The 57,671-nt window shown below is 42.6% G+C and carries 55 protein-coding genes and 3 pseudogenes (2 of these 58 running past the window's edge); 38 read left to right on the top strand and 20 right to left on the bottom strand.

From position 1 onward, the window contains the following. Positions 1–580: the 5' portion of an MFS transporter gene (locus B1L02_RS09045; protein WP_335682205.1), read on the bottom strand. 449 nt of this gene lie to the left of the window's left edge; the window shows 580 of its 1,029 coding nt (coding positions 1–580); the start codon lies at positions 578–580; its stop codon lies off the left edge, out of view. Beyond that, positions 496–861, bottom strand: coding sequence for a hypothetical protein (locus B1L02_RS24385; protein WP_232003169.1), 366 nt, complete (start codon positions 859–861; stop codon positions 496–498). The genes B1L02_RS09045 and B1L02_RS24385 overlap by 85 nt, the downstream gene beginning before the upstream one ends. A 179-nt stretch (positions 862–1,040) precedes the next feature. Between B1L02_RS24385 and msrA the strand changes: the two genes are divergently transcribed. The 4 genes from msrA (at position 1,041) to B1L02_RS09025 (ending at position 5,805) form a co-directional block, all read left to right on the top strand. Beyond that, positions 1,041–2,333, top strand: a complete 1,293-nt coding sequence (gene msrA / locus B1L02_RS09040; protein WP_410477302.1) for a peptide-methionine (S)-S-oxide reductase MsrA — start codon at positions 1,041–1,043, stop codon at positions 2,331–2,333. 261 nt (positions 2,334–2,594) lie between these two features. Further along, complete coding sequence (locus B1L02_RS09035; protein ID WP_088530767.1) at positions 2,595–3,551, top strand: MBL fold metallo-hydrolase; 957 nt, start codon at positions 2,595–2,597, stop codon at positions 3,549–3,551. A 465-nt stretch (positions 3,552–4,016) separates the two neighbouring features. Next, positions 4,017–5,321, top strand: a complete 1,305-nt coding sequence (locus tag B1L02_RS09030; protein WP_088530766.1) for a hemolysin family protein — start codon at positions 4,017–4,019, stop codon at positions 5,319–5,321. 172 nt (positions 5,322–5,493) lie between these two features. Next, complete coding sequence (locus B1L02_RS09025; RefSeq protein WP_088530765.1) at positions 5,494–5,805, top strand: hypothetical protein; 312 nt, start codon at positions 5,494–5,496, stop codon at positions 5,803–5,805. Positions 5,806–5,888: 83 nt separating this feature from the next. Here B1L02_RS09025 and B1L02_RS09020 read toward each other — a convergent pair whose 3' ends face one another. After that, positions 5,889–6,815, bottom strand: a complete 927-nt coding sequence (locus B1L02_RS09020; RefSeq protein WP_088530764.1) for a DMT family transporter — start codon at positions 6,813–6,815, stop codon at positions 5,889–5,891. Positions 6,816–6,929: 114 nt separating this feature from the next. Between B1L02_RS09020 and B1L02_RS24380 the strand changes: the two genes are divergently transcribed. The 5 genes and pseudogenes from B1L02_RS24380 to B1L02_RS09000 all read left to right on the top strand — a co-directional run bounded on the left by B1L02_RS24380 (position 6,930) and on the right by B1L02_RS09000 (position 10,670). Continuing rightward, positions 6,930–7,196 (top strand): Lrp/AsnC family transcriptional regulator, encoded by a 267-nt coding sequence (locus B1L02_RS24380; protein ID WP_223192055.1) that lies wholly within the window; start codon positions 6,930–6,932, stop codon positions 7,194–7,196. 9 nt (positions 7,197–7,205) lie between these two features. After that, the gene (locus tag B1L02_RS24375; protein ID WP_223192078.1) at positions 7,206–7,433 is read left to right on the top strand and encodes an Lrp/AsnC ligand binding domain-containing protein; all 228 of its coding nucleotides are present in this window, start codon (positions 7,206–7,208) and stop codon (positions 7,431–7,433) included. Positions 7,434–7,567: 134 nt separating this feature from the next. After that, positions 7,568–8,767: a lipoprotein-releasing ABC transporter permease subunit gene (locus B1L02_RS09010; protein WP_088530763.1), complete on the top strand. Its 1,200-nt coding sequence runs from the start codon at positions 7,568–7,570 to the stop codon at positions 8,765–8,767. Next, positions 8,760–9,448 (top strand): annotated as a pseudogene (gene lolD, locus B1L02_RS09005) (lipoprotein-releasing ABC transporter ATP-binding protein LolD). The gene B1L02_RS09010 and the pseudogene lolD overlap by 8 nt, the downstream one beginning before the upstream one ends. Beyond that, positions 9,441–10,670, top strand: a complete 1,230-nt coding sequence (locus B1L02_RS09000; protein ID WP_088530762.1) for a lipoprotein-releasing ABC transporter permease subunit — start codon at positions 9,441–9,443, stop codon at positions 10,668–10,670. Before lolD ends, B1L02_RS09000 begins: the two are co-directional and overlap by 8 nt. Positions 10,671–10,742: 72 nt before the next feature. On the opposite strand, the gene sbcB is transcribed toward B1L02_RS09000, so the two are convergent. Next, positions 10,743–12,212 (bottom strand): exodeoxyribonuclease I, encoded by a 1,470-nt coding sequence (gene sbcB / locus B1L02_RS08995; RefSeq protein ID WP_088530761.1) that lies wholly within the window; start codon positions 12,210–12,212, stop codon positions 10,743–10,745. Between the two features lie 305 nt (positions 12,213–12,517). Then, positions 12,518–13,720 carry an MFS transporter gene (locus B1L02_RS08990; protein ID WP_088530760.1) on the bottom strand — a complete coding sequence of 401 codons (1,203 nt, stop codon included), beginning with the start codon at positions 13,718–13,720 and terminating at the stop codon, positions 12,518–12,520. Between the two features lie 107 nt (positions 13,721–13,827). Here B1L02_RS08990 and B1L02_RS08985 point away from each other — a divergent pair, with 107 nt between their 5' ends. After that, on the top strand, positions 13,828–14,718 hold the full coding sequence (locus B1L02_RS08985) for a LysR family transcriptional regulator (RefSeq protein WP_088530759.1): 891 nt from the start codon (positions 13,828–13,830) through the stop codon (positions 14,716–14,718). Between the two features lie 19 nt (positions 14,719–14,737). On the opposite strand, the gene B1L02_RS08980 is transcribed toward B1L02_RS08985, so the two are convergent. Continuing rightward, a complete protein-coding gene (locus B1L02_RS08980; RefSeq protein ID WP_223192056.1) occupies positions 14,738–14,887 on the bottom strand; it encodes a hypothetical protein in 150 nt (49 codons plus the stop codon). Between the two features lie 175 nt (positions 14,888–15,062). Here B1L02_RS08980 and B1L02_RS08975 point away from each other — a divergent pair, with 175 nt between their 5' ends. Next, positions 15,063–15,491 carry an organic hydroperoxide resistance protein gene (locus B1L02_RS08975; protein ID WP_088530758.1) on the top strand — a complete coding sequence of 143 codons (429 nt, stop codon included), beginning with the start codon at positions 15,063–15,065 and terminating at the stop codon, positions 15,489–15,491. Between the two features lie 240 nt (positions 15,492–15,731). Here the strand turns inward: B1L02_RS08975 and B1L02_RS08970 are convergent, their stop codons facing one another. The 4 genes from B1L02_RS08970 to B1L02_RS08955 form a co-directional block, all read right to left on the bottom strand. Beyond that, on the bottom strand, positions 15,732–16,175 hold the full coding sequence (locus tag B1L02_RS08970) for a hypothetical protein (protein ID WP_088530757.1): 444 nt from the start codon (positions 16,173–16,175) through the stop codon (positions 15,732–15,734). Positions 16,176–16,285: 110 nt separating this feature from the next. Further along, complete coding sequence (locus B1L02_RS25080; RefSeq protein ID WP_088530756.1) at positions 16,286–16,468, bottom strand: hypothetical protein; 183 nt, start codon at positions 16,466–16,468, stop codon at positions 16,286–16,288. A gap of 223 nt (positions 16,469–16,691) precedes the next feature. Then, positions 16,692–18,842 carry an ATP-binding protein gene (locus tag B1L02_RS08960; RefSeq protein WP_088530755.1) on the bottom strand — a complete coding sequence of 717 codons (2,151 nt, stop codon included), beginning with the start codon at positions 18,840–18,842 and terminating at the stop codon, positions 16,692–16,694. Beyond that, a complete protein-coding gene (locus tag B1L02_RS08955) occupies positions 18,817–20,004 on the bottom strand; it encodes a sugar ABC transporter substrate-binding protein (protein ID WP_088530754.1) in 1,188 nt (395 codons plus the stop codon). Before B1L02_RS08955 ends, B1L02_RS08960 begins: the two co-directional genes overlap by 26 nt. A gap of 237 nt (positions 20,005–20,241) precedes the next feature. Between B1L02_RS08955 and tmk the strand changes: the two genes are divergently transcribed. The 14 genes and pseudogenes from tmk to B1L02_RS08895 all read left to right on the top strand — a co-directional run bounded on the left by tmk (position 20,242) and on the right by B1L02_RS08895 (position 35,744). Continuing rightward, positions 20,242–20,895, top strand: a complete 654-nt coding sequence (tmk, locus tag B1L02_RS08950; RefSeq protein ID WP_088530753.1) for a dTMP kinase — start codon at positions 20,242–20,244, stop codon at positions 20,893–20,895. Next, positions 20,888–21,796 carry a DNA polymerase III subunit delta' gene (holB, locus tag B1L02_RS08945; protein ID WP_088530752.1) on the top strand — a complete coding sequence of 303 codons (909 nt, stop codon included), beginning with the start codon at positions 20,888–20,890 and terminating at the stop codon, positions 21,794–21,796. Before tmk ends, holB begins: the two co-directional genes overlap by 8 nt. 11 nt (positions 21,797–21,807) lie before the next feature. After that, positions 21,808–22,131, top strand: coding sequence for a PilZ domain-containing protein (locus B1L02_RS08940; RefSeq protein ID WP_017217485.1), 324 nt, complete (start codon positions 21,808–21,810; stop codon positions 22,129–22,131). A gap of 7 nt (positions 22,132–22,138) precedes the next feature. Next, entirely contained in the window at positions 22,139–22,933 is a 795-nt protein-coding gene (locus tag B1L02_RS08935) for a TatD family hydrolase (protein ID WP_088530751.1), read from the top strand. After that, the gene (locus B1L02_RS08930; protein WP_088530750.1) at positions 22,917–24,755 is read left to right on the top strand and encodes an alkaline phosphatase D family protein; all 1,839 of its coding nucleotides are present in this window, start codon (positions 22,917–22,919) and stop codon (positions 24,753–24,755) included. Before B1L02_RS08935 ends, B1L02_RS08930 begins: the two co-directional genes overlap by 17 nt. Before the next feature lie 163 nt (positions 24,756–24,918). Beyond that, entirely contained in the window at positions 24,919–28,353 is a 3,435-nt protein-coding gene (locus B1L02_RS08925) for a ligand-binding sensor domain-containing protein (protein ID WP_232003168.1), read from the top strand. Then, complete coding sequence (locus tag B1L02_RS24370) at positions 28,347–28,610, top strand: ATP-binding protein (protein WP_232003167.1); 264 nt, start codon at positions 28,347–28,349, stop codon at positions 28,608–28,610. The genes B1L02_RS08925 and B1L02_RS24370 overlap by 7 nt, the downstream gene beginning before the upstream one ends. A 58-nt stretch (positions 28,611–28,668) precedes the next feature. Then, positions 28,669–29,178, top strand: coding sequence for a YgjV family protein (locus B1L02_RS08920; RefSeq protein WP_088530749.1), 510 nt, complete (start codon positions 28,669–28,671; stop codon positions 29,176–29,178). Between the two features lie 326 nt (positions 29,179–29,504). Continuing rightward, positions 29,505–32,488, top strand: a pseudogene (locus B1L02_RS08915) (TonB-dependent receptor). Positions 32,489–32,632: 144 nt separating this feature from the next. Continuing rightward, positions 32,633–33,721 carry a M24 family metallopeptidase gene (locus tag B1L02_RS08910; protein WP_088530748.1) on the top strand — a complete coding sequence of 363 codons (1,089 nt, stop codon included), beginning with the start codon at positions 32,633–32,635 and terminating at the stop codon, positions 33,719–33,721. Positions 33,722–33,730: 9 nt separating this feature from the next. Further along, positions 33,731–34,675 (top strand): ornithine cyclodeaminase family protein, encoded by a 945-nt coding sequence (locus B1L02_RS08905; RefSeq protein WP_088530747.1) that lies wholly within the window; start codon positions 33,731–33,733, stop codon positions 34,673–34,675. Then, positions 34,656–34,913 carry a hypothetical protein gene (locus tag B1L02_RS08900; RefSeq protein ID WP_017217477.1) on the top strand — a complete coding sequence of 86 codons (258 nt, stop codon included), beginning with the start codon at positions 34,656–34,658 and terminating at the stop codon, positions 34,911–34,913. Before B1L02_RS08905 ends, B1L02_RS08900 begins: the two co-directional genes overlap by 20 nt. Before the next feature lie 40 nt (positions 34,914–34,953). Further along, positions 34,954–35,139, top strand: a pseudogene (locus B1L02_RS23730) (IS91 family transposase); the annotation flags it as partial. A 218-nt stretch (positions 35,140–35,357) separates the two neighbouring features. Continuing rightward, on the top strand, positions 35,358–35,744 hold the full coding sequence (locus B1L02_RS08895) for a RidA family protein (RefSeq protein WP_197696993.1): 387 nt from the start codon (positions 35,358–35,360) through the stop codon (positions 35,742–35,744). A gap of 298 nt (positions 35,745–36,042) precedes the next feature. On the opposite strand, the gene B1L02_RS25175 is transcribed toward B1L02_RS08895, so the two are convergent. Continuing rightward, entirely contained in the window at positions 36,043–36,198 is a 156-nt protein-coding gene (locus tag B1L02_RS25175; RefSeq protein ID WP_157757228.1) for an integrase core domain-containing protein, read from the bottom strand. A gap of 194 nt (positions 36,199–36,392) precedes the next feature. Then, the gene (locus B1L02_RS08885; RefSeq protein WP_088530744.1) at positions 36,393–37,364 is read right to left on the bottom strand and encodes a transposase; all 972 of its coding nucleotides are present in this window, start codon (positions 37,362–37,364) and stop codon (positions 36,393–36,395) included. A 106-nt stretch (positions 37,365–37,470) separates the two neighbouring features. Between B1L02_RS08885 and B1L02_RS08880 the strand changes: the two genes are divergently transcribed. After that, entirely contained in the window at positions 37,471–37,620 is a 150-nt protein-coding gene (locus B1L02_RS08880; protein ID WP_167651249.1) for a hypothetical protein, read from the top strand. Positions 37,621–38,149: 529 nt separating this feature from the next. Continuing rightward, positions 38,150–38,479 (top strand): helix-turn-helix transcriptional regulator, encoded by a 330-nt coding sequence (locus B1L02_RS08875; RefSeq protein WP_088530742.1) that lies wholly within the window; start codon positions 38,150–38,152, stop codon positions 38,477–38,479. Between the two features lie 316 nt (positions 38,480–38,795). On the opposite strand, the gene B1L02_RS08870 is transcribed toward B1L02_RS08875, so the two are convergent. Next, positions 38,796–39,962, bottom strand: a complete 1,167-nt coding sequence (locus B1L02_RS08870) for a putative manganese transporter (RefSeq protein ID WP_088530741.1) — start codon at positions 39,960–39,962, stop codon at positions 38,796–38,798. A gap of 70 nt (positions 39,963–40,032) precedes the next feature. After that, positions 40,033–41,658: a M28 family metallopeptidase gene (locus B1L02_RS08865; protein ID WP_088530740.1), complete on the bottom strand. Its 1,626-nt coding sequence runs from the start codon at positions 41,656–41,658 to the stop codon at positions 40,033–40,035. A 458-nt stretch (positions 41,659–42,116) separates the two neighbouring features. Here B1L02_RS08865 and B1L02_RS08860 point away from each other — a divergent pair, with 458 nt between their 5' ends. From B1L02_RS08860 to B1L02_RS08840, 5 genes are all read left to right on the top strand, one after another. After that, positions 42,117–42,917 carry a DUF3025 domain-containing protein gene (locus B1L02_RS08860; protein WP_088530739.1) on the top strand — a complete coding sequence of 267 codons (801 nt, stop codon included), beginning with the start codon at positions 42,117–42,119 and terminating at the stop codon, positions 42,915–42,917. 1 nt (position 42,918) lies between these two features. Then, positions 42,919–43,704 carry an ATP-binding cassette domain-containing protein gene (locus B1L02_RS08855; protein ID WP_088530738.1) on the top strand — a complete coding sequence of 262 codons (786 nt, stop codon included), beginning with the start codon at positions 42,919–42,921 and terminating at the stop codon, positions 43,702–43,704. Next, on the top strand, positions 43,697–44,905 hold the full coding sequence (locus tag B1L02_RS08850) for an ABC transporter permease (protein ID WP_088530737.1): 1,209 nt from the start codon (positions 43,697–43,699) through the stop codon (positions 44,903–44,905). Before B1L02_RS08855 ends, B1L02_RS08850 begins: the two co-directional genes overlap by 8 nt. A gap of 155 nt (positions 44,906–45,060) precedes the next feature. Next, positions 45,061–46,209: a hypothetical protein gene (locus B1L02_RS08845; RefSeq protein WP_088530736.1), complete on the top strand. Its 1,149-nt coding sequence runs from the start codon at positions 45,061–45,063 to the stop codon at positions 46,207–46,209. Between the two features lie 70 nt (positions 46,210–46,279). Beyond that, entirely contained in the window at positions 46,280–46,573 is a 294-nt protein-coding gene (locus B1L02_RS08840; protein ID WP_088530735.1) for a hypothetical protein, read from the top strand. A 25-nt stretch (positions 46,574–46,598) separates the two neighbouring features. Here the strand turns inward: B1L02_RS08840 and B1L02_RS08835 are convergent, their stop codons facing one another. From B1L02_RS08835 to tsaA, 3 genes are all read right to left on the bottom strand, one after another. Further along, positions 46,599–47,399, bottom strand: coding sequence for a UDP-2,3-diacylglucosamine diphosphatase (locus B1L02_RS08835; protein ID WP_088530734.1), 801 nt, complete (start codon positions 47,397–47,399; stop codon positions 46,599–46,601). 130 nt (positions 47,400–47,529) lie between these two features. Next, positions 47,530–49,257, bottom strand: coding sequence for a proline--tRNA ligase (locus tag B1L02_RS08830; protein ID WP_088530733.1), 1,728 nt, complete (start codon positions 49,255–49,257; stop codon positions 47,530–47,532). Positions 49,258–49,388: 131 nt separating this feature from the next. After that, a complete protein-coding gene (tsaA, locus tag B1L02_RS08825) occupies positions 49,389–50,096 on the bottom strand; it encodes a tRNA (N6-threonylcarbamoyladenosine(37)-N6)-methyltransferase TrmO (protein ID WP_039495969.1) in 708 nt (235 codons plus the stop codon). Positions 50,097–50,252: 156 nt separating this feature from the next. On the opposite strand from tsaA, the gene B1L02_RS08820 reads away from it, so the two are divergent. From B1L02_RS08820 to B1L02_RS08810, 3 genes are all read left to right on the top strand, one after another. Then, complete coding sequence (locus tag B1L02_RS08820) at positions 50,253–50,435, top strand: hypothetical protein (protein WP_010372639.1); 183 nt, start codon at positions 50,253–50,255, stop codon at positions 50,433–50,435. Then, a complete protein-coding gene (locus B1L02_RS08815; protein ID WP_088530732.1) occupies positions 50,435–50,722 on the top strand; it encodes a hypothetical protein in 288 nt (95 codons plus the stop codon). Before B1L02_RS08820 ends, B1L02_RS08815 begins: the two co-directional genes overlap by 1 nt. 287 nt (positions 50,723–51,009) lie before the next feature. Beyond that, complete coding sequence (locus B1L02_RS08810; protein ID WP_088530731.1) at positions 51,010–52,059, top strand: energy transducer TonB; 1,050 nt, start codon at positions 51,010–51,012, stop codon at positions 52,057–52,059. A 41-nt stretch (positions 52,060–52,100) separates the two neighbouring features. Here the strand turns inward: B1L02_RS08810 and B1L02_RS08805 are convergent, their stop codons facing one another. Continuing rightward, positions 52,101–52,580 carry an acyl-CoA thioesterase gene (locus B1L02_RS08805; RefSeq protein WP_010372647.1) on the bottom strand — a complete coding sequence of 160 codons (480 nt, stop codon included), beginning with the start codon at positions 52,578–52,580 and terminating at the stop codon, positions 52,101–52,103. Between the two features lie 83 nt (positions 52,581–52,663). Beyond that, entirely contained in the window at positions 52,664–54,313 is a 1,650-nt protein-coding gene (locus tag B1L02_RS08800; protein WP_088530730.1) for an electron transfer flavoprotein-ubiquinone oxidoreductase, read from the bottom strand. Between the two features lie 176 nt (positions 54,314–54,489). Here B1L02_RS08800 and B1L02_RS08795 point away from each other — a divergent pair, with 176 nt between their 5' ends. The 3 genes from B1L02_RS08795 to B1L02_RS08785 all read left to right on the top strand — a co-directional run bounded on the left by B1L02_RS08795 (position 54,490) and on the right by B1L02_RS08785 (position 56,674). Beyond that, on the top strand, positions 54,490–55,242 hold the full coding sequence (locus B1L02_RS08795) for an electron transfer flavoprotein subunit beta/FixA family protein (protein ID WP_088530729.1): 753 nt from the start codon (positions 54,490–54,492) through the stop codon (positions 55,240–55,242). Further along, positions 55,239–56,165 carry an electron transfer flavoprotein subunit alpha/FixB family protein gene (locus tag B1L02_RS08790; RefSeq protein WP_088530728.1) on the top strand — a complete coding sequence of 309 codons (927 nt, stop codon included), beginning with the start codon at positions 55,239–55,241 and terminating at the stop codon, positions 56,163–56,165. Before B1L02_RS08795 ends, B1L02_RS08790 begins: the two co-directional genes overlap by 4 nt. 101 nt (positions 56,166–56,266) lie before the next feature. Beyond that, positions 56,267–56,674 carry a VOC family protein gene (locus B1L02_RS08785; protein ID WP_088530727.1) on the top strand — a complete coding sequence of 136 codons (408 nt, stop codon included), beginning with the start codon at positions 56,267–56,269 and terminating at the stop codon, positions 56,672–56,674. Between the two features lie 111 nt (positions 56,675–56,785). On the opposite strand, the gene B1L02_RS08780 is transcribed toward B1L02_RS08785, so the two are convergent. Next, on the bottom strand, positions 56,786–57,671 hold the 3' portion of the coding sequence (locus B1L02_RS08780) for a DUF3083 family protein (protein WP_088530726.1). 185 nt of this gene lie beyond the right edge of the window; the window shows 886 of its 1,071 coding nt (coding positions 186–1,071); its start codon lies off the right edge, out of view — the gene reads right to left on this strand; its stop codon occupies positions 56,786–56,788.

The following is a 57,671-nucleotide window of genomic DNA, read 5'->3' as shown; positions in this document are numbered from 1 at the left end:
CCAGTACCCAAGCACCGTCGCTAATATTCTGCTGCGCCATCACGGTGAAGTAGGGCGGAATAAGCGCGGAGCTTAACAGTAAACTACGGGCTAGAATAAACTTTTTGAGTGTTGGGTCAATTTTTAACAGCGCAAGGTCCTGTTTGATTTTAGCTATTCCGCTTTCACCTCCCTCGGTTGCTCCTTCGTACTCATTGATTTTTGAAAACGTCAACGCGCCTACCAGCCAAAAGAGAGCAGCAAGCACAAGTGTGATCACAAAATTGACGTTGTTTACCTGAGTGGCAGCGATAAAAAGTCCAACACCAAACGTAACAGTAATAAGCCCACTGACTGATGCAGCTTGGCCGCTAAGCTGACCGCGCTTTTGTTTAGGGATAGTTTTACCGATGACATCTTTTGACGATACAGAACTTAAGCTGCGGGCGATGCTAAAAATTGCCAGCAACCCAAGTACCAACCAAGCGTATAATTGATTTTCAGTTTGCTGCCATGCTAGTAGTGCCATGAGCAGTACACAAGCGGCTTGAATAAGTGCACCGAGCGACCAAAGGTGCTTTCTCTTTGCGTGCTTGCGCACCCATTGGCCAATAAACAATTGGGGATCAGTGAACCAGATTCGCGAATGGGCACCAAAGCCGAAATCATATAAGCAGGAGCTCCAAGTGATTGCATTAGCCAAGGTAATGTTATTTTTGGATTGAGTAAGGCATCTCCCAACGCACTCAATAGCTGACTCAATAAAATAAGCACGTAGTTACCAGGAACTTCTTTACACGCCTTTTCGTCAATCGCCTTACACGCACGAGCCTCGTCGCTATTAGTTAATTTTTGATAGATATTCTCACTTATTTTACTCACACCTATTCCTTTGTCTTCGGTTTTGCTGAAACACAGTTTTACTATCATGAACGACTTTAGATGAAATGATAAATAACTTCCAACGGTCTCAGTTAATACGCAGTAAATCATATTAAGTTCAAATAAGTATGGAGTGGTAACCATACTTAGTTGCAACGTACAGTATTGAGAGGATGGTAATGAAAATATTACAGATAGCCACGTCGATAGGGCTCATTATAATGTCTAGTGTGGGTGAAATAGCCCTCGCTGGTACGGATATGCCAAAGCCTAAAGTGGATGGCGCGAGTAACCATATTAAAACTGTAGTGTTAGGTTCTGGTTGTTTCTGGGGCCCAGAAAAACGCTATGAAAAAATGACAGGCGTGATAGATGCTGAATCTGGCTATGCCGACGGGAAAGGGTTTAAGCCAAGTTATAAAGAGATCATTAAATCGAGTCGGCGCTTTGATGAAGACAACTATGCTGAGGTGGTAAAAGTAACTTATAACGCAAATCTTATCACCACAAATGAGCTGTTAAAATACTATTTTGAAAGTCATGATCCAACCCAAAAAAACCGTCAGGGTAATGACGTTGGAACGCAGTACCGTTCGATCATCCTCTATACTGATGATCAGCAAAGCGAAAAGGCTCACACGTTAAAAGCGCAGTATCAACTTTTGTTATCTGAACAAGGCTATGGCGATATACAAACCAAAATTAAGCCACTCAGAAAATTCTATCCAGCGGAAGAGTATCATCAGAATTATTTAAGCAAAAATCCCAAGGGGTATTGTCCAGATCACAGCACGGGAGTGACCTTTGACAAGGCGAGTAAAGATAAAATAGATAACACTTTACTAGCCCAAGGTAAACATATTGTGATTGTTGATGCTAAAAGCTATTGCCCTTATTGCGAAAAATTAAAAAAAGAGGTGCTAAATGACTATCAAGGCGATATTCCACTTCATTTTCGCTATGCAGATCAATTAGAAGGGTTAACGATTAAGACAGCGACTTGGGCGACACCAACGATCTTATTTATTGAAAATGGTATTGAGTCACTTGGTTTCCAAGGCTTTATGGCGAGAGAAGCGTTTTACAAAGCACTTGGTGCTTTTAAACTAGGTCGTTCAGAGGCTTTTGACATTGCTTTTCAAAAAGGCACAGAAAGACCGTTTTGCAAGCAGTACGATATCTTTAAAAACACACCTGATGGCGTATTTGTCGATAAATTAAGCGGCAAAGTCCTTTTTGACACCCGAGATAGGTTTAACTCAGGCACAGGGTGGTTGTCGTTTACCCACCCAGTAAAAAACAGCGTGACGTACCACAAAGATTTAAGCCACGGTATGATAAGAACCGAAATACGTTCAAAAAGCAGCGGCATTCATTTAGGCCATGTATTTAAAAATGAAGGGCCAAAGGGTCAAGACCGCTATTGTATCAATGCCCAAGTACTTGAGTTTAAAGCGAGAGAGGCGCTTTAGGTATGGAGCTTAACGTCACCTTTTGCTGAGGAGGCAGAGATAAACCAAAGGCGAAGTTACTTTTGTGTATTAAGAGAACATGTTTACTTATTAACTTTTCAAAGTGGTACTTTGGTTGTTTCCTCCTTAAATTTGATCTGCCGTTCATTTGGCCATTTATACTAATTTGACTCTAGACTTATATGGTAACAGGTTGATTTTTATTCGCTATCCAGATAGTTTCGTCAATACTTATATTTAAAATCCGCAAAAGGAATTTCCATGCGCCGTATCCATCCCCTATTTCTACTTTGCCTATCTTGGCTAAGTATGGTGCCTATAGCAGGTGCAAATGACACACCTCACCAAGTCAAATCACTCAAAATCACTACGCTGTCGACCATGCTTGCGGATCGTGGTATTGGCGAGTGGGGATATGCAGCTTTGGTTGAAGTAGACGGTCGAAAAATTCTGTTTGATACTGGCAATCGGCCGCGAACGGTACTGCAAAATGCGCAAGACTTGCGGATCGATTTGTCCGATGTGGAAGATGTGATTTTAAGCCATAATCATGGCGACCACACCGGCGGGTTAGAAACACTAAGGAGTGAGCTTAGCGAAGAGAATGCAAAAGCGATGTCTCGCGTACATGTTGGTCATGGTATTTTTACAAAACGTGCAGGTAGAAAAAACCGCATGCAAGCGATGAAGCTCGCGCTTGAAAAACAAGGCGTAATTTTCAAAGAGTATAGTGAGGCGCAAGAAATCTACCCAGGTGTTTGGTTAACAGGCAATGTTGAGCGCATTCATCCAGAACATAACTGGAGTGGAAGTGGCAAAATTGAGGCTGAGCACGGCCATATAGAAGATAACATTCCAGAAGATATGTCACTGGTGATAAATACCAAAGATGGCTTTGTATTAATAGCCGGTTGCGGGCATGCGGGCATCATCAACACGATGGAACACATAGTAAAAACGATTCATTCCGCAGATATTACGACTGCGATAGGCGGGTTTCATTTAATGAGTGCGGATGATAAACACTTGGCGTGGACAGCAGGTAAGTTAAAGCAGTTTGGCTTAAAAAATATGATGGGCGCACACTGTACAGGTATTAACTCGCTATACGTGCTGCGTGAATTGATGAAGTCAAACCGCAAGCAGATGGTGGTGGGCTCTGTGGGGGACAGCTTTAGTTTAAGTGAGGGCGTAAAGGCTGGCTATATCGCCCGTTGACCCTATGTAATTATTCGTTTCGTTCGCTACGCACAAAAATAAATCAGGAGATAGTGCATTACCAAGTAATTGTGTACCAAAGTCTCTTACAAAATGTATAACATTTTCGATATTCAAATTGAACGTGATGTGAAGTCCGAATTTAGCCTTCATCAAGATCTCTTAGTGATGTCGTAATCGCTGCAGATGCCTTTTCAGAAAACCGTAGTCTTGCGCTTTTGCTCCAATCTCGCTTGGTGTATTTGGACTTAACTGAATATCAACTGCTTCTTCTACGCTTCGTATTGAACTGCTGTGAAGTCATTTATCTTCCTCGACGTACTTTTTTATTAGTCGCGAACAGTACGATAATCGGTACGTGATTGGCAACAAGAATTTAATTATTCGAAGCGAATTACATTGCTAAAGTCATAAAATAGGCGTATACATCGCGTCGAATTCTCGCTTTCTTTTTTAGGTGTATCTGTGGACTTTTTTTGGGTGTTGTTACTCATTAGCTTGAGTGCAGTTTTCGCGCTGTGTGAAATATCATTGGCAGCGGCACGCAAAGTTAAATTACAAACATTATTTGATCTTGGTGACGTTAGAGCCAAGAAAGTATTGTACTTGCAAGCCAATGCGCATCAGTTTTTTGCGGCAGTACAGGTGGTACTCAATGCCTTAGCAATTGTTGCGGGTATGATAGGCGAGTCGGTTTTTACGCCTTATGTATTGCAACTACTAAACTGGGTTGCAAGCTTTATGTTTGCCGATGTTGCAGCTCATGCCTCGATGTTATTGCAAATATCCACAGTGGTGTCGTTTTTACTGATCACATCGTTATTTGTATTGTTTGCTGATTTATTGCCAAAACGAATAGCCATGGTTATCCCAGAAACTATCGCGATGCGATTTATCCATCTCATGCTTGCCAGCGTTTGGATTTTTAAACCGATTATCTGGCTTTTTAATGTGTTTGCCGATTGGATCATACAGCTTTTCAATTTACCAAATGAGCGCGATGAACAAGTAACGCGTGATGATATTTATGCGGTGGTTGACCAAAGTGCTGAACAGGGGGAGCTGTGCGAGCATGAGTACAATATCATTGGCAATGTGCTTGACCTTAACCAGACTAATATTACCCAAGCGATGATCAATCGCGATGCAATCGTGTGGTTAGACATTCAAGAATCAGAAGAAAACCTAAGCACGTTAATTCAAGTACACAGTTTTCAACAATATTTGCTGTGTGACGGCTCGCTCGACAAGGTCATTGCTGCACCTGAAGCCAAACAGCTGCTTAGCAATATTTTGGCGAAAAAGCCGTTACTGGATGGTCAACAGCAAGAATTCCATAAGCCAGTAATTTTACTTGATACCCTCAGTCTGTCCGATGCGTTAGATGGGCTCAAAAGTCATGAGAGTAACTGTGCAGTGGTAATTAATGAATTCTCAACTGTGGTTGGGATGGTAACGTTATCCAGCATCTTGAATTTAATTGCACTGAAAGACGACCAAGCAATAGAAGCCCAATTTCGACAAAAGGATAACACCCGATGGCTAGTGCAGGGCGATATGTCGATTAAGGACTTTCAGGCTTCGGTGATTGAGTACGAGTTTGAACCGATTGAAGCCATAGAAACCTTAGCCGGTTTTGTGATCCACAGGTTAAAGCATTTTCCTGTCGAAGGAGAGTCGTTAGAAGTTGATGGCTTTAAGTTTAAAGTAATGGAAATTCAAGGATTGGCTATAAAACAAATTGAAGTTACCAAAGAACCAGCTTTGTAACAGTACTAAGTACTTGATGTGTTGAATGAGGCTATATTAAGTAAAACTCCTTCGTTAATGAAACTTTAATTATTATATTCTTGACCTGTTCTTTTTTAAGAATAGAATAGCAACGAATGCAAGTCTTTTGGTAGGGGTTTGCATTTTTAATTGATACTTAAGGATGAATAAAATGAAAAAGCTAATCACCGCACTCGTTGCACTCACTGCGTTGTCTGTATCTGCTCAAGAAGAAGACGCAAAAGCACTCGTTACTCAACAAAACATTAAAATCGTTGCCATTGGCCAAAGCGGCTGGGATCCAATTTGGAGAGAGCCTACCTGTAGCATCCAAAAAACGGATGAGGATGCCGTCGGTAATGCTTACATGATCAGTCATTACGACATGTGTTTATGCCAAAACAGTAAAAAAGCGAGCTATCTGATTGAAGATACGCAAAGCAACCCTAAGCAAGCTGCGGTTATTTGTTACTTAGAGCAATAAGCTAGTCAACAGCAGCAGAGCAAAGTGATTGCGCTTTACTCTGCTTTTATCACTCTATTTCCTTGAAATTCAAATTAGCTAAGTTAACTGACTTTTTGCTTCGGTGTGCTAAATAACTTGCCTAATTTCCAATCGAACTTTACAGCGCTGATGGCTGTCAGGATTAAAACAATCCCGAGCGTTTGTAGTATCGAAATCGTGTGGTCGAATGCAATAAAATCTACAAACAGCGCCACGACCGGATAAATAAAAGAAAGAATAGCAATTAATGTGGTGCTTAAGCGTTGAAACGCGTCATACATGATCACATACATAAACCCTGTGTTGACGACGCCTAAAAATAAGATATTACCCCAGTTCGATGAAGTCTCTGGGAAATGTGCAAAGTCAACCCAAGGCAACAAAAATAAACCGCCAAAAAAGATTTGGATCACAGCAACCACACCGGATGGCACTTGGCTCACCTTTTTCGTCATAAGCGTTGTAATGGTATACAAAAATGCAGCTCCGAGTGCCAGTAGCAGACCAAAAACGGCTTGATTGCTCTCTTGTACGAAAATAACCGCGACTATTTCTTGATACGGGATCCCAACAACCAACCATAACCCCACAACGGCGATGGCCAACCATAAAAGGATTGCTTTACTTGGATACTGACGATAAAGCATCGCGCTTAATAATACCAACATCAAAGGTTGTAGATGGTATGCGATGATTGAAATTGAAAAAGGAATATAGTCAAACGAGGCGAACAATAGCACCCAGTTTCCGACCAGCGCGATACCGCCGAGCAAGATGGTCATAAACACGGGGCCTTTAAACACCTCTGTTGTCAGTTGCTTTGTTACGAGCACGTATCCGAGAAGGCACAACGCACCAATAACACAACGTAAAAATACCACGTTCCAATAGGATTGGTCTGCACTGACAACAAAGTATCCTATGGTGCCAGACAGCACCATAGCAAGTATCATCTCTATTGAACCTTTCTCTTTATCTGAGCCAAACATTGTTCACACCTTGTCATATTCAATTCTACACTTGCATATTACTCAGGGTTTGCCGTATTGCTAATAGACCATAAAAGGCTAATTTTTCTAAATTCTTAAAAATGAAAGGCAAAAATGCGAAAACTAATTAATAATGAAAAATGGTCGCTTGACGCGATAGATAGCAAGCTTATAGCGCTGTTAGAAAACAACAGTCGAGTGTCTGTTGCTGAAATGGCCCGGGCTGTGAACATGTCTTCACCGAGTGTGAATGAGCGCATGAAACGTATGGAAGAGTATGGGGAAATTAGTAAATACAGTATTGAATTAGACCCAGAAAGCTTTGATTACCCTTTAACAGCGATTGTGCGTATTCGTCAGCATCCCGGTAAACTAAAATAACTTGAAGTGATGATCCAAAACATTCCTGAAGCGATTGAATGTGACAAAGTGACGGGAGAGGATTGTTTTTATGTGAGGTTGTGTTTTGAGAGTATGCCTAAGCTAGACGAAATTCTGGATAAAGTTTCGACGCTGGGTGATACCCGTACATCGGTGGTGAAATCAACAATAGTCAAACGCAGAAATGTGCCATATCAGATCCCGAAAAAGGTAATCGCTAAGTATGGCGAGCAGTAAAGTTTTGACGAAGTAGCAACGCACAGCTAAGGCTCAACAAATTTATAGTTTGTCACACTTTTTATAGCAATCCTGCCATCAATCTGGTTTTGAGTATGTTAGTATCCGTGTAGCAGTTTTTTACGAGATAGATTATGTTTCAACCAGTTAGCCTCTTTGTTGGGTTAAGATATAGCCGTGCTGCGAAAGGCAATGCATTTATATCGTTTATCTCATTTTTCTCAATTGCGGGTATCGCCCTTGGCTTAATGAGTTTGATCACCGTCAGCTCAGTGATGAATGGCTTTGAGCAAACCTTAAAAGCCGCCATGCTTGATTTGATCCCGCATGTGCAAATTAAGGAAAATGAGCAACTTGATCAAAATAAATTACAAGCCATTGAAAATCATCCGTTGGTTAAGCAAGTTTCGCCATATGTTGCAAGTGATGTAATTCTACAAACCAATCAAGATTTGGTTGGCGTGCAACTTCAAGGGCTATTTCAAGGGTATGAAACAGCGTTAGACGATGCAGTGCGTGTCGGCAGTTTAACTCGATTGTACGAGCAAAAATACCAAGTGGCCCTGAGTCGCTATTTAGCCAATAAACTTGGCGTAAGCGTTGGTCAACAACTCCGCGTGATCATGCCTGAATTCACCACATACACACCGCTTGGTCGCACGCCGACGCAGCGCTTATTCACTGTTGCTGCTATATATGATGGCCAAAGCGAAGCTGACACTTATTTGGCATTTGCCGACGGGAAGAGTTTACAGCGGTTAATGCGCAAGAAACCAGAGCAATACGACCTTAACATTCATTTGTATGATGCTTTTAGTCTGCCTGATTTTTACCAGCAAGCGGACAGCTTGTTGCAGGGGCTCGAAACACAGGATTGGCAAACTCAGCAAGGCACATTGTTTGCGGCGGTTGCTATGGAAAAGCGCATTATGTCGCTATTACTTGGCCTTATTGTGATAGTGGCTGTATTTAATATCATTTCAGCGCTATCTATGATGGTGAGTGAGAAGCAAGGGGAAGTGGCCATTTTGCAAACGCTTGGCTTTACACCACAAATGATAGCAAAAGTGTTTATGGCGCAAGGGATGTATAACGGCGTTTTTGGCACACTAATTGGTGTTGCCGGTGGATTATTGCTTTCGAACAATATTAATGAGGTGCTACACCTCGCAGGCCTTCAGTTGCTTGGTGGCGCTGAACTTCCTGTCAAAATAGAACTAACAGATTTAACGATTATGGCAGTGGGCAGCATATTGCTAAGCTTTTTAGCAACCTTGTATCCAGCTAAACGCGCGTCGAGTGTGCTGCCAGCAGAGGTATTAAGATATGAGTGATTTAGTCATTGACTGCCAAGATTTGGTCAAAAGCTACCAAGATGGTAAAGCCGAAGTAACGGTATTAAAAGGCGTTGATTTATCTGTAACCCAAGGTGAAATGCTTGCGATAGTAGGTAGCTCAGGTTCAGGTAAAAGTACTTTACTGCATATTCTCGGCACCTTGGATAAAGCATCCACCGGCAGTGTAAAAATCAAAGGTGTGGAAGTTGGCAAGCTGTCACGTAAAAAGCAGGCGGAATTTAGAAATAAGCACTTGGGTTTTATCTATCAGTTTCATCATTTGTTGATGGAGTTTAGCGCGGTTGAAAACGTGGCGATGCCATTATTAATTGCCGGTAATAAAGCAAAACAAGCCCGCGAAAAAGCATTACGCATGCTCGATAAAGTGGGCTTGAGTCATCGTGCTGATCATAAGCCATCAGAGCTTTCTGGGGGGAGAGACAGCGTGTTGCGATAGCAAGAGCGTTAGTAACAGAACCTGATTTGGTGCTAGCTGATGAACCAACCGGCAATCTTGATAAGCATAATGCCCTGCGAATTTATGACTTGCTGGCTGAACTCAATCAGCAGCTAAAAACTAGCTTTGTTGTTGTAACACACGACTTAGAGTTGGCAGATAAGCTTGGTCGTGCAGTGCAACTGGACGATGGCAAAGTAGGTGTGTATCAGCATGCTTAGTTATTTTTTAAGCAAACGCTTTAGAGAGTCTAAACGTCAGCTTGGCTTTATTGGTTTTTTGACCCGTGCTTCTACGCTAGGTGTAATGCTGGGTATGGCTGTATTGATAGTCGCACTTTCTGTGATTAATGGTTTTGAAGAACAATTAGAGCAGCGCCTGTTGTCGGTGGTGCCGCAAGTGAGTTATCAAGCACCTTACGACCCTATTCAAGCGTGGCAGCAAAAAGTAGAGCTCTTGGAGAGTCAGCGTGGCGTCATAAGCGCGACGGCTGAAATTAACTTAACAGCCATGCTGCAATACAAAGGCACCTTAAAAGCGGCGCAGTTAAAAGGGATCGCACCGAATAGGCATCATACAGTGTCGAGCATAGGTGATTTTATAAAAGGTGCGGAACTAAAGGCACTAAAACCGGGTGAAGTGATCATCGGCAAAGGGATAGCTGACAAGCTTGGTGTCTTGGCTGGCGATAATATCCAGCTCTTGGTTGCTAACAAACATTCGGATAATCCACTCGCTGCGCCAAAGCGATTAACGGCGACGGTGGTGGGGCTTATCGATATGGGCGGGCCACTTGACCAAACATTAGCCTTAGTGCCACTTAACGCACTGCAAGAAGCGATGGATTTTAGAGAAGACCAAGTAACGGACTTGCGTGCCAAGGTGAGTGATGTGTTTCAGGCACAGCAAATTGCGACATCAGCGGGTAGGGCATTACCCGATTTAGTGTACGTATCGTCTTGGTTTCGAACGCAAGGCGGACTGTATCAAGATATTCAGATGGTGCGCACTATCGTCTATCTCGTGGTATTTCTGATCATCGCTGTGGCGAGCTTTAATATCGTCTCTTCTATGGTGATGGAAGTAAAAGAAAAGCGGGCGGATATTGCCATTTTGAAAACCATGGGCGCACAGGACAGTACGATTTTCTCGACTTTTGCGCTACAAGGTGTGACGTATGCAGGGATTGGTGCACTGTTAGGCACTGGGATCGGCATTTTTATTGCTATTAATATTCCCGATATTTTTAAAGCTTGGATCAATATGAGTGATAGCAATCCGCTTGAAGGCGTCTACTTTATTGAATACTTACCGAGCAAAATTATTTGGACAGACATTTATATCAGTTTAGTCACAACTTTTGTTATGGCAGTCGTCGCAAGCTTATATCCCGCTTGGCAAGCCACCAAAACGGATCCTGCCAAAGTACTGGGAAATGGGTAACACCTAAATCTGTAGGTCGGCCTTTAGGCCGACATCTTTAGGCCTTACATCTATAGGCCGAAAACCCGCCTCTTACAAACTTTGAGCATAATGATAAAGCGCTTTTAAGATCTGCATATTGCGCTCATTACCTTCATTTTCTGCGACTAAATTTTCAAGCTCCAGCATAAAATCTTCGGCTGAAATTGAAGGGTTATCTTCATTATGCATCAACTTGTTCTGGCAGTATTTACGCCATTTATCAAGCTCTACAGGTGAGAGCGACTGCGGCCAGTTTCTTGCACGATAGCGAAACAGCAAAGTGTTAAATTTACCGTCTTCAAAATCCAGTTCAATGGTTGCCAACTCTTCAGGCGATGCATTGCGAATGATTGCAAACTTGGCTTTATCGGCTTTGCTAGTGAAACCATCGTAGAGTTGATAATCCGGATTACTTGGTTTCTCGAATCCCTTTTCATCGCTAAAGACTTCTGCAACCTTATCTCTTAGCTCTGGACGTGCTTTAAGATACTTCAAGTTTTCAAGGCATTGTTCGCGGTCAATTCCAAGCCTTGCTGCGTTTTCGGGCAAGAGGGTCTTAGCTGGCGCTACCAATGGGCATTTATTGATATGTATTAGCTTTAATCCCACCGGCAGCTCATCATCACCCAATTCACTGCGTTTTGTATAAAGCCGTTGTTTGAGTGCCTCAACGTCAAGGTCATTCAATACCTCCGGCGACTGTGTTAAATCAAAGCAGATCACGGCATTACTATTGATTGGGTGAAAGCTCATCGGCGCAATCCAAGTGGTGCAACCTTGTTGTGCCGGAAACATAGAAGAAACGTGTACTAAAGGCTGCATATTGAAAACGTCGATTAGGCTCGACACCGCTTTTTTATATCTGTGATTAAAGTAAAACTCATACAGTTTTGGCTGTTTGGTTTTAATCAGTTTAGCCAGCGCAATCGTTGCGGTAACATCACTCAATGCATCGTGGGCGGCGCCATGCTCAATGCCATTGGCGACGGTTAAGTGTTCCAGTTTAAAACTAGGGTTGCCATCTTCACGGGTTGGCCATTCTATTCCTTCTGGGCGAAGCGCATAACAGGCTCTTACCAGATCTATGATGTCCCAACGGCTATTGCCATTTTGCCATTCGCGTTCATAGGGGTCATAAAAATTACGATAGAGGCTATAACGGGTCAGCTCGTCATCAAATCGAATACTGTTATATCCAGCAACGCAGGTTTGCGGTTTGGCAAATTCCGCGTGGATTTTTGCCATAAACTCGGCCTCGGTCAGGCCTTTTTTTAGTGCTAACTGCGGTGTGATCCCAGTGACCAAACAGGCTTGAGGATGCGGGAGGTAGTCAGGCGCTGGTTGACAATACTCAATCAGTGGCTCACCAATAATATTGAGATCCAGATCCGTTCTGATCCCAGCAAACTGGCTTGGCCTGTCTTTTTGCGGCGTCGCACCCCAACTCTCGTAGTCGTGCCAATAGATAGTCGGGATGTTCTGGGCATTATTTGGTGTATCTGATTGGTTTGTATTTGTCATAAAATCAAAAAGTTATTCTACTGTTTTTGTTTGTTTTGGTTAATCATATTTGTCGTGATGTTATGACGACTGTGTATATCAGTTCACACCAGTGTGTATATCGTGATAACTAAGCTGTTTGCCGCTATGCGGATACATATGACTAACGATAGATAGGCATTATCGCATAGAGGCGCGCTTAGAGTAAGGCGTAACCATGGCGGATTGTGTTATTAAAGCAGAGCAAAGCGATAATTGGGGAAGCGACATCACTTATTGCTTTATCAAGCTGCCCAATTATCTATTGAGCAATCACTAAACCGCGATTAAAAGCGCTTTCTTTGAAAGTTTTTCCACATAACAACCGTTATAACTACCAATAGAGTTGAGATAACAATCAAGACATTAAAATTAAGCGTGTGGTTTTCGCGGGGCATGACTTGCAAACTTGCAATGGTGCCGCCAGAGGCTATCGCAAAGTGCTGTATCGCATTTTGCAGACTAATAAAGGTACTGCGCTCTTCTGCGTGAAGTGAGGTTATAAGTTCTGTCACTAAGATCATTGAGCGGGTAGCGCTTGCAATCACAAACAGGGTAAAAAGTCCGGCTGCAAAAATAACTGAACTTATCGTAAAGCCAAACAAGGCCGCCAATATCATCAAGCCACTAAGAAAGTAAATTAAGTATGAGGTGGTGTGATTGTTTAGCTTACTTCGCGCATATAGCTGAATTGCAGTAAACGAACACACACCACTTAACAAATAGCATGCGCTTAGCATCGAGCTTGAGATGCTTAAGTTGGTAATTAGCATCACCGGAAATTGAGTTGAAATTGCAAATGTACTTAACACCACAAAAAATGCGATGAACAGCGCGTATTTAAGGGTTTTGGTCGGGTTAAATGTGTTGCTTGGCATTGGGTTGCTAGCGCTGCTTTGCGAAGCTTGCTTTATGTTTGAGAGGAATATAAATGTAAATAATAGCGCTGTAATGGCTAAGCCACTTCCTAGTATCATGAACCCCAACTGCCAGCCTTGATTTGCAGTGATAAATAATAGAGCAGGGATCCCAATTGCCAAGGCGAGTGGAAAGGCACTCAGCAGTATCGCGGTGTCTTTTTTCTTGTCGTTTTCATGGCTTAGCTGGATCACCAAGTTGAGATTAAGTACTACCAGTGCGCCGCCACAAATGCCAGTCAATGCACGTACGAAAAGCAGGATATAAAAACTCTCGAGCGCTGAAGTAAGCAAGGTTAACAATGTGGTTGCTGACAGAAAAATAAAGACCTTGTATTTCTCCTTTGAAAGGTTGCCGGTACCACGCACCCATAAACAAGTGAAAGCTGCGGCAATTGCATAAGCTGAAACGAGTAGTCCTGAATTTGATGGGCTGGTACCTGAACTTAGCGCCATTTCTGCACTAAAGGGCACGATAATTAATGCATCTAATGCGATTAAAAAGTGGATGACAAAACATAACCCAAATTTAGCTTTTGGGCTTGCTAAGGTGGTCATTGAAGCTGAAAACATAGACATCCTTAATTGATGTAAACAAAGAAGTCTTGATTGTATTAGCCTTGATTAGGTAATAAAGTGTCTATTATTGAATTGATAAACCCATATTTTGGGCTAATAAAATGATTGATCAGATTGACCCTCAGTGGCTTAACAGTTTTCACTGTGTCTATGAATGCTTGAGCTTTAAACAAGCGGCAGAGTTTCTGGATATCCCTACCTCTAACGTAAGTCGTCACATCGCACTACTTGAAGAGAAGCTTGATGCAAGATTGTTGGAACGAACGACAAGACGGATCTCAGTGACAGAGGCGGGCGAACAGCTTTATGTGAGTACCAAGCCGTTAATCGATTCGCTATCGGATGCATTGCGAGAGGTGAGTAAACATGCCTCTACGCCAATGGGTCATTTGCGTATAGTGATGCCCGATATCCCCATACTTGGCCAAGCGGTGGTAAGCTTTTGCGCTGCACATCCATTAATTTCAATTAGTTGTGATACCAGCCTGAGTCCAAGAGAAAACCTCTTAGATGGGTTTGATGTTGTACTCTACTTTCATCGTGGCAAGCTTGAGGATAGCAATTGGGTAGTCAAAGAGCTGGCTCGATTACCAAGCGTGGTCGTGGCCGCCCCCAACTTGCTAGAAAAGCATACGTCGCCATATAGATTATCAGATTTACACTCTCTCCCTTGTATTTCAACCCTTACCGCCGTAAATGGGACGCCTTGGATATTTACCGCCAAGGAAGGAAGATTGACCACGGTAAATGTTAAATCGAACTTCAGAGTAAACAGTGGGTTTATAGCCAAGTCTGCCGCGCTATCTGGAGTTGGGTTTGCCATCTTGCCACTGAACTCCTGTAAAGCAGAAATTGAGTCAGGCGCGCTGATACCAATCGAGTTAGAGCAGCAGCCGGAAGATCTTGTGCTTTACGCGTTCTATGCAGGCCGCAAACATCTGGCCAAAAAAATATCAGCGTTTTTGGCACATTTAGAACGCGCGCTACAATGACTCTCTATTGATTTTCACTTTAAGCCAAATCACCATTGATCGAATCAAGTAATTCAATAAGTGCTTGTGCTTTTTGCTCGTCGATACTTGGAAACTTACAGCGGATCTGCTCGGGAATTGTGGCAACTTGATGTCGCAGCTCATGACCTTTACTTTGTAGTTTTACCATTCGTTTGCGCTTATCTTTTTCGTCTTTAACGATTGAGAGCAGGGCTTTGTCTGTTATTTCCTTTACGATTTATGTGCAAAATAAATGTTGAGTTGCGTCTACTTCATCTAGAGTAAAGCCTCGCTGCGTTAGGGTGTAGGTGAGTACTCTACAAGCACAAACTTAGGAGAGCGAAATGAAAGAACTACAAAGTATTGCATATACGGCCAAAGCAACCGCAACAGGTGGTCGAGAAGGTGTGGCAAAGTCTGATGACGGTCGTCTTGACGTCGCACTTTCGACGCCAAAAGGCTTAGGAGGTGATAACGGGCAAGGGACTAATCCAGAGCAATTGTTCGCAGCAGGTTATGCGGCGTGCTTTATTGGCGCATTAAAATTGGTGGCAGGCAAAGCAAAGGTCAAGCTCCCGCAAGACACACATATTAATTCTGAAGTGTCTATTGGGCCAATTGACGGTGGCTTTGGGATAGCGGTGAAATTGGCAGTATCAGTTGGCGACTTAGACAAAGAAACTGCACAGTCACTCGTTGAAAAAGCCCACGAAGTTTGCCCATATTCAAATGCCACTCGAGGAAATATTTCGGTAGAGCTTTCAGTTATTTAACTAACCTGAGGTTTGGATAAGGAATGAACTAACTAACTGTTTTTTAATCACCTTAAACCATCTTCTTACCTAGCCAGAGAGTTTTGGGGATAACAAGGCGAATTTACGTACCAATAGCTGGCTATTGGAAGTGAATTCAACGCAGTTAGCGTTAAAACTGGCTGCTAGAAAGGCATTAATTATCCGAAGCTCAGGTTAACTAACCCAAGTGAGCATAAGCCAACGTGCTCTGACGCTGGCTTATGTGTTTTCCATGGGCTCGGTAATTTTAAAGCAATGAATATCGCCACCGGTTCTAAAATCGACACGTTTAACTTGCTCAATGATTTCCACAGTATTATAACCGTTGAGTAAACCAAACATCGCCGCTTGTTGACCTGAGCCTATGGCATAAGATTGCGCTAAAGGTTCAGATTTACAAGTGCCCCTTTTCACACAACCATACCATACGCCTTTTTTAGGGTGGTATTTAATGAACTCCAAACTCTCAATCGTCTCAAATTGGTTATTTGAAAAATTGTGCTGTAAATTGTATATATCGCATGTCTGCCCAGTACAAAATACCCTCCAACCGTGATAATCAAACCATTTTTGAGCGTTATCGGTAACAATAATCTTGTCGGTAGTGGTTCTACTATCACAGGCTATTTCGGCTGTTTTTGCATTATAGACAATGGTTGTCATTCCTTTTGACTCCTATGAAATTACATTCGTTAAACCAAGCAATTACTGCTGGTAAAAACGCTGATGGTATGATGGCTTGGATGCTAATTTAATGTTGCACGAAAAGAAGTTTACCTTAGGTGAATGTCTGCGCTTTTAACTAGGGCCTGTTGACCTTTGCTGTTTGATTTTTGTTCTTCTGAGTGTGTTTTGATCGCGACGCTCGACTTGCCGCCTAGTAATCTAGGCAAAAGTTGAGCAACAATGAACAAAGCGCACTCAGGTGAACCCAAAGGGCAGCGCTTGACTGGCATTTCTACTGTGTTATCGCCAGACTTACATAGAATGACTATGCTACGCAGGCTCTGCCTTGTATAAATACCAGTCAAACTGCTGCAAAAACAAACTTGAAAGATCAACAGGCCCTAAAGGCTAAAATTATAAGAATCTTACTATGTTATTCAATTGTAATTTAAGTGAGCTTTCTTCAATTTAGCTTACTACATCTAACCACGTCAAATCGGGCGGAATTGACCGCTAATTCACAACGGTATTTATCACTTCATAAAGTTTTTTCATATCTATTGGTTTTGCGACGCAATTATCAAATCCGAGTTGCTGATAATTTTCTAAATCTCCCGACATCACGTTGGCAGTGACGGCAATAAGGGGGGTTCTTTTATCTTGTTTTCTGACTTCTGAACATACTTTCAGGCCATCTTTTTTGGGCATCTGAATATCCACAAAAAAGATGTCTGGTTTCAATTCGTGATAAAGCGTAATCGCTTCTTCACCGTCCTGGGCTATTACAAGATTTGCTTCAGTTGGTTTAATCATGGCACTAAATATTTTTTGATTAAGTGGATTATCTTCAGCTAGTAATAGATTTTTATCCTTCAAGGCGGGTATGGCTTGCAAATCTTGAATTGTGGATTGTTCAGGTGCCTCGCAAATATCAAGTACAAGTTCAACTTTAAACTCACTGCCAATACCTTCTTTACTCGTCACCGTAACGCGGCCGTTCATTAACTCGGCGAGTTGTTTAACAATCGCAAGTCCAAGACCGGTTCCACCATACTTTCTGGTGGTCGACGAGTCCGCCTGTTGAAAACGATTAAATAACTTCTTGAGCGCGTCTTCGGAAATACCGGTGCCCGTATCTATTACACGGATAGAAAGGTGCTTACCACCATCTTGGAATATAACGGTTACAGAGCCGCCACTGGTAAATTTAACGGCATTGGAGATTAGATTTCGTAGTATCTGCTTTAAACGAAGCGAATCACCGAGTCGATAAGGGTTTGCGAGCTCCTCAGTATGTACAATAAGGTTGATGTGCTTAGCACTGGCAGTATGGACAAACTCTTGTTTTACTTCAGTGACAATACTTCTGATGTCTACCGTCGCTGACTCCATTTTTAGTTCACCTGCTTCAATTTTAGAAAAATCAAGTAAGTCATTGAGTAAGCTGAGTAACGTTTCTGTGGATGTCATGCCTTGTGCAATGAGTTCCTTGGAATCTGCTGCATTTCTATGGTGCTTCATTAACTGAAAAACACCATAAATACCGTTAAGTGGCGTCCTTAGTTCATGGCTCATGTTCGCCAGAAAGTGACTTTTTGCACGCTCTGAACTTTGCGCTTTCACTTTTTCACTTTCAAGAGAACCTATCTGTTCCTTGATTTGTTTCGCAAGTTGGTTAAGGGTTACTTGAAGCGTTCTTAGCTCTCTAAATTCAAAATCGCTCTTCGCAGACACGTACTGTCCCCGTTTTAGTCGTTCGCAATGACGCTCAAGTGCTTGCATCGGATTGGTCAAGCGTTTTGCTAATCGGCGTAAATACCAGGTAAGTAATACCACTAGTATCAACCCAATAAGGACTATGTATAAAACTGCGCTTACAATGTCGTTACTGTATACATCGGCTTCTCGTTGTAGCTGTAAATCAAGTTCAACAAAATCGTCTTTTAATGAATAAATAGGGCTGCGGTAGACGCCTTCAGTGGCTTCTGAGAAATGCGTGTCCTCAAGCACAAGGTTTTTACTTGTGAGCCAGATAGTGCCTTTTTCCTGATTTGAATCTAAAAATGGTGCTAGATCGATTTCGAGGAAAAGTACACCAGTATACTTATAGGGCCGCATTAACGAAGATAATTTTTGCCTAAGAGGGATGGCAAGAAACAACTTAGCTTGATCAGACGGTTTTTGTTCCACCCTTTCAACAGGGACAACCAGTTTGTCGATTTTTAATGTACGTCGCTGTTGCGAAAGGACCTTGTTAGTATGCTCGCTAAATACCGAATTGTTCCAACGTAGAATATCAAAAGGGTATCCTTCTACGGTAAATACAGAACCGTCGTTGATAAATGCGGACTTTACCATGTCGGTGTTGTCGACTAAGTTAGTTAACGCTTTAACCGCGTATTGAGTAAAAAGTAAATCGCTAGGTAAGGTTGATAAAATATGATCTTCGCTTAATGGTGCAACTTGATAGATAAGCTCGTTGACTTGCGCCTTAAAGTCGCTGACGAGACTAGCGCCAGTGCGTTTAACGTCTTCTTGCTCTAAGGTCGCCTTTTGTTGCATCAGGGAAAAGACAACCATCGCAACTAGTACTGCAAGGAAGAGGGAAAATAGTGCAGTAATTTTTCTTTTTATTTCATCAACGATGCTGCGATTTGCTTTCATTCTGTCCCGACTTTGTGACGATAAATTGCATATATTGTGTCGTTTCTTCGACACTATACACACCACCTAAATAGCGTGTTAGTCCCTTTAACATGGCTTCCCAAACGTAGGCCATAATAGGCTCATTAGGTTGTGGATAGGTTTCTTGCAAAGAGGCAATCAGTTGAGACAGCGCTTGGTCGTCGCGCTTCGTAAGTTCAGCTAAGCTGTCGCCATTCGCTGGCAGCGCATTGAGTTCATCCCACAGTTTATCTTGTACCTTCTGGCTTTGCATGAAGTCAACAAGCAGCTTTAGATACGGGCCTTTTTTAGATTCTATGCCATTGGCAGGAAAAGCCAGTACATGAGACGATGCTAGAGACCTAAGTCGATGATTACCCCACATCGGTAAAGGCGCGATTGCTAAGTCGTCTTTAAGCTTGTCTTTAAGTTGACGATATGCCCAAATTCCATTCACAAAATAATCAAGCTTACCGGTCTTAAACCGATTCATTAAGCATTGGTAAACACAGTCAGCGTCAATTACGCCGCTGTTGAGGAGCGATTGATAATTTGAAATTGCGAGGCGCATCGCCTTGGTGTCGAGCTGTGGCACGCCGGCTTGGATGAGGTTGGGCTGAAGCGCGTTTGCGAAGGTCACAAACCAATACATTTCATAAAAATTCCAGCCTAATGTTGGTTTGTCTGCTATTGCTTGCTGGGCATAGGTTCGCAAGTCCGTAATCGGGTGTGGCACAAGCGCACGGTTGTAATAGAGAACAAGGTGGTTGCCATACATAATTGGCACGCCCTTAAGTTCACCATTGACCTTACTGTTTTTGATGACTTTCTGTGTGAGGGTTTTGCTCAACCAAGACTCTGGCACTTGAGAAAATTGCAGCTCTGACAATCCCATATAATCGCTGGGAATAATAACCGCATCTGGCAGTTGTAGGGCATCTGCATAGAGCAATAATTCGCTTTTTAACTGATTGTTGTTAAAGGCAAGAATATTAACTTTAATACCTGTTTTCGCACTGAATTCTTCAAATAACGGCTGGAAGTCAAAGTTCTCTAGCCCTACTGCGACATCAATCTCTAGCGGTTCACTTGCACGCGCATTTACTGGGCTATAAACCAGAAAAAGTAACATGAACATCAACCAAAGAATTTTACCCTGCATATCAATACGCTTCCTTCGCGGGCCTAAAAGGTATGTTAACGTTGCTCAGCATTGGACGTTTCTTACATAAAACTAATCGGATGTGTTTGTTATTGTAGACCAAATTTTTCTGTTTTAAATTCTTTTCAGAATGACAAATTCAAATTATTAGGCCATTCAATTCTATTTCATTCGTGAATAATTCACTAAAACACGATAAAATAACGGCCAAATAAGAATGATGAGTACGTCCTTGCTATGAAAAAAGGGTTTATGCTGGTCTGCGATGGCAGCAATGGCGCAGGAAAAACGACAGTTATTGCCGGACTGGAAGCGCATTTAAAACAGCGCGGTATTGAAGTTGTGATGACTCGTGAACCCGGTGGAACAGAGATCTCTGAGAAGATCAGAGAGATCATTCTTGACCCCTCAACCCCAGAAATGGCAGACATGACCGAACTCATGCTGTTTGGAGCCGCCCGTGCTCAGCATGTTCGCGAAAAGATCATTCCAGCACTTGAGCAAGGTAAGGTCGTTATTTCTGACCGATTTGATGCTGCAACATTTAGTTTTCAACATTATGCAAGAGGGCTCGATCTTGCCACCATCACAACTATTAATGAGCTTGCGCTCGGCGGTTTTCGCCCAGACATGAATTTGATTTTGGACTTAGACCCCGAAGAGGGCTTAAAGCGAGTAAAATCAAGAGGTGAGGGGTTAGATAGACTCGAAGATGAAAAGCAACAATTTTTGCTGCGTGCACGTGAGGGATATCTCGTTCAAGCGAAGAATGAACCTACTCGGTTCACAGTAATTGATGCCAGTCAAAGTAAAGCGCAAGTGCTTGAGCAAAGTATTGAACTGCTTGATAGTTTGATAGCCAAACACCTTCCCGTGGATAGCAATGAATAATTTGCTTCCAAGTTGGCTCAACGGATCTCTGAGTTATCTTGCTCGGGCACAGCAAAATAGCCGCTTGCATCACGCTCAGCTGTTATCGGGTAAAAAAGGGGTGGGAAAGTCTCTGCTTGCGTCGCACTTAGCTGATGCACTCTTATGCTTACATCCACAACATTTAACTGCCTGCGGGCAATGTAAGCCGTGTAACTTGAATTTAGCCGGTAATCACCCAGATAGACTGAGCATAGTGCCAGAGGGGAAATCAATCGGGGTGGATGAAATTCGCGAAATTACGCATTTCTTAAACCATTCTGCGCAGCAAGGTGGCAATAAAGTCGCGTTGATTGAACAATCGCATTTGATGACCCATTCAGCCGCTAATGCGCTGTTAAAAACACTTGAAGAGCCAAATGCTAATCGTTATTTGGTCGTTACCAGCGATGATGACAGTAAATTACCTGCCACCATTTTGAGCCGTTGTAATAAAGTAGCGGTACACTCGCCCAACCAAGCAGAGGCTGCGCAGTGGCTGGCTGCTAGAAATGTCGCTTGTGATTTTCCTTGGTTTGATGAATTTTCTCTACAGCCATTGATTATCGAAGCGTGGCAGCAAGAAGGTGTGCTTAACGATGTGACAGCGCTTTATGATGCAGCGAATCAGCTAACGGCAGAGAGTGCGCAAACGGTTGAAAAGATATTATTAAAGCAAAGTGCAATGAGCGATGTATTCGCCCGTTTTTTACTCAAGCGTCTTAAAGGAGCGATGAGACAAGGCAATGGTTTGAGTTTTACGCAATACCAAGACTTAGTCAACGTAGTACATCGTTTTATGTACGAACAGAAAAATGTGTTAGGGTTAAATCAAAACCTTAGCATTTCAAATTTACTTTTTGCCTTACAAAAACAGCTATAAAGAGGTGGTGCATGCAAGAGTTACTTGCGGATTTTGAAGATTTAGATGAGCTATATCGTTGTTATATGCCATTTCTGAAATCCGGTGGCATATTTATCAAGTCCAATGCTCACTTTGATATGGGACAAGAGTTAAAGCTCAGAGTAACTTTGCCAGATGCCCTAGAAGCGGACGAAGTCGATGTGGTCGTTGCTTGGTTAACACCGCAAGGCGCGCAAAATTCTAATCCTCCTGGTGTTGGCGTTGCGTTTGTTGACGCGCCAGCTCTGAACGATAAAATAAACAAGCTTTTGGGTGCGACTTTGCATTCAGATAAACCAACTTACACCATGTAGAGCCAGTATGATTGTAGACTCTCACTGTCACTTAGATAGACTCGATTTTGAAAAGTTAGGCCTAAGCCTTGAAGAAGTACTCAGCAACGCGAGACAAAAACAAGTAGAACACTTTTTATGTGTTAGCGTGACGCTAGACCAATTTCCATCCATGTTAGAAAAAATAGCTCATTTTGATGATGTTTCTGCATCTTGTGGGGTACATCCACTGGACCAAAAAGATAAACTGGATGTTGAAAGGCTAGTGCGACTGGCAAGTAATGATAAAGTAGTTGCTATTGGTGAAACTGGGTTAGATTATTATTATTCAAAAGACACACATCAGGTACAGCAAGAAAGCTTTGCTGGACACATAGACGTAGCTAATCAGCTGCAAAAACCACTGATCATCCATACTCGCGATGCAAAAGCGGACACGATAGACATCATGCGTGCCCACAATGCGCAGAATTGCGGTGGCGTGCTGCACTGTTTCACCGAAGATTGGCCGATGGCAAAGCAGGCACTAGATCTTGGTTTTTACATTTCAATTTCGGGTATTGTGACGTTTAAAAATGCGACAGCGCTTCAGGAAGTCGTTAAGCAAATTCCGATGGATCGATTGCTTATTGAAACCGACTCACCTTATCTTGCACCCGTACCGCATCGTGGTAAAACTAACCAGCCTGCTTATGTACAAGACGTTGCATATTATATTGCTGACTTAAAAGGAATGAGCTACAAAGCGCTTGCAGAGCAAACCACGAATAACTTTTATTCTTTATTTAATTTGGTGAAACGCCAAGATGGTAGCACAACTTAATCAGCTACCTCAGGTGTTGATGGGCCCGCAAGTGCGGCGAGCTGAGCAAAGTAAAATTTGTATCCAGCTTGTGACTTGTGAAGCGGTGGACATCTCGGCTTCGCTATTGGCCCACCAAAGTCGATGTGAGGTTGAGACCTTTCAGCTCGGAGCAGCCTGCTTTTTACATTTTTTGATGATCTGCAGCGAGGAGGCATTGCCAACGGGGCAGCTTCTAGAGTATCAAGTGCTCATTAACGGTGCTGTGTATAAGCCAGATTATCTGCGTTACGGTGAATCGCTCAGCTTTGCGATACCGGCCAAACTGAATCAGATATTGCATGGCTCATGCCGTAATCCGCACCATCACTCCAAAGACAGCCTACATACTGCGGATCAGTGGCAGGAGCAGCAGCGCGAGCTTGGTGAGTTAGGTGCTGACTTGTGTATTTTTTCTGGCGATCAGATCTACGCAGATGATGTTGCTGGCGCCATGTTGTTGGCTATTCACCAACTTGTAGCGCGATTGGGTTTGTTTAAAGAAACTAAACTGCCAGTGCACCTACCTGCTGATCAACAAGCTCAGCTGTACCATCGTCACTTATATCTACCGAAGACGCCATGGCAAGAGCGCTCTAAGTTTTCGCCGGGCTATTGGTTTCGAAAGGATGAACCACACTTTTCAAGTGTTAAGGCCTTTAATCACCTTATTTTCTTCGAAGAGTTTGTTGCCTGTTACTTGCTAAACTTCTCTCATCTTGCTTGGCAATTGGTTAACTTTGACGTGCTTCATTATGACGGTGGCAACGATAAAGTTAGGCGAATATTCGAGTCTGAACTTGACGCCCTAAAAGGCTTTGTTGAAACGCTGCCTAGTGCTGAGCGGTTGTGTGCGAACGTGCCCATTCTGATGATGTTTGACGACCATGATGTGACCGATGATTGGAATTTGACGGCTAAATGGGAGCAGGCAATTGCGAACCATAAAGTGAGTCGCCGCATCATCAGTAATGGCATTATTAGCTATTGGCTGTTTCAAGGCATTGGTAATGATGCATTTGAATATAGTGGGGCGCTGACAAAAGAGTTTAATGCAAGCCTAATTAACAACGAATGGCACTTTTCGGCGTTTGACAAAAAAGTTCGTCGATTCACACATTGGCACTATTGTTTAGATACCTTCCCAAAAGTGGTGGTGCTAGATACCCGTACACATCGCTGGCGTAATGAACAAGATTTCAATGAACCGAGTGGTTTACTCGACTGGGAAATGTTGATGGAGCTGCAAGACACGCTTATCGACCACAGTGCAGTATTGATGGTAAGCCCAGCCCCGGTATTTGGAGTAAAGGCAATCGAAACCATACAAGCCATATTTAATACCTTTGGTGAACCGTTGGTGGTGGATGTGGAAAACTGGATGGCACATGAGGGGGCTGCGAAAAAGCTCATTGAAATTTTTAAGCGTCCAGATACACCTAAAGAAACTATTATACTCTCTGGAGACGTACATTATTCATTTTGTTTTTCGGTTCAGGCACGTTTTGGTCGTCATGATAACCGAATTTGGCAGTTAACTGCATCAGGGATAAAGAACGAATTTCCAAAGCCGCTTATCAATATCTTAGATAAAATGGACACGATTTTATACGCCAAATATAGCCCTCTGAATCTCTTTACGAAACGTTGGCAGTTATCAGTAAGTAAGCATCCTTCATCGCTGAAAAAGCATGGTTATTTGGTGTCTGACTCTGCGATTAGCTTAGTAACGCTTGAGAATGGCTTACTCGAAAAGTATGAACTACTGCACGGATCTGGGATCCACAGTCATTTTGAGTTGTAAGTCCTAGTAAGTGACCTGAAGGCTGAATAAACCGTTTTCAGCTATTCGCAGCTTAGCTTGGCTATACGTGTCAGCTTGCGTGATGCGCTAAACCCATCAAAAAACACATGCTCTTTTTCGCTTTTGCTATAGTTAATATAACGCGGGCTAACATCTCGACTATATGACTTTACTCAAGCGCATGTATCTGTTCGTTGTACCATACAGCACACTGAAATGGTTTTGTGTGTTACTGCTATTGTTATTACCGAGCTTTCCTTGTGCAGCCAGTTTTCCCGAATTTAGCGATACAGCGCAGGTTATGCGCCGCTACGACTATAACTCTGGCCTCACTCAGGTCACGATAACTGCCATTACGCAAGATCAACTCGGGTACATTTGGGTTGGCACACAGTCAGGCCTAAATCGTTTTGATGGTCATGATTTTGTTCAATTTGAAGTAAAACAGAACTCCAAACATCACCTCTCAGGTGGCTTTATTACCTCGCTATGTCATAGCGGCAAGTATATCTGGGTCGGAACAAGCACTGGGCTTAGCATATACGATACTGAAGCGGGGACCTTTCGCTCTATTTTAGCTGCACAGAATGAGGCGGTGGGCTCCGACAGGGTTAGAAAAGTGGCCTGTTATGGAGAATCAGTCACTGTATCAACAGAAGAAGGTGATGCTTATCGAGTTAACTACCAAACTTTAACGCCTGAAAAACTCTATTTAACCGGTAAATTTGTTCGTGAAGTCCAAGAAACAAGAGATGCGTTTGTTTACCTCAATGCTGATGGTTTAGTCAGTCAGCCAAAAGACAAAGTCGGTGCGAACGTGTTGTTGGAAGGTGAATTTAAAACACTGTCGCTTTCCCATGGACGGATATTCATTGTTGATGCGGATGATAAAATCATTAGTTTCGACACTCAGTTTAATAAAGTGCAATGGCAAAAGTCGGTCAGCGCGAAAGTAAATCTTAGCATTCATCAAATTAAAGTAAGGGCGAATGAAATACTCGTCGCCTCCAATACGGGTGTGTTTATTTTAGACCTGCAAGGTAATATAAAACGGCATTGGTATCGTCGTGTAGAGCAATATGATGGACTACAAGACAACAATGTTCTGAGCGTTCAACGGGATAGAAATGGCGATTTATGGATTGGTACGGAATCACAGGGGCTGCACTTCTTTAGCCAACTGAGCGAGTCGTTCGGCCATGTGGGAGAACAAAATTTTCCGCACGCCCCTTTGGGGCATCCCGATGTCAGAAATTTTGCATTAGACAGTAGCGAGCGTTTTTGGATAGGTACGTCATCCGGTTTATATATTTATCAAAAATCGAGCTTTATCGAAGCGCATCGAATTTTCCCGAGTTTGTCTGCAATCAGAGGAAGCTTTATCACTCAAGTAAAAATTTATGATGATACCTTGTGGGTAACAACAAGAGGCGATGGTGTTGTTAGATATGCCTTAACTCAAGGGGAAATCAGTCATCTGATGCCAGACTCAGACAATGGCCCAGAGCTCAGTTTTAATGACGTCATTGAGTACCAATCACAGATATTAGTAAGTTCTCGGACGCTGGGTCTAATGAGGTACGACGAAGAGTCGAAAACCTTAATGCAGTTTTTTGAAAATCGTTCAGATGCGCCTTCACATGTGTCTTCGTTTAAAGTGGTCGGACAGGACTTATGGTTTGGTTCTATAGGTGAGGGCTTGTTCAAATTTAGTAAAGGTCAGCTTCATAACCTCAGCACGGAGGATGGCTTAAAGTCGAATTTGGTTTTTATGATAGATGAAGATCCTTGGCAACGTATCTGGGTTGCAAGTGAAGCGGGTATTAGTTTAGTTGATAAACAAATGAAAGTTGTTCGAACTATTGGTGAGCAAGAAGGACTAGGAAACCAAGCTGTATGGGGGCTAGTTTATGATGACTACGAATACATGTGGCTTGGTACCAGTGGTGGGCTGTCGCGCGTCAATGTAATGGACTTTGCCATTGATAACTTTTTACCCATTGATGGAGTACAGGCACATGAGTTTAACTACAATGCCGCGTGGAAAGCCCCTGATGGCCGAATTTTTATGGGCGGAGCCAAAGGCTTTAATCAATTTTTTCCTCAGAATGTATCAATTTCAAATACCGCGCGACCTATTTTGGTTTCCACTATCGAATTACTAGGCGAGCCATTAAAGCCAAGTCTAGATGGGATCCTCACGGTCGCACCGGAGCTTGCGGGTTCATTGCGGCTACGCTATGACCAAAATATTATATCGCTACAATATTCAAGCTTGGATTTTGGTTCTGAGAAGCTGAACTTTTATTACCGTATTAAAGGATTAAGCGACAAATGGTTAAAACTTGCAAATGGAGCACGGCAAATAAACTTACTCCAGCTTGAACCCGGCACCTATCGAGTAGAAACCTATACAGTGAACCGCTTTAATATGCAGTCACCCGTTCATGAATTTAGTATTTATATCGACGCACCAATTTGGTGGAATGCTTACTCGAAAACCCTATATACCCTAGTCATGGTGCTGATCATCGCTGCATTTGTTCGAGCGAGACAACGGCGCTATCAACAAGTACTGCGGGATAATCAGAAAATGTCTGCGCTACAAGAGCGGTTAGAGTTGTCATTGTGGGCGAGTGGTGATGAACTTTGGGATTGGCATGTTGAGTCGGGTAAAATTTATCGTTACAGCGTAAATCCAAGGATCGATTTTAGTCATCTCCAAGATAAACTCATCCTCGATGAACTTGACCAGTTTGTACACCCAAAGGATTGTGTGTTACTTGAGGAGCGTCTTCAATCCTGTGTCGACGGACGTGAAGACGTGTATGAACTGTCTATTCGAGTCAAAGATCAACAAGGAGAATGGATCTGGGTATTAGACAGAGGAAAAGTGGTGGCTCGAGATGACAATGGTAGGGCAACGCGGATAGCGGGGGCACTGAAAGATATTGCAGACTTGAAAGCACATCAACAAGCTTTGCAGTCGTTAAACGAGCAACTTGAGATAAAAGTCGCGATGCGCACCGATGAGCTATATAAAAAGAATCAGAAACTTGAGCAAGCAATGTTTGAGTTAAAGCAAACGCAAGAAGACTTAATTGAAAGTGAAAAAATGGCTTCTTTGGGTGTTGTGGTTGCGGGTGTTGCGCATGAAATCAACACCCCGTTAGGTATAGCTATCACCGCACTTTCGCATAATGAAGATTGTTTATCTGAGCTGGTAGAAAAGCTTGAGAATAAAACCCTTAAGCAAAAAGATTTGGTCACCTCCATCGATGCACAGCAAGAAGGCTATCTGCTGATCAGTCGCAATCTGCAAAGAGCAGAAAGCCTTATTAGTAACTTTAAACAAGTCGCAGTGGATCAATCAAGTGAGGCGGAGCGTGATATTAACCTGCTTGAATATATCAATGATGTATTCGACTCACTGAAACCATTGGCTAAAAATAAAGAAGTATATTTATCGATAGATGGGAATGCTGGCGTAAATCTCTCCACCTATCCAGGCGCGGTTTATCAAATAATGGCAAACCTATTTAACAACTCTATTATCCATGGGTTTGAGGGAGTGCCTCTGGCACGGTCAGCGTGTTAGTCGAGGCAACAGATAGCCACTGGACTATTGTATACAGCGACAATGGTGTCGGCATGGACGAAGCAATGCAAAAGACGCTGTTTGAACCGTTTGTAACAACAAAACGTAATCAAGGCGGATGCGGATTAGGCATGCATATTGTTTATAATTTGGTAACGCAACTTTTAAAAGGCGAGATCCGCTGTAAAACGGCGAAATTACAAGGTGTCGAAATTACGATAAAAGTACCATTTAAGAAAATAACGACCGAAAATTAACTTAGGTGAATTACAGTTAGCTAACTGTCTATGACAATGCTTCTTTTAGGAGTTTGTCATGTTTTTATTATCTCAAGTTTTGGTTACCGTTGCTGTTTTACTCGATCTTGCCTCATTTCAATTTATGAAACGGCAGCAGGTGTTACTGGCACTAAGCCTGTCTACTGCACTCACTGCAATTCACTTCTATCTACTTGATGCAATGGCTGGTGCTTTGCTTATGGCGGTTGCGAGCTTCAGGTATCTCGTGTTTATCAAATCGCAGTCAAAGCGCTTACTTATCGGGTTTCTACTACTCAATACAGTGCCACCTTTAGTACACTTAAATGCAAATTATGAACTTTACGCTGTGTTTGGTAGTATTTTATTGACATTAGGGGCATTTATTCGCGAGCAGGTGGCATTTCGGTGTGTGATGATGTTAGGTACGGTGTGCTGGCTGATACATAATTGCTATGTCGACTCACCCATGGCGATTGTGCTAGAAAGTACTTTTTTGGTGAGTAATTTGATTGGGCTAGGGCGAATTTATATGAAACGTAAAACGAGTAAGTTGAAGGCTGAGTAAAACGCTCTGGCTAGCAGCCGAGTTGAAGTGGATCCAATTGTACTGGCTTAGGTGCTAATCAGATAAGTTCATATGAGAAATATATCTAATAATTCATTGGGTTAGATTAGGCCCTACCTACTTTTCAAACCATTCGTATTGAGTACAAGTGGTATCGAAAACGGGCTGAAATAAAAAAATAATAAATAATCTTTATATAAATCATAATATTACTATCTATTTATGTAATTATTGCATAAATAATATTGTATACAATATATCTATTGTGTATTGTTTGTTCGTTACCAAAAAAACACTCAAATCAATGGGAACAAAAGGACAATAATATGCGTAATAACAAAAAAACAGCGCAAACACTGTGTAAATCACTCACAGCATCAGCACTTGCTCTAGCATTGGGGACTACTACAGCATTTGCTGCAGATGGCAATAGCACTGTGAAAGGGAGCATCGTTAATAGTCAAGGTCTTGAGTTATCGCAGGCTCAATTGACCTTTACACATAAAACTAAGGGGCTGAAGTTTGCTGTACAAACTAATGGCAAGGGCGAATACATTTTACGTAATTTGCCTGTTGGTCGTTACAGCGTGTCAATTAATAAAGCAGGATTTGAAAACGTTATTGAAGAGGATGTTGAGCTTAATATTGGACAGGCGCTGATCTTAGACGCTCAACTATTACAACAAGGACAGGATATAGAGCGGATAGCGGTAACTGGTACGGCTATCCGACGTGTTGATATGGCCTCGTCAACGGCTGGCGTAACCTTTACAGACGCAGAGCTTAAAGTTATGCCAGTAAACACCGGCTTTGAAAGTATCGCGTTACTCGCACCGGGTACCGCTGAACCTGGTGGTAGTTCATTTCGTGGTGCATCAAGCTTTGGCGGTTCTTCGTCAGCAGAAAATGGCTATTACTTTAATGGCCTAAATGTCACGAGTATTCAAACGGGTTTAGGTTCAATTCGCTTACCTTGGGAAGCCATTTCGCAAACCCAAATCAAAACGGGGGGAATTAGCCCTGAATTTGGTGGTGCACTAGGGGGATCGTTAATGCAATTTCTAAATCTGGTGATAACGAGTTTAACCTCGGCGCAGAAGTGAGGGTCGATCCTTCATCAAGCCATAGTTATCACGACTCTAATTATTTAGATAATGGCACCATCAACATAAATACCGAGCAAGATTATGACTCGTTCAAAGAACTGCAGATCTGGGCGAGTGGTGCACTCATTGAAGACAGCTTATTTTACTATGGCCTGTATGCGCCTCGACGGGAGGTTAATCGTTGGGCTGGGCAAACGACCTTCAATGACAGAAGCAGAGATGAAGACCGCTGGTTTGCAAAACTAGATTGGTTCATCAATGAAGATCACTCAATCGGCTTTTCAGCCATGAATAACAAAAGAGAATGGACGAGACAAACCTATGCTTATGATTGGGAAAGCGATGCGATTGGCGATAAACAAGGTGTCGCGGCTCCAGGTGAAGATGGCGGTAAGGTTTACAGCATCAACTATAATGGGTACTTTTCAGACTTCTTTTCTGTGTCTGCGGTCGTGGGTCGAGTCACAGAAAATGTAGAAAATATCGTTGCTTCAACTATGCCTGGTGTTTGGGATGAAAGAGAAGGAACGGTAACGTTATCAAGCCACACGGCAAGCGGTGTTTCTGAGCAAGAATTTATCCGTGACCAAGCGAGAATAGATTTTAATATCGATTTGGACTACCACGCCATTTTGTTTGGTGTCGATTATACCAAAGTGACAGTAGATTATTTTGAAGGTCAAAATGGTCTTGGTGATGCTGAAGGTTGGTGGACAATTAAAACCGCTGGTGAAGGGAGTATTTCCGGTGCTGCGCTAGGTCAAGATTATATTGAACGCCGAGTGAGGACTAGGACGGTTGACTCTGAGGTTAACTCGCTTGCTTTCTACGTGAATGATTCTTGGCAAGTCACCGACCAACTCGTGTTAAATCTGGGCCTGCGTTATAGTCAGTTTGAAAATACCGTCACCGACGGCAGAGCATTTGTTGATATGGATAACCAACTTGCGCCTAGATTTCAAGCGATTTATGACCTAAATGGTGATGGCGAATCCAAAGTTTTCTTTACTTACGGGCGATACTTTCAACCTGTGTCTGCTAACATGAATGTCACTCAAGGCTCGGCTTCAGTAGAGTGGTTTGAGTATTTCGACCTAGAGCAAGTAGACAGTGATGGTTATCCTGTTTTATTAAGTGATGGCTCGCCAAGTCGAGGGGACATGCTTCGAGATAGACGCTGGCGCCAACGCGGAATTACAGAGCCCGGTTTGATTGCCTCATCAACCCTTAAGCCGATGTATTCTGATGAATTGACTTTGGGATACCAGACCACAGTTTTTGACGATATGGCATTTGGGGTTAGGGCGATTTATCGAGATCTCGGACGCAGTGTCGAAGATACGGATGTAGGCCCCGTACTTGCGAAGAAATTGGCTGAACTCGGTATCCAAGACAATGTCGGTCAGGGTTCTTACTATGTGCTAAATAACCCGGGTGAAGCGATCACCATGAGTTATGACTTTGATGGCGATGGTCAAGTCGATGAAGTGACGCTCAGTGCAGAAGAGCTTGCCCTGCAACAAGCAGTGCGTAAATATCTGGCACTTGAATTTACCTTAGAAGGAAATATTACCGACAAGTTACGGATTAATTCTTCTTATACTTGGTCACATAGCTATGGTAATACAGAAGGTTTAGTGAAAACCGATAACGATCAGGCCGATCCAGGTTGGACAACTTCCTATGATTACGCGGATCTGATGGATCACGGGTATGGTAATTTGCCGAACGACCATCGCCATTCAATAAAAGTATCAGGTTCTTACGATATCACAGATGAGTTAACTCTGGGGCTGGTTGCAAGAACGTCATCAGGTCGCCCGACTAACTATTTCTCAAAACACCCTGTCGGTGTAGATAGCTGTGCGCCTGGTAACCCTTGGGATGCTTGCGTGAGTAAATATTACGGCCATGTTTCGCATTACGATGAAAATGGTAACCCAACCCCTCGTGGTAGTGTAGGTAATCTTCCTTGGGCAACCACGGTAGACTTATCACTCAGTTACTCTACCGACATCATGGGACATGATTTGTTACTCAAGGGCACCGTTTATAATCTACTAAACAGTGATAAAGCGCTTGGGATCAATGAACAGCGTTCTTTAGATGGTGAAAATGGCTTAATCGTTAATCCTGACTATGGCATTACAACGTTACGACAAACTGAGCGTTACGCGTCATTAGTTGCAAGGTTTACGTTTTAATTTCCCTGGAGACAGCCAAGACTAGGTGTTATGCACCTAGTTCTTGGCTTATTTTCAAAAAGCATCGCAAGGAGCTGTATTTAGTTCTCAGGATCCGTTTAACTTAAACCAAAATAGTGCGATGCAAAGAGAGTTCTTATTACCATGAATATAGATTACGCAGCCAGACAGCAACGCTTAGTCAATAAATTACAACAACATCAAAGCGACGCTATCATTATTTATGGCTACGAGAATATTGTATATTTAACTGGCTTCACCGGTCATGCAGCAACATTGTTGATGTCTTCAAATGGGCGACACCGACTCATTACCGATTATCGTTACTTTGAGCGTGCTAGCAATGAAGCGGTGGGAGTCGAAGTCATTTTAAGAAATCGTGATAAAGAAACGTTACCTGATTGTATTTTTAGATTATTGGATGGGCCGCGACAGCTTGCATTTGAAGCGCATCAAATCAGTCACGCAGATTATGTCTCATTAAACATCAGTGCAAAAAATACCACGCTTGTTGCCGCGCCGCTGTGGGTGGAATCACTAAGACAAGTTAAAGGTAGTGATGAAATTAACTGTATCAAACGTGCCGCCGAGATAGCTGACTCGGCGCTTGCCCATACACTGCCTTTGTTAAAAGTAGGGATCACTGAGCGAGAAGCGGCAATTGAGCTTGAGTATCAGATGCAAAAGCTAGGCTCCGAAGGTCTCTCTTTTGACACAATCCTATTATTTGGTGCTCGTTCTTCCTTACCGCACGGAAACCCAGGACAGACAAAACTTAACCTAGGCGATTTGGTACTTATCGACTTTGGTGCGGTGATAAGCGGCTATCGCTCTGATATGACGCGAAGTTACGTGTTAGGGGAGCCGACGAAGCAACAACAAGCCATTTATGACACGGTTCAACATGCGCAACGAGCTGCGTTGGCGCTAATAAAAGCAGGCGTTAACTGCATAGATTTAAATAACGCATCACACGATGTGTTAAGTCATAGTGATTTTTCACAATACGCAGGCGAGGGACTTGGTCACGGTGTGGGGCTATTTCTACACGAGCAGCCGTTTATTAAACCTGGGGTCGATCACCAATTAGAAGCCGGCAATATCATTACCATAGAGCCTGGTATTTACATTCCAAATTATGGTGGTGTGCGCTTGGAAGAAGATGTACTGGTGACTGAAAATGGTTTTGAATGCTTAACCCACGCGCCACAAGTATTTCAGCTAACAAACTAAGGAATGATGATGCAAATTATTACTCGCCAAGAGGTCGCGGATAGTCTCAACTACCCAAGCTTAATTCAGGCGCTTAAACAGGGGTTTGCGCAACCAGCAGGTACACCAACACGGCAAGTCTTTGAGCTAGATAATAGTCACATCAATCATGATGCTTTTGCTGTTTTACCAGCTTGGAATGCCGATGTGATTGGCGTAAAGGCGTTTACTTATTTCCCAGATAACAACCAGTACGATAAAGCCTCCCTTTACTCGAAAATCATGCTGTTTTCTAGGCAGTTCGGTGAGCCGCTCGCGCTTGTGGACGGCACCGAAGTAACGTTGTGGAGAACCTCTGCTGTGTCAGCATTAGCCGCGGAGTATTTAGCACCTAAGCATGCCAAACATTTGGTTTTCTTCGGTTCAGGCAATTTAGCCAGTTACATGATTAATGCGCATTTAAGTGTTAGGAGTTATAGAAAAATTTCAATAATTGCACGCAATACTGAAAAAGGACGTCTGTTGCTGGAGCTATTGTCCTCGCAGCATCCGGGAATGGAATTTTCACTGTATCAGGAGGCAACAGCGTCTGTTATTGCTTCGGCAGACGTGATCAGCTGTGCAACAGGCAGTCATACGCCTTTGTTCAATGGAGAGTGGCTGAGCGATGGCACGCATATAGACTGCATTGGCAATCACCATAAAGATTGTCGAGAAATTGATACCACAACGGTAACTAAGAGTCGCGTTTTTGTAGATAGTCGCGCCAATGTATTGAACGAGGCGGGCGAATTGTTGTTACCAATCAGTGAAGGTAAATTTAGCCCCGATAAGGTGGTTGCAGAGCTTAGCGAAATGACTAAAAATAACCTAGGTCGAAGTAACGAGAACGAAATTACTTTGTTTAAGTCTGTAGGAACAGCACTGAGTGATTTAATTGGAGCGAAATTAGTGTATGACTTGGTTCAAAAATAAAGAGCACGGTAAAGTGTATGAAGTAACCGCAGTAGTCAAAGCTGCTGACAAGCGCTTGGTGAATCCGCTTATTTGTCACGAATGTCACATGTTGGTCAGTTATCAAGGAGTTGGTGGTGAAACGAAAAGTGAAAAGCTGCTATATGACGAGGTGTTTTACAAAGCGTTTCAAAACCACGATAGCTGTTACGTCATGGTGGATGACAATGGTATTCGCCATTATCATCCAAGTGAGTAAAGTGACTTATTCAATTAAGTGGACACAATTAAGTGAATAAGCGCTGATAAGGTCGCAGGCGTCATGCACATGCAGAGCAAAGAGACCAAAGACAGAAAACGTGATACTGATACCGCATTGGCCTTGTCAGCATTGTCGAGCAGGTATCTTGCGGCTAATTGGCGTATTCAAGTTAGATGCAACAACGACCAAAGTAGAACGAACGAGTTGGCAGCTCGATAGCTAATTAAAATCAATTAGTTAACCTGCTTAATTGCTCAGGCTAGCGGCCTCAGTACGCGTAAAAAATATAATTGCTTATTAAGCCAAATTTAGGTGTAATGAATACATAATAAGCGCTGAGCAATGTAGGGAAAGCTTACATAACACTAGCTAAACTGATTACACTTGCTAGGAAATGCGTGTCGCATAAATACTAAAATGTTATGCCTCAAGGAGGTAGAAGTGTTTAAACTTACGAAAATAAACTCCGATAGCACGCCAAAAGCAATAGGAGGTTACAGTCAGGCTCTTTTAGTTGAGAATGCAAATAGACTCCTTTTTATAAGTGGGCAGATCCCCGTAGGAAAAAATGGAGATGTACCAAGAGACTTTGAGTCACAATGTCGATTAACTTGGTGCAACATTCTAGAACAACTAAAAGCTGCTGATATGGAAGCAAAGAATCTTGTAAAGGTGACTACATATCTATCATCTCGTGAATTCGCAGATACAAATGGAACTGTTAGAAGAGAGTTATTAGGAAGTCATAACCCAGCACTCACAGTAATAATTGCTGATATTTTTGAGGAGAATTGGTTATTAGAGATTGAAGCGTATGCTGCTGCGTAACACATATGAACCTTCTCGGGTCAAGTAAGCATAACGGTTCTTTTTAGCTGCTTTTAAGCAGCTAATATGTATCTGCAATTCTTAAATCTGTTCACTTCGCTATGTCGGTTAGCCGTTAAAATCGTTTACGGCAAACACATATAGGGGCGTTACGCCGTAATCTCTTAATGCGATCTCATCGCTGCCTAAATCAGTCGATACAACTCATAATCATTGATTGAATCATTGATGATACCCACCATTATTTGTATCTATGCTTGTAACTCCACCCAATTTAGTACAGCTATTTCATAGAATTTTATGCAGCCTCAAGATAGCCAATTGGTGTCATATCGCCAAGTGAATCATGAGGTCGCTCATAATTATAAATATCTAACCACTCATAGTTAAAAACAAGGGGTAAAAACAAGTGAGGTAAAAACAAGTGAGGTGAACATTTAAACCAGACACCCACCGTTATTTTTACCTATGCTGGCAAAGTGAGATTAAAAAGTACGGAAACACTAAAAGAATATGGACAAAAGAGTTCTTAGATAGGGTGACCTTTGGCGTATAAGCGTATCGCTACAGTAAAACTGGGTTATCGCGCACGACAACGTGCTGTTAATACAACAGAAAGAAATTCGAGAATTGAGAATGTGAGTTTTGCTAAGCTAACAAGCGCTCGCAGTTTGTTAGGTTTGTCCGTCGTCGTTTTTGCAGAGTTTCACAGTAAGCGGTTATTGTTCGCTCTCGACCAACGGCACCATGGAATACACGTGAAAATTGCGTAGTGAGTTTTATCCAGTTCTCAGGCTCTATATTTAGTCGAGTGAGTATGGGTTGTGCTTCGTTTATATGGCCTCGCTTGTCGGCTCGAATACACTGACCTGTGAGTTCAACCAATTCAATATAAGATTTAAGTTCAAAAGGTAGGCCTTTTGGCATGTGTTTTCGTGGGCTGCCAGCAAAGCGTAGTAGGCTTTTAGGTTGTTTACCTAATTTCGTATGGTCAATGCGTTTTTTGATGCTGGTGTAGTCTGAGGTTTCAGGCGTTGCTGCGATTTTGGCTCTAATGGGGTTCAAGTCTACATATGCTAAACACGCAACCAATGCTGCCTCATCCAGTAATGCTTGGGATTTAAATCGTCCCTCCCAAAACCGGCCTGTACAATTATCTTCTTTATTTGCTCTGCGGGCGATGTCTTCGTTGAGTACTCGCATAAACCAGCTAATATCTGCGAGCCTTTCTCTGTACTTATCAACCAGCTCATCGAGTATCAATTGCTCCGACTCATTAAGTGCTTCACCTTCAATAAATTTTTGGCTTATCCAATTACCTTTGAACAACTTGTGCCATCGTATCACAACTGCTTTATCAGACAGGCGCTTAGCCTTTCTATCATCAACATATAAAACAATGTGGGTGTGATTACTCATCACGGCATAAGCACAAATATCAATACAAAACACAGACCCCAGCATCAGGAGCTTTTCTTCAACCCAATCTCGGCGGTGTTCGTATGATTTTCCGGTAAATTTATCTTCACCGCAGAGAAAGGTGCGCCTTACGCAACGGGAGATACAGTGGTAGTATTTGGTGTCGGTTAAACTAATTTGTCTATTACGGGCAGTCGCTATAGCTAGGTTTCCTCAATCCTTTGAGTGCAGAATTAAAGCTTAGGCAGGATCTTAGAAAGGTGCAAATTAGTGGTGGGTGTCAGCGATTTGTTCTTCCGAATGTCACATGTTGGTCAGTTATCAAGGAGTTGGTGGTGAAACGAAAAGTGAAAAGCTGCTATATGACGAGGTGTTTTACAAAGCGATTCAAAACCACGATAGCTGTTACGTCATGGTGGATGACAATGGTATTCGCCATTATCATCCAAGTGAGTAAAGTGACTTATTCAATTAAGTGGACACAATTAAGTGAATAAGCGCTAATTTTTAACCTGACAGAGTACAAATATAGAGCTCTATGAATTCTGACATTTCAGCTATTGGGCAGGTGCGGACTGCGGTACTAACATGTTTCTGCCCCAAAATGAGTTAACGTAAATGCTCTAAGGGTGGCTTTGAGCGAAAAGCTGGCGTTCATCCTTTCATCTAAAACACTGTGTATATATCCATATTCATTGAGTTTCTTCCATAGTCAGGAAAACGACCCTGTGGGTCGTTTTTGTCGTGTTCACATTTAGATTGATGTAACGTAACTTCAATGCTGGTAAGTATTTCCTAAATTTGCTATCAATAGTCATGGGACAAAAACTAGACAGATTGCTGTAGAAAAACGACCCAATCGCTCGATATTAAATTGTTATACACTTATGACGCAACAATGACGTCGGGTTGTCATATTGATGTCGTATCGAAAAATAGGGTTTCTCTCGATAATAGTTTGAACTTTTATATCGGAGGAAACAGTAATGGAAATGAAATTAGATAAAGCAAAACTAAAACAACTCAGAGAGTCAAAAGCCTGGAGTCAGTCCCACCTTGCTGAGGTAAGCGGTATCAGCTTAAGAACAATTCAGCGAATTGAAAAATCAGGTGTAGCTTCACCAGAATCAGTTAAATCTATTTGTGCTACTTTTGGTATTCAAATAGGTGATCTTTCTGTTGGCGAAGAGCATCAAAAGGAAATAGTACCTTCTTTTTCAGGCTTAATGAGATACAAAATATCCAACATGGACAAAAAAGCTACTCTTATCTCGTTTAGCATCGCATTTGTCATAGCTTTTATTTTAACTATGTAACGTGTATAACAAACTGTTTAATAGGACAAATTTTACTGTGTCGCTTTTGCTAATCCGCTGCGCGGGCAAAAACCAACCCAGCAAATTTGCCCATTAACAGGGCGTTAGTCCATAGAAACTTTTATGCGAAATTCGCCTAATACAGCCGACGACCTAAAACGTTTTTGTCCAACAAAAAGTTTATTTGACCGTCCGCTATTCGCCCTTTCCGGCCATTAATCAGTTACGAGCGGTCAGATTTAATTGAACTCATAACCCAAAACTGCCAGATTGTGCTTGAGCCTGCGTCAGATCACTTTGTCGACGTACTCAAGTATTAAGCCAAATTAATGTAGTAGAGGCCGTAACCCACGATAAATGCAGGCACTGCAGAGTAGATGGTGGCAAATAGCGCCGCCCTTGGTGCCAATGCTATCGCTGGAAATAACGCATCGCCATCGTTAGCAACGGCATTGGCTGCAAGGGCACTAAATGGCACGACTCCTTGTAGGTAAAGCGTTGTAACGACAATTTGAGGCCCACAGCCTGGTAATAACCCTACAAGAATGGCCACCAGTGGTGCATACAACGCATAGTCTTTAAACCAAACTGCGAGATCAAGTCCTAAATACGCGGTAGATAGCTCGTAAAGCAAAAAGCTTGCAACGACCCAAGCGGTCACAAAGTGCGTGTCCTGCAGCACTCTGGTGAGCTTTGAAGGTGGGTCGCATTCACCTTCTTCACAGGTGATATCTTTATAGCTGACGCCTTTTGAATTAAGTGCCCACACACACACAGCAAAAAGACATAATGCTGCACCAAGCCATGCAATTTCTGTATCAAAAGGTGCTAAGTCGACGTTAAAAGCAATCGCGAGTGCAATTGCAAGGCTAGGTAGTAAGCATAGCTTCCACACCTTACGGCTTAAACTAAACGCACGGCTCGCGTGTAAGGTTTCTTCTTCGACCTCATTGATGGTCTGCGGGACACAAAAGTCGGGTTTATGAATTAAGTGCACACATAGCCCACTCACGATACCCACACCAACCCCCATCGCGATGATAGTGAGGCCTGTCAGCGGCTCTTTGGCGAGTAGCAAAAACGCTGCATCTCCCATCGTCGCAGTAAGCACTGCGACAACTGAAGCAAAGCTTGCTTGTTTTTTGGTAAATTGAGTGACCACGATAATCGCACCACCACAGCCTGGCAACGCGCCTAATATTGACGCCATACCAATTTCGAGAATAGGGGATTTGGTACTCAGATAACTGAGATTAAGCTGTGGAATTCTGTCAACAAGAAAGTAGTACACGAGTAGAGTAGCGGCAACAAAAACGCTGACTTGAAAAAATGCGTCGCTCAGCGCGCTGACTACAATTGGTCTCGCCGTTTCAAATGCTAAAAGTACAATAATAACGAGGGGTAAAATTAGCCGTTTGTTGAACAATAAACTCACCTTAGCGCCATGTGCTGGTTGAGAGTATCGAAGTAGAGATGAAAACATAAAGTGCAACCCGTGTATTGTCTAAGTTGCACTTTAATTTTATTTTAAATGAAAATCAATATCATTTGCATTATTTTCTTTGGAACTCTGCGGTTGCTTTCCATTTTGGCCAAGCGTCTTGCTCAGAGACATCATAGCCAACTTTAAAGAACAGCTGTAGATCCTGGATTGCTCCGCTTAAATCCCACTCTTCACGGTAGCGATCGCAAGGCTGATGATAACAACCACGCAGTACTAAACCCATACGTTTACGATAGGTTTCAGTCTCTTCGTCACGTGCTTCGGTTCCACCACCGGCGTACATTGCAGGCACACCCATGTTCGCAAATGCGAAGTGATCGGAGCGATAGTAACCACCAGCGGCAGGACGTGGATCCCCTGAAACGACGCGGTCTTGCGCTTTTGCTGCGGTTTCTAGCATTTCATCGAGTTCCGATTTACCAATACCAACTACGCTGATGTCTTTTACTTTACCCAATAAATTTAGGCTATCCATATTGATGTTAGCAACGGTTTTCTCTGCTGGAATAACAGGGTTTGCAGCATAAAATTTAGAGCCTAACAGACCTTGCTCTTCAGCCGTTACGGCCAAAAATGTAATTGAACGGTTAGGGCGAGTTGGTAGTTTAGTAAAGGCTTCAGCTACCTCAATCATACCGCCTGTACCGCTAGCATTATCATGTGCGCCGTTATAGATCTGATCGCCTTTACGATTTGGATCGGTACCTAAATGATCCCAATGTGCTGAGTAGATGATGTGCTCGTCAGACTTTTTGCTACCTGGTAGGGTGGCGATAAAGTTATACGAAGTTGATTTTTTGATGGTGTTTTTGACGGTAACTGACGCGCTTAGGTTGCCCATATCAACGTGGTATGCGCCTTCAGCAGCTTTTTTCTTTGCTGTGTCAAAATCAAGTCCAGCCTTTTGAAATAGCTCTTTAGCAACGTCTACTGTTACCCAACCTTCAACCGCAACGCGGTCCATGTTGTTATTTTCTTTTTGGAAGCCAAACTGCGGGCCACTCCAAGAATTTTCCACTACGCTCCAAGGATAAGAAGCTGGCGCAGTTTCATGAATAATGATCGCACCTGCAGCACCTTGGCGTGAAGCTTCTTCGTATTTGTACGTCCAACGGCCATAATAGGTCATTGCTTCACCGGTAAATTTACCTGAGTCAGGATTAGCAAAGCCTGGATCGTTTACTAGCATCACCACTGTCTTGCCTTTCACGTCCAGGCCTTCATAGTCATTCCAGTCGTATTCAGGTGCATTAACCCCATAGCCAACGAAAACAAGTTCTGAATCTTTGATTGACTCGAGTTCGCTGATGCGGGCTGAGCCCATCACCATGTCTTTTTTATATTCGTAGTTTTTGCCACCGATTGTTAAGGTCATATTAGGATCGGCTTCAAGCGAAACAAGCGGCACTTCTTGTAAGAAGCTGTTGCCATTGCCTGGTTGATAGCCAAGCGCTTTAAAATGTTTGGTTAAATAGGCAAGCGTTAGCTCTTCACCTTTTGTTGACGGAGCGCGACCGCCAAATTCGTCAGAGGCAAGGGTTTTAATATGGGCTCTGAGTTGAGCATCGTTAATACTATTGTATGCAGTATCAATGTCTTGGGGGTTATTGCTCGTGCTAACACAGCCCGCAAGCACCGCCATAGATAGAGCACTGAGCGTCAGTTTAAGTTTCATAATTGCCTTTCTTTTACTTGTTAAGAACCCATAAGTAGTAACATAAAATCCGTAAAAGTTCGAGCGGGACAAGACGGCTAAAGGAGATAGAAATTAATGAAAATCCGTAGCTGGTACAGATCACAGCACAATTTTTAATAATTAACCTGAGGTTTGCATAAGGAATGAACTAACTCATTGTTTTTAATGCCATATTAAATTATACCCTTATCTAGCCAGTCAGTTTTAGGGATAACAAGGCGAATTTATGCACCAATAGCTGGCTATTGGAAGTGAATTCAACGCAGTTAGCGCTAAAACTGGCTGCTAGAAAGGCATTAATTATCCGAAGCTCAGGTTAATTACCTTAATTTTAGCATGCGATGTAGCCTGTTACGCTCATTTACAATTGGCTTTTGCCAAGTATCCGGTGCTTCAGTAAAATAGTCGGCTAATTGCATGATAAGTATCTCAATCAAATGAAAAAGTTTACAGCGCCTGAGGCGTGGCAGGTTGCATGTTTACATGCAGAGCCGTTTTCCCATTTAAATCAGCTTTTTGACTTAAAAAGCCAGCAAGACTGGCCAAGCCCCCAGTGGTTGTCATCGCATGTAAACAGCATTAGCGTGCAACAGTACGATACCCAGTTTGTGGCCGATGAAACGATAGACTTTGGCGATAAATACTATGAAGAGATTATCTTTGAAACCCACCAGGTACCGACGCGTAGTCAAAACTGGCACGATTTATTTGGTGCGTTGATCTGGTGTTTATTCCCAAAAACAAAAGCTTTGTTAAATGCCCTACATATCGAAGAAATAGAACAGTTTGGTTTAAAGCAGCGGAGTAAAAAGCGTAACGCGTTAACACTCTTTGATGAGTGTGGTTTGGTGTTGGCAATCGATGATGATAAATGGCGTGATGCCTTTAAATCACACCAATGGCAGAATGTATTTTACGATAATCGCTCAGAATGGCAGCAAAACCTAAAGCCTTTTGTATTTGGCCACGCAAACTACGAGATGCTAACCAATCCCTTTATTGGGCTGACGGGAAAACTGGTGTGTATCAATGTTGATGCTGAATTTTGGCAACTTTCACTAAGCGAACAATATCGTTGGTTAGACGATAAATTGGTCGCACTGATCAATGATGGGTTGCTTGAAGACAATACCAAAATGTCACCCATTCCGCTGCTTGGGATCCCAAACTGGCATGAGCCACAAGATTTAGAATTTTATCAGAATACGGACTATTTCAGGCCGAAAAGAAGGAAGTAGCATGATAGTTATCAATGGATTAAAAAAACGCTTCGCTCTGACTCGCGAACATAAAAAGAAAAAGAGTCAAACGGATCCTCGCGAGCGTGATGGTTTTTTTCACAGTGTAGAAGAGGTTAACCTGCACTGTGGGCAAGGAGAAGTACTTGGATTGCTTGGCCCCAATGGGGCGGGAAAAACCACCACTTTGCGTATGCTCTCTACTGCGTTGACGCCGGATGCTGGTACTATCTTAGTGGATGGTCAGGATATTGTGAAAAAGCCCGTAATTGCTCGCAAGTCCATCGGCTTTTTATCAGGGTCAACAGGGTTATATGGACGTCTTACCGCCAAAGAAAATGTTGAATATTTTGCGCGACTTCATGGTTTAAAAGGAAAAGCATTAAAAGCGAAATGCGATGAGCTGTTTCAACGCTTAGAGATGGAGACCTTTTTAGATAAAAGGGCTGAACACCTGTCGACCGGTATGAAACAAAAGACCAATATTGCTCGGGCGGTGGTACACGACCCTAAAGTCGTCGTATTAGACGAGCCAACGACGGGTCTTGATATTATGACCACACAAACGGTTATCTCTTTTATTCGCGACCTCAAAGCGCGTGGTACACCTGTTATATTTTCTACCCACCACCTAGATGAAGTCGCATTATTGTGCGATAGGGTGTCTGTTATCGATAAAGGGATCACCTGCTTTGATGGCAGCTTGGCTGATTTCAAAACGAAAGGGCAAAGTGAAGAGCTAAATCAGGCATTTTTGAATTTGTTGACGGGAGCACAGCATGTTTGAGGTATTTTTAAAAGAAATTAGAGAGCTGCTGCGTGACCGCAAAACACTATTCTTTGTGATTGCACTGCCGATGTTGGTATTTCCAGTGATTATGGCCTTGGTAGGCTTTATGGCATCACAAGCCGCCATGGAAGCGGAGCAAGAAGTTCATACGTATTACATCGCAAATGAAGCCTATGCTGAAAAGTTCTCTGAGCAGGTTTTTTATCATAAAAGTTTTAAGAAATATGCTGGTGAGCTCAAGCTTGATAGCGTCGAAGCGCTGAGTGATGCTGTACGAAGTGGCGTGATCGATGTTGGAGTTTTTATTCCATCCGATCCGGTTGAAAATCTGGAGTCTGGCGTAAAAAGTGAATGGAAAATCGTGTTTAACGATGCTCAATCTATCAACTTTATATACGATCGTTTGTCTAAACTTGCTAAGAACTTTTCTGATGAACTCAGAGCGGCGAAGTTAACTTCACTGGGATTGTCGCAAGTGGAGCAAGCGGCAGTGCTCCAACCCATATCGATTATTAAAGTGGACACTGCTGACAAACGTGAAAATTTAGGTGAGAAGTTAGGCGCATTTATCCCTTACATGTTAATTCCGCTGGTATTGATGGGGGCAAGCTATCCAGCTATTGATTTAGGCGCTGGAGAGAAAGAGCGTGGCACTTTAGAGACGCTGTTGTTAACGCCAATTTCTCGCACAGAGTTAGTGTTGGGTAAATTTTTAACCGTATTGAGTAGTTCAATATTCTGTGCGCTTATCACGGTCTCCAGCATGGCGCTGTGGATAGGAATTGCCAGTAGCTTTGTCGAACTAGACGTTATTAAAAACGCCTTCTCGTCGGTTGCATTAATAGACTTTGTGTTGATTTTTGCGTTGTTGCTTCCTGTTGCTGTGATGCTTTCGTCGCTAACACTTGCCATTTCAATTTACGCCAGAACCTTTAAAGAAGCACAAAACTACATGGGGCCACTCAGCATGGGTATTTTCATTCCCATTGTGATGTCCTTAATGCCAAATATGGAGTTAACCGCTAAAACAGCATTGATCCCAATTACCAATGTGGCATTAGCGATTAAAGAAATCATCAAAGGTACGGTCGATTATGGCTACGTCGCGTTAATTTTTGGCGCTTCTGCCGTTTTAGCAGCAGGGTTACTCGTGTGCTGCGTTAAATGGTTTAATAAAGAAACCGTATTGTTTAGGTAAAGCTTCAGTTAGGTGTGAGTCATTGAGAATTATGGCGTTTTTCTGTACGATAAACGCCTTATTCAGAATTTAACTTTTTGTAATTTAGCGTGCTGTTTATCTGGATAGCTTGCGCAAGTCGTAGGTTTCAATTTTAGTCACTCAAGGAATGTAGGATGACATCAACCTCGGTACTTAAGTCAGTCAGTGAATCGGTTACTAACGGCATAGCCATTTTATTCTTGTTTTCGTCGGTTTTTCACTTAGTCGGGTCAAGTTTTTTGGAAGCTCTGATCTACTTAGTGATTTCTTTGTTACTATTTGCATACCGTAATCGTTTAATGTTTGACCCTGCACAAAAGCAGTTTGTTATCACTAAACAACTATCGTTATTGAATGTACGTATTCGGAGAATAGGTGAGCGTGTGATACCGCTTTCAACTGTGACTGAAGTATCTACGGGTTGTAACAAGCAACTCAATTATATTGGTATAAGTTATCTTTCAGAAAGTGAGGAGCCTGCGGTCTATTCATTTTCGTGTTTACGGCAAGCTGATAAACTCACCGCGCTTGTGTCGGCATCTGGTTTTGACCAAAACATTCAACCGACGGCAGATGCGGATGCAGATAGGAGATCAGCTATGCGTTCAACTCCCACTAGCCTTGCAAGATTATTTCCTTTATTTATGAATAGCAATCGCGATATTGAAGCGCGATTCTCCGTGTTACGATGTGCACTACCGACGCCTAAGCATAAGCTGCATATTGTTTGGATGGTGGTAGGGGCTTTTGCTCTGATGACCTGCTTCATTCTTTACTCGTCACAAAATTACATAGCGGGTTTGGTATTTTTGGTGCTCACGTATTTGAGCTATTGGTTGACGTCTGTACTTATCAGTGATAAACACTATTTTGTTTATCACTCACCCTGTAACGAAATTAAGGTTGAGGAAGATAGTTTGTTTTTACCTGCGTTACTGTTTACAGATAAACAAGCACGAGAGGTAAAAAAGGATGAAGTTAACGATATTAAGGTACACTGGAATACGTTTACAGTCAGCGATTTAGATAGGTTGACTTCTTCGACTCGTCGTAATCATATTGTTGATTTGGTCTTTGATACTGAGTATGGCGCGACGGTTTCACTCTCTGGCATGAGCGTAGAGGCTGAGCCACTCTTACTTGCGTTAACGCATTGGCAATATCCTTTATCTATTGAGCGCACGGATAAAGCGGTGTTCCCAATGGTGAGGCACTTTCAATATGGTATTTTTGTGTTTATTTTGGGTATAATTGTCTGGGCAATGACTACATTTGTGATATAACGCACCTAACGAAAAGCGGAAATTGTTTATTTCGAATATAACTTCGCTAAAAATAAGTGAAAGCATATATATGAAGGAAAATCAGGATTGTCCTCAGGCGCTGTTTGAGGATATGTCGCGAAAGGAAGCGATACTAAAAGAGTTTAATTCGCTGAGGCCTAACAATAAGCGACGATTCTACCAGATCATCGCTATGCTAACGGCAGCCGTATTTTTAATTTATCGCTACTCAGAAATTATTGAACAACCCGTTTTATACATATTTTTGATTTTAATGATGAGCTTAAGCGCAGAGTCGTACGTGCAAAACAAGCGTATCAATAAACGCATCGATTTACTGCATAAGCTATTAAAAGATGACTGACTAAATTAGGAAATGAAGCCGCTAATTAAGCGGCTTCAATATTATCAGTTTTCATGTTTTCAATTTCAACTACGTTGAGAACCGATTGTACATCTGACCAATGTAGCAATTCGATACGACCTTCTTGGTTTTCAACCAATGCCGTGCAGTTTTCTATCCAATCACCATCATTACAGTAAACAATACCGTCGACAACACGGATCTCCGGCTGATGGATATGTCCGCAGATAATACCGTCAACACCTTGCTTCTTCGCTTCATGAATTGCTGCGTTCTCGAATGCGGCAATGGCCTCTCTGGCTTTATGCACGCGGTTTTTCAGCCAAGATGCAAGCGACCAGTAATGACCGCCATATAAGCGTCGTACGCGATTGGTCCAGCGATTTAAGAAGAGTAGAAAATCATAAGCGGCATCGCCAATGATACTGATCAGTTTGTTGTATCTTGTTGCCGAGTCAAAATCATCGCCGTGCAGTAATAAAAATCGCTTACCTGCAGAAGTGGTATGAATAAAGGTTTTATGCACTTCGACTTTAAAAAGCGTTTGTCCAACATAGTTTCTGAAGGTTTCGTCGTGATTACCCGGTATGTAGATAACGCGTGTACCAGATCCCGCTTTTTTTTGTATGCATTCTAATACCTGATAGTGGGATGGATCCCAAAAAAACTGGCGTTTCATTGACCATAGATCAACGATATCACCAACCAGATAGAGTACATCACATTCAGTTTTGTTGAGAAAATCTAGCAAGAACTTCGCTTTACAGTCCTTGTAGCCCAAGTGTACGTCTGAGATCCAAATACTCGGATAGTATGTTGTTTTCATGGCTTGGCTCTTTAGCGTAATAATGACAATGCTAAGAGGCAAAGATGACAGTGGCGGGGCAGTTAGGAGAAGCTAATATGACAAAAGAGCATACACCTGTATGCTCTTTTATTGTGCAATTTAACTAGGCTTATTTGCTTTTAATTGCATTAACGATTGTTTCAACCGCAGATTCAATATCCAGCATCAGTTTTTCGCCAGTTTGACGGTTTTTCAGTTCAACCTTATTTTCATCAAGGTTACGCTCGCCAATCACTAGGGTATAAGGAATACCGATAAGTTCCATATCGTTAAACATAACACCTGGACGCTCTTTACGGTCGTCGAATAACACATCAATCCCTGCATTTTGTAGATCGGTATAGAACTTTTCTGCGATCTCTGGGATACGGTGAGACTTATGCATATTCATTGGCACGATTGCCAACTCAAATGGCGCAATAGCAACAGGCCATTTGATACCGTAATCATCGTTATTTTGCTCGATTGCAGCGGCAACGATACGAGAAACACCAATACCATAACAACCCATGGTTAATGTTTGGTTCTTCCCTTCTTCGCCAAGTACGCCAGCTTTCATTGCTTCAGAGTACTTAGTACCAAGTTGGAACACGTGACCTACCTCGATACCACGTTTGATAAGGATTTTACCTTTACCACAAGGGCTTGGATCGCCTTCAACCACGTTACGGATATCTTCAACAGTATAAGCGTTTACGTCTCTGTCCCAGTTAATCCCACTGTAATGAACACCATCTTTGTTTGCACCGGCAACAAAATCAGCCATGATAGCTGCGCTGCGATCGACAATAATAGGCATTGAAAGACCGACAGGTCCCAAAGAGCCAGGTTTTGCACCAATAGCGTTAACAATGTCTTCTTCGCTCGCCATCTCGAGCGGTGAATCCACTTGTGCTAATTTCTCAGCTTTAAGCTCATTTAAGTCATGATCGCCACGAACGATAAGCGCGACAAGACCACGTTTACCGTCTTCGTCTGGTGTGCCATACACGATGAGTGTTTTCACACCACGGTGTGGTTTAACGCCATGTTTTGCTTTTAGCTCAGCGATGGTGAAAGCTTCAGGTGTGTCAAACGTATTAAGTTCTTTACTTGGCGCTGGGCGAGCTTCAGTTGGTGCAAGCGCTTCAGCCTTTTCAATGTTTGCAGCGTAGTCACTTTCATCACTGAATGCGATCGCATCTTCACCAGACTCTGCAAGTACATGGAATTCATGCGATAAATTACCGCCAATCGAACCGCTGTCAGCAATAACTGGGCGGTAGTCAACGCCTAAACGATCAAAAATGTTACAGTAAGCTTGGAACATCTTGTGATATGTTTTTTCAAGACACTCGTCAGTCATGTGGAATGAATAGGCGTCTTTCATGGTGAATTCACGCGCGCGCATCACACCAAAACGTGGACGAACTTCGTCACGTACTTTAGTACTGATTTGATAAAGTGTGATCGGCAGTTGCTTATAGCTGTTGATTTCGCGACGTACAAGATCAGTGATCACTTCTTCATGCGTTGGACCAAGTGCAAATGGACGGCCATGACGGTCATTAATACGAAGTAGTTCAGGACCAAACTGCTCCCAACGGCCTGACTCTTCCCACAGCTCTGCAGGCTGGATCACTGGCATTAGCAGCTCAATCGCTCCCGCTTTGTCCATTTCTTCACGGACAATTCTCTCTACTTTGCGGAAAACTTTTAGGCCTGATGGTAGCCAAGTATAAAGACCTGAAGCCAATTTACGGATCATACCCGCTCTAAGCATTAGCTGGTGGCTTACCACCTCTGCATCAGACGGCGTCTCTTTTAGAGTCGCTAATATATATTCACTCGTACGCATTCTTATTCCAGTATAAGTTACTTATTGTTCTCTTATTGGCGGCTATTCTAGCAGTGCAGTTGCCGCTTAAAAAGCTTTAATACCTAAACATCTTCATAATTTATAAGTTTATTGGCAAGCCGCTGAATTTGCTATTTTGCTAACGAAATTTCAGTGACATGATTATGCTCGCCATCCACAGTCCAACGGATATTAAAATCATACAAACTCATGCCATAGTCCTGCTGTGATGTGCGTTTCTTTTTATAAGCAGGACGAGGATCTTGCTTCAGTACATTAGTAATGAATTGCTGAAGTTCTGGATAGTTTTTCTGTTTTTCAATAAAAACGATAGCTTCGTCTGAGAAGCTAACAGACATCTGCGTTTCTGGCCGAGTATCAGCAAAGCCTGCCGTGGCATCCACCAAGGCATCGGAATAGGGAAGATACGGCTTAATGTCAATGATTGGTGTACCGTCCAATAAGTCTACGCCAGAGAGCAATAAATCCAGCTGACCATTTTTATATTCTACGCCCTCGAGCTTTACAGCACTCATGCCAATGCCGTTGGGTCGAAAAGTCGCTCTAGTTGCAAATACGCCTTTACGTTCATTACCACCGAGTCTCGGAGGGCGTACAAGCGCAGAGTAACCTTTATCAGCGGTTTCATGAAAACGAAACAACAACCAAATATGCGTGAACGCTTCAATACCACGAACAAATTCTTCGCGATTGAATTCACCAACAAATCTAAGCTTGGCTTTTGCCTCTGGGACAAGCCTTGGTTGTCTCGGAATAGCGAACTTCTGTTTATAAGGAGATTGGATAAAGCCGATGGGCTCGATAGTGATTTGTTCCACTATGGTCTCTGTCTGAATTAAGATGAGTGAAGTTTACTATTGATCCCGACTTTCACAAAATCCTGCTCGCAATCAGCCCTGTAATGCCATGTAATTCATTTATTCAGATTTTTCGCATAACCTTGTAAACAATGGAATATTGATGGAAGTCGCAACATGAATCGGTATACTTTTTCGGCCCAAAATAGCTTACGTTCGAGTTTACGCACAGATAACGAACAAATCATTGGCACTAGAGCATACGAGTACAAGCAATTGGTCGAAGACATAAAACCAATTCAAGGCTTACGAGAAAAATTACAAGCATTTAATCGCCTGAAACGAGATGAGTGTAAATAATGGAGTTTAATAGAAAGGTTGACCAAAGCTGTCAAGAAGCGCTCTGTAAATCATCCCCTTTAAAACCTATTTTGATCCGCGCGATATCTGAGCGTAGAGCTGCGTTGCAAGCAATAATTAATGATTTAACAGAAGGGGCGGTAAGTCCAACTAAAATGGATGTACTACTCAGTCAAGAAGCGGAAAAAGTAAGCTTACAATTATTAAAAGAAGGCAACTTAAGTAAACGCGACGCACTAGCGGCTAGTGAAAAAGTCATTTTTACATTAGCAAGGAATTTGCTTTAGCGTAGCTTAACTAGCCAAATCTATCGACAAGATTACCGAGATATTTTGCACCTTGAGATTCAAATTTAAAATACCCTACCGCCAACACATTATCTAACGTACATAATTTAAAGAAACCAAAGTTTAGTGCCAAGAAGGAACGCGTTTTTCAAATCGCCCCCGGCTCTCATTAGAGTTAATATTCACCCGATAAATACAAAGCCAGGTCCCATTTCAGGGTCGTTGTTGGTAATATAAAGTCTGTGCTATATTACTGATTAGCTTCTATAAATAACGGATAATTTGATATGGACAATTTTATTAAATCTACTTTAATGACCTCTGTTTTATTCGCTTCACTCACAACAGACGCATTTGCTGCAAGCGAGCCAAACTTACATTTATCTACAATCGTAAATGCATCGGCTGTTGAAAGAGTTGCTCCTCAGTATCCACGTAATGTTGCGTTAGTCGGCGGGGAAGGCTGGGTTACGCTGAGCTATATCATCAATGAGGATGGTTCAGTGGCGTCTCCGATAGTGGAGAATTCATCTGGACAGAAAGGCTTCGAACGCGCTGCACTGCGAGCAATTAAAAACTGGCAATTTTCTCCAGCAACAAAAGATGGTAAGCCGATTAAACAGTGCAAAAATAGTGTGATGTTTTCATTCAATATGTCAGATGCGGCAGAAGGAGCATCTCGAGGTTTTGTGAGAAGTTATCGCAACATCAATAACCTCCTTGATGAAAGTAAGCTAGTAGAAGCTAAAGAACATATTGATAAACTGGCAAGAAAAGGTCGTTGGAATCGATATGAAGAAGCCTACTTTAACTTAGTAAAAGCGCGATACTTTCAACTAACAGCGGAACCTAGACAAGAGCTTGAGGCGCATAAAGGGATCATCTGGCACGGCAAGGATATTGTTAAACCTGAACTCTACGCCAACGCCCTTATCAATGCAATTAAGCTCCAAACCCAGCTGCAGGAATATAAAGGAGCGCTAAAAAACCATAAAAAACTAATGGAATTAGATGGACAAGACACATATAAATCAGCAGTTCAACCTGTCATAGATGAAATTGTTGCTTTGATAGCAGATAAGAGCAAGATGCTTGTTATAGCCGCTGAAATCAAAAATGATGATGTCTGGACGCACGCATTGGTCAGACCCAATTTCGCTATCACTGAGGTTTCAGGCGCACTTCATACTCTTGAAGTACGATGTGATAACCAGTTTTCACAATTTAAATTTGCTGAAGATATGCAGTGGAATATACCGAAAAGTTGGGGTGAGTGTAATATCGTGGTTTTTGGTGAGCCGAATAGCTCCTTTAAACTGATAGAAGTTCAATCGTAGCTGAACTTCTATACTTTACTTTTTGTTATCAGACCTTCATGTTATTTACTATCGGACAAGGTTTCTTCTAATAGCGATTCGGTCTGGATCGCTATTTCCTTCATTTTCACCGCATAGGCTTCTAATTTTTTCTCCTCTTCGGTTTTCGCTTTAAACTGCGGAATTTGAATTGGATACCCAGCTTGGTCCATGGCGATAAAGCTGATGATACAGTGATTGGTTTCGACAAGTCGCTGCGTTTTTGGATCGCCACAGCGCACCTGAATAAAAATCTGCATACTGGTATTTCCGGTATGGGCAATGCGCGCGGAAACTTCAACAATCTGACCCACAAGAATAGGGCGGTGGAAGCGCATGCCCGCTACTGAAACGGTAACGCAGTAGCTACCGCTCCAACCCGCGGCGCAAGCATACCCAGCTTGATCAATCCATTTCATGACCATACCACCGTGTACTTTACCGCCAAAGTTGACGTCGGTGGGCTCTGCTAAAAATCGAAAGGTGACGGATTGTTGTGGCATAGACTCAACTCTATTTTAAAAATATACGCTAAGTATAGGAAAGAAAGGGGCATTTCGCCCCAGCAATTTAGGATTTATTGGTATTACATGTTTGGATAGTTCGGACCACCAGCCCCTTCTGGTGTGACCCAGGTAATATTTTGGCTCGGATCTTTAATATCGCAGGTTTTGCAATGAATACAGTTTTGCGAATTGATGACAAACAGCTTCTCACCTTGCTCGTTTTCGTTTACTTCATACACGCCTGCGGGGCAGTAGCGCTGTGCAGGCTCATCAAACTTAGCTAAATTCACTTTGATTGGTATATCAGAATCTTTTAACTGTAAATGACATGGTTGCACTTCTTCATGGTTAGTATTCGATAAAAATACGGAAGAAAGTTTGTCAAAACTTAATTTACCATCCGGCTTTGGGTAACTTATAGTTTGCGACTCAGATGCAAGCTTAAGCTGTGCGTGATCCTGATGTTCGTCCTTAATGGTAAATGGTAGCGAACCTGAGAAAATGTTTTGGTCGATCATATTGTAGGCGCCACCCATAATACGACCTAACTTATGCATTGCTGGGCCAAAGTTGCGAGATTGATAAAGCTCATCATAAAGCCAGCTTGCCTTAAATTTGTCGGCAAAGCTTACCAAGTCTGACGGAGCGCTTTCTTGGTCTAATGCCTCAATGATGGCATCGGCTGCAAGCACACCGGACTTCATTGCAGTATGGTTGCCTTTAATTTTGGCAAAGTTGAGGGTACCTGCGTCGCAGCCAATCAGTAAACCACCTGGGAAATGCATTTTAGGTAGGCTATGAAAGCCACCTTTGGCGATTGCTCGAGCACCATAGGCAATGCGCTCACCACCTTCAAGTACACTGGCAAAGGTGTCGTGATGCTTCATACGCTGAAATTCATCAAATGGACTTAGGTGTGGATTAGTGTAATTTAAGTCGATGATTAACCCGACCACGACTTGATTGTTTTCAGCATGATACATAAATGAACCGCCATGTGTATCATTGTCGAGCGGCCAGCCTGTGCCGTGTACAACAAGACCTTCTTTATGCTTGCTTGGGTCTACTTGCCAAATTTCCTTAAAGCCGATGCCATAGTGTTGAGGAGAAGCGTCTTTATCCAGTTTAAATTCAGCTATAAGTTGTTTGCCTAAGTGGCCACGGCAACCTTCAGCAAATACTGTATATTTCGCTCTAAGCTCCATTCCAGGCATGTAGCTGTCTTTAGGTTGGCCATCTCTATCTAAGCCCATATCACCGGTAATAATACCTTTAACTTGTTGCTCTTCAATAATTAGAGAGTGGGCGCTAAAGCCTGGGAAAATTTCAACACCAAGTTGCTCTGCTTGTTCAGCGAGCCAACGGCAGACATTCCCCATAGAAACAATATAGTTGCCGTCATTTTTAAATGTTTTTGGTACCACTAGATGAGGCAGTTTGGTGGCATTGGTTTCATTTTTGAATAAATAAATGTCGTCACCCGTCACTTTCGTTGTCACGGGAGCGCCTTTTGCAGCCCAATCAGGGATAAGTTCGTCTAGTGCTTTGGTTTCAAATACTGCACCAGACAAAATATGTGCACCTACTTCTGAACCTTTTTCGACTACACAAATCATTAATTCTTGTTGTTTTTCTTGAGCCTGTTGAGCTAGTCGGATAGCGCAAGACAGGCCCGCAGGACCTGCACCAACTATCACAACATCAAACTCCATGGTTTCACGTTCGACCATTATTAACCTCACACTATTTGACGGTAGATTAACTAAAGAGAGGCTTTAGTTTGAATTTCGTTAAACTAAGGTTATTTGAGGTTGACGTTTACGTCAACAGGAAGTAGTCTGAAACCAATAAAATAATTTGTTGACGTAGACGTCAGCTTAGAGAATAACCAGATGATGGAGTAACCATGAAAGTACTTGTGCCAATCAAACGCGTGATTGATTACAACGTAAAGGCAAGAGTCAAACCTGACAACAGTGATGTTGATTTGAGCAACGTTAAAATGGCGATCAACCCATTTTGTGAAATTGCAGTAGAAGAGGCGGTTCGTTTAAAAGAAGCGGGCACTGCGACAGAAGTTATTGCAGTATCAATTGGCGATAAAGCTTGCCAAGAGCAGCTGAGAACGGCGCTGGCACTCGGTGCAGATAAAGCGATTCATATTGAAACAGACGCAAAGCTTGAATCTCTGCATATTGCAAAGCTATTGGCTAAGGTAGTGGAACAGGAAAATCCAGAGCTGGTCATTCTAGGCAAACAGTCTATCGATTCTGATAATAACCAAACAGGGCAAATGCTAGCGGCGTTAACCAAGCGTGCTCAGGGTACTTTTGCCTCTAAAGTAGTGGTGGAAGGTGATAAGGTGCAAGTAACGCGTGAAGTTGATGGCGGCTTGCAAACGGTGTCACTATCACTTCCTGCTGTCGTGACAACGGATTTACGTTTGAACGAACCTCGTTATGCTTCACTCCCAAATATCATGAAAGCGAAGCGTAAACCACTAGACGTAATCGCAGCGGATTCATTAGGCGTTGATTTAGCACCTCGTATTGAATTGGTGAAAGTTGAAGAACCAGCTAAGCGCTCTGGTGGCGTGATGGTTGAGAGTGTTGAAGAGTTAGTAAACAAGTTAAAAACAGAAGCAAAGGTGATCTCATGAGCGTATTAGTTATTGCTGAGCACGAAAATGGCGTATTAAAGCCGGAAACCGCTAAGGTGGTTGCTGCTGCAACAAAGATCGCAAGCGGCGTTACCGTATTAGTTGTAGGCCATAACATTGCTGAGGCTGCCAATCACTCTGCGCAGATCGCTGGTGTGCAGAAGGTGGTAGCCGTTGACGATGCTTCATTTGAGCACCAATTGGCAGAAAATACATCTGAGCTCGTTGTTGAATTAGCTAGTAATTTTTCACACATTTTGTTTTCAGCATCTACCACAGGTAAAAATATCGCGCCACGTGTGGCGGCGTTACTCGATAAATCACAGATCTCGGAAATTATCGATGTGATTGATGCAGATACCTTTAAGCGTCCAATTTATGCGGGTAATGCGATTGCGACTGTGAAATCACTAGACTCACAAAAAGTTATCACTGTACGTGCATCAGCATTTGACGCCGTTGAGACTCAAGCTGCATGCGACATTGAGAATCACTCGAAAAGTATTGCCTCTCAAGTGAGCGAGTTTGTGAGCATTGAACAAACTGAATCTGAGCGTCCGGAATTAACTGCCGCACCGGTTGTTATTTCAGGTGGCCGTGGTATGCAAAACGGTGAAAACTTCGCCTTGTTAAATGGTATTGCCGACAAACTAGGGGCCGCTATTGGTGCGTCTCGTGCAGCTGTTGACGCGGGCTTTGTACCTAATGATATGCAGGTTGGCCAAACCGGTAAGATTGTGGCACCTAACTTATATATTGCAGTTGGGATCAGCGGCGCTATTCAACACCTTGCGGGTATGAAGGATTCTAAGGTCATTGTCGCCATCAACAAAGACCCAGAAGCGCCTATTTTCCAAGTAGCTGATTATGGTCTAGTTGCGGATCTATTTGATGCGTTACCGGAGCTTGAACAAGCACTGTAACGCTACTTTATGTAGCTAGCCTACATCAAGAGAAATAATTCTGGTTGTTAAAGCCGTTGTACCTTTGGTCGCGGCTTTTTTCGTGTCTAGCTGGAGGTAAAATGCTTACAGGTTTAAATCACATCACAATAGCAGTATCTAACCTAAACACGTCACTTGATTTTTACTGCGGCTTGCTAGGGTTCGAGCTTTGGGTTACTTGGGACAAAGGGGCGTATCTAATGCTTGGCGACGTATGGCTTTGCTTATCTTTAGGGGAAATATCTCCAAGTTCAGATTACAGCCATATAGCGTTCAGTGTTGCTGCCGAAGACTTTACGACTTTTTCTAAAACGATATTGGAAAACGGGGTTGGCTTATGGCAGCAAAATAGCAGCGAAGGAGACTCGCTCTATATTTATGACCCCGATCATCACAAACTCGAGATCCATAGCGGCAGTTTGCAAAGTCGGGTAAAAAGCTTGCAGCGCCAACCGTATTCAGGCCTTACTTGGTATAAAAAATTATAATTTCAATTACGAGAGTTAATTATCTCGTCGTTTAAATTGATGCTTATATTATTCTCGTAAAGAAGTAGGGCGCAATGACTTGCTAGGAAGCGCCCAAATCTTATTTAATGGTTAGTAGTCGTAACTAATATGTTGGAAGAAGCGTACGTTGATGTCTTGCTTTTCAACATTAACAGGGAGTTGAGCGACAAATCGCTTGATAGCGGTTTCTACATGATTCATAAAGCGGCCATATCCCATGTCTTTTTTGTCTTTGTCATTGGCGACAATGACAAAGCGGATGGTGTCCACTAAATTTGCTTCGTTAAACAATGAGTAAATTTGATTGTCACCTGAACTGATATCAAAACTCAGTTTTTGTAGCTCTCGGTTAGTATCGGACTTATCGATTTTGGCGCTTCTGACGATAGGCAGACGGCCATCGGCTACCATTGCTACCATATTGAGCTGTTTATCGGCGCAAGAAGAAAGAAATGCATCTTCTATTGTGCGATAGAATTGCTGGTAATCACCAGGGCGCATTTGGCTTTGGAACTCTGTTTTTATTGCACGTGACACTGGAATGTTAAAGGTCGCATAAGTCATTTCGCTATATTCTTCTGGTAACGTGCAGTTTCTGGCTTGATAACGTGGGTAAAGTGCACGCAACTTATAGCCATACGACTCTTTGTCGCCTTTCGCTTTGGCAAATAGGTCATAGGTTAAATGTTGATGGTCTCGCACTCTAAACTGAGGTTCTACCGGAGAAAACCCTTCCTTAAGCGCATCTAGCACCTTTTTCACTTTGCTGTGGAAGGTTGCTGCATTCGCGCGCAGTTCATTTCCTGTGGCTAAAAACAATAAGCGGATTTTACGCGCTTGGTACCCGTCATTGAGATAAGTTTGGTGCGCTTCGTGGAACTTAGGATTATAGAAAAATAAAATCTGCTTTTCCGTTTGCATGGTATAGGCTTCATCGTGGTAACGCACCACTGGCAATTTATCGTTTGCGATTACA

This window comes from Pseudoalteromonas piscicida, from assembly GCF_002208135.1.
Taxonomy (GTDB): domain Bacteria; phylum Pseudomonadota; class Gammaproteobacteria; order Enterobacterales; family Alteromonadaceae; genus Pseudoalteromonas; species Pseudoalteromonas piscicida_A.
Note: the sequence above shows the minus strand (reverse complement) of the source record. Positions and strands in the feature narration are given on the sequence as shown.

Coding starts and splice junctions, on each gene's coding strand:
- B1L02_RS08955 (WP_088530754.1), bottom strand. CDS start 20,004: ATGCAGGGTAAAATTCTTTGGTTGATGTTCATGTTACTTTTTCTGGTT.
- sbcB (WP_088530761.1), bottom strand. CDS start 12,212: ATGACAAATACAAACCAATCAGATACACCAAATAATGCCCAGAACATC.
- B1L02_RS08815 (WP_088530732.1), top strand. CDS start 50,435: ATGGAGTTTAATAGAAAGGTTGACCAAAGCTGTCAAGAAGCGCTCTGT.
- B1L02_RS08935 (WP_088530751.1), top strand. CDS start 22,139: ATGATTGTAGACTCTCACTGTCACTTAGATAGACTCGATTTTGAAAAG.
- B1L02_RS24380 (WP_223192055.1), top strand. CDS start 6,930: ATGCGAAAACTAATTAATAATGAAAAATGGTCGCTTGACGCGATAGAT.
- B1L02_RS09000 (WP_088530762.1), top strand. CDS start 9,441: ATGCTTAGTTATTTTTTAAGCAAACGCTTTAGAGAGTCTAAACGTCAG.
- B1L02_RS08840 (WP_088530735.1), top strand. CDS start 46,280: ATGAAGGAAAATCAGGATTGTCCTCAGGCGCTGTTTGAGGATATGTCG.
- B1L02_RS08960 (WP_088530755.1), bottom strand. CDS start 18,842: ATGAAAGCAAATCGCAGCATCGTTGATGAAATAAAAAGAAAAATTACT.
- B1L02_RS08975 (WP_088530758.1), top strand. CDS start 15,063: ATGAAAGAACTACAAAGTATTGCATATACGGCCAAAGCAACCGCAACA.
- tmk (WP_088530753.1), top strand. CDS start 20,242: ATGAAAAAAGGGTTTATGCTGGTCTGCGATGGCAGCAATGGCGCAGGA.
- B1L02_RS08980 (WP_223192056.1), bottom strand. CDS start 14,887: ATGGTAAAACTACAAAGTAAAGGTCATGAGCTGCGACATCAAGTTGCC.
- B1L02_RS08990 (WP_088530760.1), bottom strand. CDS start 13,720: ATGTTTTCAGCTTCAATGACCACCTTAGCAAGCCCAAAAGCTAAATTT.
- B1L02_RS08860 (WP_088530739.1), top strand. CDS start 42,117: ATGAAAAAGTTTACAGCGCCTGAGGCGTGGCAGGTTGCATGTTTACAT.
- B1L02_RS08865 (WP_088530740.1), bottom strand. CDS start 41,658: ATGAAACTTAAACTGACGCTCAGTGCTCTATCTATGGCGGTGCTTGCG.
- B1L02_RS08850 (WP_088530737.1), top strand. CDS start 43,697: ATGTTTGAGGTATTTTTAAAAGAAATTAGAGAGCTGCTGCGTGACCGC.
- B1L02_RS08795 (WP_088530729.1), top strand. CDS start 54,490: ATGAAAGTACTTGTGCCAATCAAACGCGTGATTGATTACAACGTAAAG.
- B1L02_RS09025 (WP_088530765.1), top strand. CDS start 5,494: ATGAAAAAGCTAATCACCGCACTCGTTGCACTCACTGCGTTGTCTGTA.
- B1L02_RS08905 (WP_088530747.1), top strand. CDS start 33,731: ATGCAAATTATTACTCGCCAAGAGGTCGCGGATAGTCTCAACTACCCA.
- B1L02_RS08940 (WP_017217485.1), top strand. CDS start 21,808: ATGCAAGAGTTACTTGCGGATTTTGAAGATTTAGATGAGCTATATCGT.
- B1L02_RS08805 (WP_010372647.1), bottom strand. CDS start 52,580: ATGCCACAACAATCCGTCACCTTTCGATTTTTAGCAGAGCCCACCGAC.
- B1L02_RS08830 (WP_088530733.1), bottom strand. CDS start 49,257: ATGCGTACGAGTGAATATATATTAGCGACTCTAAAAGAGACGCCGTCT.
- B1L02_RS08925 (WP_232003168.1), top strand. CDS start 24,919: ATGACTTTACTCAAGCGCATGTATCTGTTCGTTGTACCATACAGCACA.
- B1L02_RS08910 (WP_088530748.1), top strand. CDS start 32,633: ATGAATATAGATTACGCAGCCAGACAGCAACGCTTAGTCAATAAATTA.
- B1L02_RS08790 (WP_088530728.1), top strand. CDS start 55,239: ATGAGCGTATTAGTTATTGCTGAGCACGAAAATGGCGTATTAAAGCCG.
- B1L02_RS08810 (WP_088530731.1), top strand. CDS start 51,010: ATGGACAATTTTATTAAATCTACTTTAATGACCTCTGTTTTATTCGCT.
- B1L02_RS08855 (WP_088530738.1), top strand. CDS start 42,919: ATGATAGTTATCAATGGATTAAAAAAACGCTTCGCTCTGACTCGCGAA.
- holB (WP_088530752.1), top strand. CDS start 20,888: ATGAATAATTTGCTTCCAAGTTGGCTCAACGGATCTCTGAGTTATCTT.
- B1L02_RS08800 (WP_088530730.1), bottom strand. CDS start 54,313: ATGGTCGAACGTGAAACCATGGAGTTTGATGTTGTGATAGTTGGTGCA.
- B1L02_RS08930 (WP_088530750.1), top strand. CDS start 22,917: ATGGTAGCACAACTTAATCAGCTACCTCAGGTGTTGATGGGCCCGCAA.
- B1L02_RS09020 (WP_088530764.1), bottom strand. CDS start 6,815: ATGTTTGGCTCAGATAAAGAGAAAGGTTCAATAGAGATGATACTTGCT.
- B1L02_RS09010 (WP_088530763.1), top strand. CDS start 7,568: ATGTTTCAACCAGTTAGCCTCTTTGTTGGGTTAAGATATAGCCGTGCT.
- B1L02_RS08875 (WP_088530742.1), top strand. CDS start 38,150: ATGGAAATGAAATTAGATAAAGCAAAACTAAAACAACTCAGAGAGTCA.
- B1L02_RS24375 (WP_223192078.1), top strand. CDS start 7,206: ATGATCCAAAACATTCCTGAAGCGATTGAATGTGACAAAGTGACGGGA.
- B1L02_RS08785 (WP_088530727.1), top strand. CDS start 56,267: ATGCTTACAGGTTTAAATCACATCACAATAGCAGTATCTAACCTAAAC.
- B1L02_RS08985 (WP_088530759.1), top strand. CDS start 13,828: ATGATTGATCAGATTGACCCTCAGTGGCTTAACAGTTTTCACTGTGTC.
- B1L02_RS08880 (WP_167651249.1), top strand. CDS start 37,471: ATGTTGGTCAGTTATCAAGGAGTTGGTGGTGAAACGAAAAGTGAAAAG.
- msrA (WP_410477302.1), top strand. CDS start 1,041: ATGAAAATATTACAGATAGCCACGTCGATAGGGCTCATTATAATGTCT.
- B1L02_RS08820 (WP_010372639.1), top strand. CDS start 50,253: ATGAATCGGTATACTTTTTCGGCCCAAAATAGCTTACGTTCGAGTTTA.
- B1L02_RS25080 (WP_088530756.1), bottom strand. CDS start 16,468: ATGCCAGTCAAGCGCTGCCCTTTGGGTTCACCTGAGTGCGCTTTGTTC.
- B1L02_RS08870 (WP_088530741.1), bottom strand. CDS start 39,962: ATGTTTTCATCTCTACTTCGATACTCTCAACCAGCACATGGCGCTAAG.
- B1L02_RS08845 (WP_088530736.1), top strand. CDS start 45,061: ATGACATCAACCTCGGTACTTAAGTCAGTCAGTGAATCGGTTACTAAC.
- B1L02_RS08920 (WP_088530749.1), top strand. CDS start 28,669: ATGTTTTTATTATCTCAAGTTTTGGTTACCGTTGCTGTTTTACTCGAT.
- B1L02_RS08835 (WP_088530734.1), bottom strand. CDS start 47,399: ATGAAAACAACATACTATCCGAGTATTTGGATCTCAGACGTACACTTG.
- B1L02_RS08900 (WP_017217477.1), top strand. CDS start 34,656: ATGACTTGGTTCAAAAATAAAGAGCACGGTAAAGTGTATGAAGTAACC.
- B1L02_RS09035 (WP_088530767.1), top strand. CDS start 2,595: ATGCGCCGTATCCATCCCCTATTTCTACTTTGCCTATCTTGGCTAAGT.
- B1L02_RS08970 (WP_088530757.1), bottom strand. CDS start 16,175: ATGACAACCATTGTCTATAATGCAAAAACAGCCGAAATAGCCTGTGAT.